44 protein-coding genes and 1 pseudogene (2 of these 45 only partly in view) are annotated in these 57,671 nt (G+C 43.7%); 11 read left to right on the top strand and 34 right to left on the bottom strand.

Annotated elements, in window-relative coordinates; all coding sequences use genetic code 11:
- The 14 genes from SVI_RS02990 to SVI_RS02920 form a co-directional block, all read right to left on the bottom strand.
- Positions 1-927: the start of a capsular polysaccharide biosynthesis protein gene (locus SVI_RS02990; protein ID WP_013049911.1), read on the bottom strand. The gene continues 1,335 nt to the left of window position 1, outside the view; the window shows 927 of its 2,262 coding nt (coding positions 1-927); it begins with the start codon at positions 925-927; its stop codon lies beyond the left edge, outside the window.
- A gap of 292 nt (positions 928-1,219) precedes the next feature.
- A complete protein-coding gene (gene kdsB / locus SVI_RS02980) occupies positions 1,220-2,107 on the bottom strand; it encodes a 3-deoxy-manno-octulosonate cytidylyltransferase (protein WP_083779877.1) in 888 nt (295 codons plus the stop codon).
- Between the two features lie 33 nt (positions 2,108-2,140).
- Positions 2,141-3,250, bottom strand: coding sequence for a glycosyltransferase (locus SVI_RS02975; RefSeq protein WP_083779876.1), 1,110 nt, complete (start codon positions 3,248-3,250; stop codon positions 2,141-2,143).
- 128 nt (positions 3,251-3,378) lie between these two features.
- The gene (gene glmM / locus SVI_RS02970; RefSeq protein WP_013049907.1) at positions 3,379-4,737 is read right to left on the bottom strand and encodes a phosphoglucosamine mutase; all 1,359 of its coding nucleotides are present in this window, start codon (positions 4,735-4,737) and stop codon (positions 3,379-3,381) included.
- Between the two features lie 459 nt (positions 4,738-5,196).
- Positions 5,197-7,179, bottom strand: coding sequence for a DUF6270 domain-containing protein (locus SVI_RS20635; RefSeq protein WP_013049906.1), 1,983 nt, complete (start codon positions 7,177-7,179; stop codon positions 5,197-5,199).
- A gap of 73 nt (positions 7,180-7,252) precedes the next feature.
- Positions 7,253-11,173: a glycosyltransferase family protein gene (locus SVI_RS02960; RefSeq protein ID WP_049791022.1), complete on the bottom strand. Its 3,921-nt coding sequence runs from the start codon at positions 11,171-11,173 to the stop codon at positions 7,253-7,255.
- A gap of 188 nt (positions 11,174-11,361) precedes the next feature.
- The gene (wecC, locus tag SVI_RS02955; RefSeq protein ID WP_013049903.1) at positions 11,362-12,600 is read right to left on the bottom strand and encodes a UDP-N-acetyl-D-mannosamine dehydrogenase; all 1,239 of its coding nucleotides are present in this window, start codon (positions 12,598-12,600) and stop codon (positions 11,362-11,364) included.
- A gap of 81 nt (positions 12,601-12,681) precedes the next feature.
- Positions 12,682-13,839: a non-hydrolyzing UDP-N-acetylglucosamine 2-epimerase gene (wecB, locus tag SVI_RS02950; protein ID WP_013049902.1), complete on the bottom strand. Its 1,158-nt coding sequence runs from the start codon at positions 13,837-13,839 to the stop codon at positions 12,682-12,684.
- Between the two features lie 16 nt (positions 13,840-13,855).
- Positions 13,856-14,806 carry a CgeB family protein gene (locus tag SVI_RS02945; RefSeq protein WP_013049901.1) on the bottom strand — a complete coding sequence of 317 codons (951 nt, stop codon included), beginning with the start codon at positions 14,804-14,806 and terminating at the stop codon, positions 13,856-13,858.
- Positions 14,807-16,468 (bottom strand): polysaccharide biosynthesis/export family protein, encoded by a 1,662-nt coding sequence (locus SVI_RS02940; RefSeq protein WP_013049900.1) that lies wholly within the window; start codon positions 16,466-16,468, stop codon positions 14,807-14,809. It abuts the gene before it with no gap.
- Positions 16,465-17,721 (bottom strand): lipopolysaccharide biosynthesis protein, encoded by a 1,257-nt coding sequence (locus tag SVI_RS02935; protein WP_172634427.1) that lies wholly within the window; start codon positions 17,719-17,721, stop codon positions 16,465-16,467. The genes SVI_RS02940 and SVI_RS02935 overlap by 4 nt, the downstream gene beginning before the upstream one ends.
- 1 nt (position 17,722) lies before the next feature.
- Entirely contained in the window at positions 17,723-18,388 is a 666-nt protein-coding gene (locus SVI_RS02930; protein WP_013049898.1) for an ABC transporter ATP-binding protein, read from the bottom strand.
- Positions 18,385-19,164, bottom strand: coding sequence for an ABC transporter permease (locus tag SVI_RS02925; protein ID WP_013049897.1), 780 nt, complete (start codon positions 19,162-19,164; stop codon positions 18,385-18,387). The genes SVI_RS02930 and SVI_RS02925 overlap by 4 nt, the downstream gene beginning before the upstream one ends.
- Before the next feature lie 867 nt (positions 19,165-20,031).
- A complete protein-coding gene (locus SVI_RS02920) occupies positions 20,032-21,513 on the bottom strand; it encodes a protein adenylyltransferase SelO (RefSeq protein ID WP_013049896.1) in 1,482 nt (493 codons plus the stop codon).
- A gap of 571 nt (positions 21,514-22,084) precedes the next feature.
- Between SVI_RS02920 and SVI_RS02915 the strand changes: the two genes are divergently transcribed.
- The 4 genes from SVI_RS02915 to SVI_RS02900 all read left to right on the top strand — a co-directional run bounded on the left by SVI_RS02915 (position 22,085) and on the right by SVI_RS02900 (position 25,536).
- Complete coding sequence (locus SVI_RS02915) at positions 22,085-23,401, top strand: PKD domain-containing protein (RefSeq protein WP_041419619.1); 1,317 nt, start codon at positions 22,085-22,087, stop codon at positions 23,399-23,401.
- A 50-nt stretch (positions 23,402-23,451) separates the two neighbouring features.
- Entirely contained in the window at positions 23,452-23,664 is a 213-nt protein-coding gene (locus SVI_RS02910; protein WP_013049894.1) for a hypothetical protein, read from the top strand.
- Positions 23,665-23,912: 248 nt separating this feature from the next.
- On the top strand, positions 23,913-24,122 hold the full coding sequence (locus SVI_RS02905) for a ribosome alternative rescue factor ArfA (RefSeq protein WP_013049893.1): 210 nt from the start codon (positions 23,913-23,915) through the stop codon (positions 24,120-24,122).
- Positions 24,123-24,591: 469 nt separating this feature from the next.
- Complete coding sequence (locus SVI_RS02900; RefSeq protein WP_013049892.1) at positions 24,592-25,536, top strand: DMT family transporter; 945 nt, start codon at positions 24,592-24,594, stop codon at positions 25,534-25,536.
- Between the two features lie 11 nt (positions 25,537-25,547).
- Here the strand turns inward: SVI_RS02900 and SVI_RS02895 are convergent, their stop codons facing one another.
- The 11 genes from SVI_RS02895 to SVI_RS02845 all read right to left on the bottom strand — a co-directional run bounded on the left by SVI_RS02895 (position 25,548) and on the right by SVI_RS02845 (position 37,382).
- Complete coding sequence (locus SVI_RS02895) at positions 25,548-25,985, bottom strand: cold-shock protein (protein ID WP_041419618.1); 438 nt, start codon at positions 25,983-25,985, stop codon at positions 25,548-25,550.
- Positions 25,986-26,050: 65 nt separating this feature from the next.
- Positions 26,051-26,539, bottom strand: coding sequence for a hypothetical protein (locus SVI_RS02890; RefSeq protein WP_013049890.1), 489 nt, complete (start codon positions 26,537-26,539; stop codon positions 26,051-26,053).
- Positions 26,540-26,958: 419 nt separating this feature from the next.
- Positions 26,959-27,171 (bottom strand): hypothetical protein, encoded by a 213-nt coding sequence (locus tag SVI_RS02885; protein WP_041419617.1) that lies wholly within the window; start codon positions 27,169-27,171, stop codon positions 26,959-26,961.
- A gap of 333 nt (positions 27,172-27,504) precedes the next feature.
- A complete protein-coding gene (locus SVI_RS02880) occupies positions 27,505-28,416 on the bottom strand; it encodes a hypothetical protein (protein WP_041419616.1) in 912 nt (303 codons plus the stop codon).
- Positions 28,417-28,592: 176 nt separating this feature from the next.
- Positions 28,593-29,750, bottom strand: coding sequence for an AI-2E family transporter (locus tag SVI_RS02875; protein WP_049791019.1), 1,158 nt, complete (start codon positions 29,748-29,750; stop codon positions 28,593-28,595).
- On the bottom strand, positions 29,743-30,408 hold the full coding sequence (locus tag SVI_RS02870; protein ID WP_231847767.1) for a potassium channel family protein: 666 nt from the start codon (positions 30,406-30,408) through the stop codon (positions 29,743-29,745). Before SVI_RS02870 ends, SVI_RS02875 begins: the two co-directional genes overlap by 8 nt.
- Positions 30,398-31,270 (bottom strand): HlyD family secretion protein, encoded by an 873-nt coding sequence (locus SVI_RS02865; protein ID WP_013049885.1) that lies wholly within the window; start codon positions 31,268-31,270, stop codon positions 30,398-30,400. The genes SVI_RS02870 and SVI_RS02865 overlap by 11 nt, the downstream gene beginning before the upstream one ends.
- Positions 31,271-31,295: 25 nt before the next feature.
- On the bottom strand, positions 31,296-31,505 hold the full coding sequence (locus SVI_RS02860) for a DUF1656 domain-containing protein (RefSeq protein ID WP_013049884.1): 210 nt from the start codon (positions 31,503-31,505) through the stop codon (positions 31,296-31,298).
- Entirely contained in the window at positions 31,505-33,277 is a 1,773-nt protein-coding gene (locus SVI_RS02855; protein WP_013049883.1) for a TolC family protein, read from the bottom strand. Before SVI_RS02855 ends, SVI_RS02860 begins: the two co-directional genes overlap by 1 nt.
- Positions 33,278-33,287: 10 nt before the next feature.
- A complete protein-coding gene (locus SVI_RS02850; protein ID WP_013049882.1) occupies positions 33,288-35,558 on the bottom strand; it encodes an FUSC family protein in 2,271 nt (756 codons plus the stop codon).
- 726 nt (positions 35,559-36,284) lie between these two features.
- Positions 36,285-37,382: an endonuclease/exonuclease/phosphatase family protein gene (locus SVI_RS02845; protein ID WP_013049881.1), complete on the bottom strand. Its 1,098-nt coding sequence runs from the start codon at positions 37,380-37,382 to the stop codon at positions 36,285-36,287.
- 250 nt (positions 37,383-37,632) lie between these two features.
- Between SVI_RS02845 and SVI_RS02840 the strand changes: the two genes are divergently transcribed.
- Positions 37,633-38,904: an MATE family efflux transporter gene (locus tag SVI_RS02840; protein WP_013049880.1), complete on the top strand. Its 1,272-nt coding sequence runs from the start codon at positions 37,633-37,635 to the stop codon at positions 38,902-38,904.
- Between the two features lie 16 nt (positions 38,905-38,920).
- Here SVI_RS02840 and SVI_RS02835 read toward each other — a convergent pair whose 3' ends face one another.
- The 5 genes from SVI_RS02835 to SVI_RS02815 form a co-directional block, all read right to left on the bottom strand.
- Complete coding sequence (locus SVI_RS02835) at positions 38,921-40,606, bottom strand: diguanylate cyclase domain-containing protein (protein ID WP_041419615.1); 1,686 nt, start codon at positions 40,604-40,606, stop codon at positions 38,921-38,923.
- Positions 40,607-40,849: 243 nt separating this feature from the next.
- Positions 40,850-42,484: a CHASE domain-containing protein gene (locus SVI_RS02830; RefSeq protein WP_013049878.1), complete on the bottom strand. Its 1,635-nt coding sequence runs from the start codon at positions 42,482-42,484 to the stop codon at positions 40,850-40,852.
- A gap of 804 nt (positions 42,485-43,288) precedes the next feature.
- A complete protein-coding gene (locus tag SVI_RS02825) occupies positions 43,289-44,911 on the bottom strand; it encodes a di-heme oxidoredictase family protein (RefSeq protein WP_013049877.1) in 1,623 nt (540 codons plus the stop codon).
- Positions 44,912-45,056: 145 nt separating this feature from the next.
- On the bottom strand, positions 45,057-46,205 hold the full coding sequence (locus SVI_RS02820) for an imelysin family protein (protein ID WP_041419614.1): 1,149 nt from the start codon (positions 46,203-46,205) through the stop codon (positions 45,057-45,059).
- 139 nt (positions 46,206-46,344) lie between these two features.
- Entirely contained in the window at positions 46,345-47,730 is a 1,386-nt protein-coding gene (locus SVI_RS02815; RefSeq protein ID WP_013049875.1) for a porin family protein, read from the bottom strand.
- Positions 47,731-48,167: 437 nt separating this feature from the next.
- Here SVI_RS02815 and SVI_RS02810 point away from each other — a divergent pair, with 437 nt between their 5' ends.
- Both SVI_RS02810 and SVI_RS02805 read left to right on the top strand, forming a co-directional pair.
- On the top strand, positions 48,168-49,364 hold the full coding sequence (locus tag SVI_RS02810; protein ID WP_013049874.1) for an MFS transporter: 1,197 nt from the start codon (positions 48,168-48,170) through the stop codon (positions 49,362-49,364).
- A gap of 168 nt (positions 49,365-49,532) precedes the next feature.
- Entirely contained in the window at positions 49,533-50,366 is an 834-nt protein-coding gene (locus tag SVI_RS02805) for a TIGR03899 family protein (protein WP_013049873.1), read from the top strand.
- A gap of 105 nt (positions 50,367-50,471) precedes the next feature.
- On the opposite strand, the gene cobA is transcribed toward SVI_RS02805, so the two are convergent.
- Positions 50,472-51,305 carry a uroporphyrinogen-III C-methyltransferase gene (gene cobA / locus SVI_RS02800; RefSeq protein ID WP_041419612.1) on the bottom strand — a complete coding sequence of 278 codons (834 nt, stop codon included), beginning with the start codon at positions 51,303-51,305 and terminating at the stop codon, positions 50,472-50,474.
- 297 nt (positions 51,306-51,602) lie between these two features.
- Here cobA and SVI_RS20985 point away from each other — a divergent pair.
- The 4 genes and pseudogenes from SVI_RS20985 to SVI_RS02780 all read left to right on the top strand — a co-directional run bounded on the left by SVI_RS20985 (position 51,603) and on the right by SVI_RS02780 (position 55,187).
- A pseudogene (locus tag SVI_RS20985) lies at positions 51,603-52,144 on the top strand (phospholipase A).
- A 219-nt stretch (positions 52,145-52,363) separates the two neighbouring features.
- A complete protein-coding gene (locus tag SVI_RS02790; RefSeq protein ID WP_231847765.1) occupies positions 52,364-53,932 on the top strand; it encodes a S41 family peptidase in 1,569 nt (522 codons plus the stop codon).
- 144 nt (positions 53,933-54,076) lie between these two features.
- On the top strand, positions 54,077-54,427 hold the full coding sequence (locus SVI_RS02785) for a hypothetical protein (protein ID WP_041419610.1): 351 nt from the start codon (positions 54,077-54,079) through the stop codon (positions 54,425-54,427).
- Positions 54,428-54,662: 235 nt separating this feature from the next.
- Positions 54,663-55,187, top strand: a complete 525-nt coding sequence (locus tag SVI_RS02780) for a peroxiredoxin family protein (RefSeq protein ID WP_041419609.1) — start codon at positions 54,663-54,665, stop codon at positions 55,185-55,187.
- 47 nt (positions 55,188-55,234) lie between these two features.
- Here SVI_RS02780 and SVI_RS02775 read toward each other — a convergent pair whose 3' ends face one another.
- The 3 genes from SVI_RS02775 to SVI_RS02765 form a co-directional block, all read right to left on the bottom strand.
- The gene (locus tag SVI_RS02775) at positions 55,235-56,089 is read right to left on the bottom strand and encodes a PA4780 family RIO1-like protein kinase (protein ID WP_013049866.1); all 855 of its coding nucleotides are present in this window, start codon (positions 56,087-56,089) and stop codon (positions 55,235-55,237) included.
- Between the two features lie 138 nt (positions 56,090-56,227).
- Entirely contained in the window at positions 56,228-56,641 is a 414-nt protein-coding gene (locus SVI_RS02770) for a DUF3010 family protein (RefSeq protein ID WP_013049865.1), read from the bottom strand.
- Between the two features lie 116 nt (positions 56,642-56,757).
- A protein-coding gene (locus SVI_RS02765) for a hypothetical protein (protein WP_013049864.1) crosses the window boundary here: on the bottom strand, positions 56,758-57,671 show its 3' portion. 832 nt of this gene lie beyond the right edge of the window; the window shows 914 of its 1,746 coding nt (coding positions 833-1,746); the start codon falls outside the window, past its right edge — the gene reads right to left on this strand; its stop codon occupies positions 56,758-56,760.

Below are 57,671 nucleotides of genomic sequence, written 5' to 3'. Positions count from 1 at the left end.
TCCCCAACCCGCATAAAATGGCATGCCATAGCAATGTACAGGTAAACCATAGAGCAGGCCTTCGAAGCCAAGCTGAGACGTCACTGTATAGACACACTCAGACTTGGCCATGAGTTTGTCTATGCTGCAATCGTCACCCAACAGACGAACTCTAGGGTTTGAACAGGCGGTAATATCAAGAAAACCTTGCTTGCTGCCCTTGATCACATCTGGATGTGTCTTCAGTACAATCAATTGATTCGGATGAGCTACAAGCGCATCGGTAAGCATGGCGGCGAAGCGCTCGCGCCCTTCGCGTTCATCTTGCTCTGGCGTGTTAAGTGGCGAGCCCTCGGGTTTACTACCTACACCTTGGTTGACGGAGCAGTCCCCGAAGGTCTGATCCACCACTAAGATCACCGAGTGGGGCGCTTGCTCATCTAGCCAAGCTGGCAACTCACAACGCCTATGGTTGTATTTAGAGATCCCATGCTGAGTCCATAGCAATTGCAGCTTATTGGCTCGGCGCATATGTTCATCGGTAAACCAGTCATCGGCAGTGAGGCACAAGGCCTCTAAATCGCTCTGACTACGGGCATCATAATAGATCCCTGAACTGTCTTTAATCAGTGACAATCGCGGCGACTTGTCCAGCGGATGGCCTAAATATCCAATAAACCCATCTTCGAGACGTAAGTAGCTTAAGCCATATTTACCAGAAAACTGCTTCGCCTTCAGGGTATTGGCCTTATTGCCCCAGCCCAGCACAATATCATCTTGCTCTGGCAGGCTAGTTGGGCTCAGCTTCTTTATCTTGTATGAGCTAGCTGCGCCTGAGTCGCATTTTTCTGAGCCTGAATTTAACTCAGGGTCAAAGAATTTAGCTAAATGAGGATCCCTAGCAATGCCGCGAGAAGCAGTCCAAAGCTGATGTGTAACCTGAATCAATATGGATAATTCCTGTAATTAAACAAAGTCTAAGCATGTACTGCGAGAACGCTGCAAAGCAGCTTCGAGAGGCAACTTCGTTGCTGCGAGAAAACGAGAGCGGAACAGAGTTCGTTCGAGGAAAAGCTTTTGCTCTTTCTCGTTATCTCGTATTCTCGCTTTCTCGTATTCTCGCTTTCTCGTATTCTCGCTTTCTCGTATTCTCGCTTTCTCGCTTTCTCGTATTCTCGCTTTCTCGTATTCTCGCTTTCTCGCTTTCTCGTATTCTCGCTTTCTCGTATTCTCGAAGCATTTAAGCACAAACTGATGCATTAGCTTTCACTATTGCTCTAACCCTTTGCAGATCAGCTGGAGTATCGACACCATGACCGGGGGCATCATCGACACAAGCTACCTGAATATGGATACCATGCCACATAGCCCTAAGCTGCTCCAAGCGTTCATACTTCTCAAGTTCAGTCTCAGGTAAGGCACTTAAAATTTTGAGAGTCTCAACACGATAACTATACATGCCTATATGCCTGAGCCAAGGTCCAAAGTCGCCACCAATGCAAGCTTCCTCATCGGCATTAGCCGTTATCGATGCTGGCATAGGCTGGCGTGAAAATAGCATAGCTTTTCGATTGATATCTGTGACTAGTTTTACATAATTAGGATCCACCAGTTCGGACTGGCTCTTGATAGCACAGGCTAAGGTTGCCATTCCAGCCGCAGAAGAACTCGCCAGCGTTGAGGCTGTCAGCTTAATCAAATCGGCTGTAACCAGGGGCTCATCTCCCTGTAAATTAACCACTATCTCATCGTCATGCCAATCGAGTAAAGATACTACCTCGGCGCATCGCTCGGTACCACTAGAGTGAGAGTCTGACGTCATTAAGACTTGGGCACCAAAACCTCTGGCTACCTCACAAATCTGCTCACTGTCCGTAGCGATAACGATATTATCTTGGCCAATGTTAGTTTCTAATGCCCGCTGATATACATGCCATATCATGGGCTGATCACAGATAAGCGCTAAAGGCTTACCTGGCAAACGTGTCGATTTCATTCGTGCAGGTATTATTATTTTATAATTTGGTGCTTTCAGGGGAGACTCCTTAACCACAAAAACTAAATAGTGATAAATGTAAGGTGTACTAGATTTGAATGAATGTGTATGGGGGAACAGATGATTAAACATCCAACTTAACTCACCGTAAGGTGAAATATATGCCTATGTTTTAAAGACCATATCCTTAAAAAATAGGATTGGTTTAAGATAAAGCTTGCGTAACTTCCGCCGAAATGTTCGCTTTATCACCACATTATCAGCCCACTTAAACAGGCCCGGATAATTCTCAATTGGGTAACCGTTCTGAATCTGGTTCGACTCCATCCATGATGTAAAATTGGCATTAAGATCAGCAACTACCTTACCTGTTACTTTACACGATGCTTGTAGCGAATTTGTACTTTCAAGGGTTACCGTTTGTTGGATAAGCCTAACTTGGCGTAATTTATCACTGAGTAACTTATCGTTAACCACACGACGCTTATGATAATGATGAGTTAGCGGTCTTGAGTGCCACAAATGCACTAAAAAACGTCCTTCAAATAAATGCTGCAACGCATACAAACTAAAATATCTACGACAGCCCAGATATCCTCCAGGATGCTGCCCCTTGATATTATCAGCGTAATCTGCTGGAAATGAACTTATAGGGTAATGCAGACACAACTTATGGATAAGCCCAAAGTCTTCACCACCATGACCAATAAACTCAATATCAAAACCACCTAGCTGTAAAAACCAATTGCGATTGAGCAACAGACAACTGCTTGCAAGGGCAATGCCTTCAGCCATGTCGTTGTGGCCTTGCATAAATGAATCAAGATACGCATTAAAGTCACTTTTAAAATTAACTGTTGCCTGCTGGCTTAAATACAAACAAGGGTACATTTCAAACGCAAAAGGGCCGATAGTTGCAAGCTTGTGTACTCTGGCTTTCAATTGGGAAAATAACTCAGGAGCAACAGCCAAGTCAGCATCGATAAAAAATATATAGTCGCTTTTTGCCACTGTGACAGCATGATTTCTGGCTTGACCAGCAGAGTAAGTGTCGTTATCGCTTTTGACTTGTTGTACAACAACTAATGACGACTCTAATTGACGTATAACTTGACTGTATTTATCGCTTATGACGCCAGTGACATGCAAAATCACCTCACAATTGGCCAGCGAACAAAGTTCAGTTAATAATAAGCTGAGCCGAGCATCGAAGGGCAAATACGAACGTTCGGTAAATGGCACAATGAATGAAACCAAAGGGAGTACACTTTGCATAGGTAATTAACATCCTAGATAAAAAACTGCCAACTGTGCGCGGGGGTTAATTATTAATACCAAGAACAATAGAACTAGAACTAGAACTAGAACTAGAACTAGAACTAGAACTAGAACTAGAACTAAAATTAACTGCCAGCGAGTTGAACCGCCTCCGCTATATACTCAGCTTTAGCTCGAGTCAGTAATGGATCTTTAGCTTCAACCATCACCCGTATAAGTGGCTCGGTACCAGATTTACGCAGTAAAACGCGGCCATTAGTACCTAGGGAACGCTCGGTCTCATTTACTGCATTCTTTACAATATCTGACAGCAATACATCATCCGCTTGCTTATCGCTCACACGGACGTTAATCAATACTTGAGGTAACTTGGTCATTCCAAGTTTGAGCTGAGCAAGCCTTGATCCTGATTCAAGCATAGCCTTAAGTACTTTTAGCGACGCGATAATACCATCACCGGTTGTTGTGTGGTTTAACGCTAGAATATGACCTGAGTTTTCACCACCAAGTTGCCAGCCATGTTTAAGTAACTGCTCAACGACGAACTTATCACCCACATTGGCACGCACAAAAGGAATATTAATGGCTTGCAGTGCCAACTCCAGGCCGAGGTTCGACATAAGTGTACCAACAACGCCAGTCTTTAAAGTGCCGTTAGCTTGCTGCGCCCGCGCCAGGATATACAGGATCTCATCACCATCGACTACTGCACCGCAATGATCGACCAACATGACTCGGTCAGCATCGCCATCAAGGGCAATCCCAATATCGGCCTTATGCTCAAGTACTGCTTGCTGCAAGCTATGCATATGGGTCGCACCGCATTCATGATTAATATTAATGCCATTAGGCTCAACATGAATCGCTATGACCTCTGCGCCCAGCTCACGATACACAGCAGGAGCAACCTGATAGGCTGCACCATTAGCACAATCTATGACAAGTTTAAGACCTTTGAGAGACAGTTTAGTTGGAAAAGAACCTTTGCAAAATTCAATATAGCGACCAGCAGCATCGTCTATGCGGCGCACCTTGCCCAGCTTACTCGACTCAACACACTGCATGGCATTATGATTCAAGGCCTTATCCAGCAGGTCTTCTATTTCCTGCTCTTGAGCACAAGTGAGCTTAGTGCCATTTTTAGAAAAAAATTTAATGCCATTATCATAAAATGGGTTGTGGGATGCACTGATAACAACACCGGCATTAGCCCTAAAGGTTGAGGTCAAATAAGCAATTGCAGGAGTAGGCATTGGGCCAACTAGGGCGACATTGACACCCGCGGCAGACAAACCAGCTTCAATTGCAGATTCAAGCATATAGCCACTTGATCGAGTATCTTTACCTATCAGGACTTCCTGAGTGCCATTGCCGGCAAGCACTTTACCGACAGCCCAGCCAAGCTTAAGAGCAAAGTCTGGGGTGATCGGAAAATTACCAACCTTGCCGCGAATACCGTCAGTACCGAAGTATTTTTGATTCATTATTTACCTATTATAGGTTTATTGTAACTTTGGAGGTTATTGGAATATCTTTGAGGGTAAAACAACAGCATTGACAGAACGTTAATCATACAGGTCTTATGATAGAAATATATCAGAGGATATAGATGATACTAATTCACTAAAAATCTTCAACGAAAAAAATTAAATATGCTAAAAAAATCGCGTTTCACACTCATTCACACTGAGTTTTGACTGATAATTGTATTGAGAAACTTTTCATAATAAGTACTGTAGTCACTGCTGAATAATAAACTATTAAAACAATGATGCTAGTCCAAATAAATAAACGGATATATAAGAAATAATCTTACTTCATCTTATGATCAAACTAAACCAAACCAAACTAAAATAACATTACAAATATCAGACTTAATAGTAACGTTGCGTTAAAACATATAACCATTAAATTTAAGACTCGCACAGTAATAATCAAACGATTTAAATAAGTCTAGATTTATTTACCCACCTATTTCCATGTACATCCATAGCAAAGCCAACGACTTCGATAGACTCATAACTTTCTGGTAACTTAAACACAGCCATATTTAAGTTATCATACCCTCTAATATCATTCTTAACTCCATCAACAATAAAATAAAAGGCAAATTGATACTTCCCATTCACAGACTCATTAAATCTGATACTACACTCGACACAGCCTTTGTCGACAGATGAAACAACACTCCACTCGCTATCATCTAAAACTAACGCCTCAAAAAAAGGAGGAGTGTTATGAAAATAATCACCTAAGCGAAGTTTTCTTTCTATATCTATTGGGGGGGAACCAGAAAACAAATCTAATAACACTTGCTTTATAACCTGTGTATCTGGGGCTGCGAGACCGTCGCCCCAGTCACCAAAATAGGCAACATTACGAGCTTCTCTTGACACAAATGTGCAATCACTCGATCTTAATGGAGTTAACTCTCTCAAAAATGGAACTGCATGAACATTAGTATGCCAATCAGATTGGTTCTGGAAATATATTATTGAAATATTCTCTTTATAGTCTAAACCCTTTAACTTGTAATCTATTTTTAATGTGTCTAGAATTTCATTTATTTTATCGAGGCCACTATCACCTTCCCCAAAAAAACTAGGGAATCCAACTCTCATATACTGTTCAACGAATGTATAAACATATTTTGTAATTGTTGTTTGAGGGTTCCAGACAAAAATAGAAGCTTTACTTCTAATATTTTTAGCTACTGCAAGAGAGGCAAAGCCGCCACCTGAACCACCAAAAATAACCAAGTCCACATTATAGGCTTCAGCAATTGAGTCTACCAACACTGAAATAGACCTTAAGCAATTTGGAAACTTCTCATTTCCTGCATACCATGCAAGAGGTAAATCATCACATAGATTAAGAGTGGGATCAGAAATCGCCACGAGTGGTATACCTAACTCGCTTGATATACTCAGTCCTGAGAAAAATGGTCCTTTCTTACCTGACGTATTTGAAACGGCACCACTAAAGGAAATAGCTAGCCTTCCTTTTTCATTGGTATCCTGACTAGCACCAATCAAATGAGAATTTTTTAAAAATATAGCGACTTCATTCCCATCATTAAAAACAACTTTATTCATTCCCTCAACAGCACGGCCATTCAAAATATCATCAATACTTTTTATAGATACTGGTTCAGAAGAGGTTGATTTATGAACGTTTACATTTTCCGAATCATCACAAAGTCTAGAGTAAATATCATTTAGCTTCCTTCCCATCTCAACGTATGCTTCATCGATATAATGCATTGGACTAAGCCCCCATTTATGTGAGGATGACGCAATATTTAAAGATTCATCAAAACCAATAAACTGCTTAGCTTTAAAGTCTACTGAAACTCTATTGTAGATCCGCTGCAAATATTTATTTACAATATCGATTGAGTTAGAATGAAATAAGTCACCAAAATCATTTCCGTTCTCTATTACATGAGCCCAAAAAAGTTTATTTATAACCACTTTATTTCTAACGTCTAAAGAATCAACGACCTTCAAAAACTTTTCCCAACCAGCCTCCCACAGATCATACATTTCATCTGAAAAAGGTTTAATTACTCGACCAGATAATTTCCTAGTATCGAAACCACTAGAGATAAGTTCAGAAGATATTGTACACCGAGATCCATCATCAAAAATAAATAGTGAATGTCTCTCCATATAAAAATCAAGTAATAAAATATCAAATTCTTCAGCATCAATAAAATCAATTAAACACTTATCCAAATCAGTCCTGACCATTCTACGTTGAAAATTTGACTTTATATTATCACTCCATATATCCTTGACGGGTGTTTGACTAAACGAACTTGCATAGGAGCTCCTAGCATAATACCCAACCAAGTCGTAGTTTTCAGCATCGATGAAATCAAAAATATCACGACTGACACACTCACCATAAATAAATATCTTCAAAATAAAATCTCTTAAAAAAAGGCAGATAAAAAATGGAAAAATACGAGAATAGTTAAACATTACAGATAGAGAATCAACGTAATAAACTTAATTCATGATCAATTATTTTTTTATGTGACAGCTGATACCCAACCCGCTTCGTACAGTTTTGACTCATTCTCGAAAATAAATTTTTATCCTTATATAGGCTTGTTAACCCCTCAGCCATCTTAATATAATCATTATCCTCCGCAAGAATGCCACATTCTTCATCAACAAATTCTGGGATAGCCGCAACAGCATTGGTTATAGGCACCAGCCCCGAAGCCATGGCCTCATCTCTAGAAACCCCCTGTGCATCCATACGTGTTGGCGTTAGAAAGATACCGTAGTCCTTATGCAGCTCAGCAATCTCACTTTGTTTCAAAAATTTCCTTTCGATAATCACATTTTTGAACTCCCTTAAAGGCTTCAATATTTCATCAAACAGAGGCCCATCACCAATAATTCTGAATTCTAATTCATCAAAGAAAGATTCTTTACTCAACTCTAAGATAGCCTTTACACTAAGATCATTTGCATATTTTGCTGAAGCATAAGGCCTAATTGATAATATTTTTAATCTCTGCTGTGGATCTTTTTCTACATAGTTAAAAATATCTGTATCAATAGGATTATGAATAATAGAGTATTTCCCATCAGGTAATCTTAATTCTAAATCTTCCATTACTTCTTCTGCGAAATATTTTGAAACAAAGATCAGATGCAGATTTGATGGTACAATTTTAAGTAGTTCTCTCCAAAATTCAAGTCGTTCCTCACTGTCCTTCTTTGCCTTGCGGATTACATCTGTTGATGCATTGATGTAATTGTATTCCCGACGATGAAATGGCTGAACCTCTGCACCATGGACCCAAACTAATACTTCTATATTGTTAAAATTTTTAAGAATATCCCACATATGGCTATCTAAGAAATGGACTAGTACCTTTTTGTAGCTTCCTTTAGCTAACAAATCCAGTAGTTGTTCTTGGCCCCCTTCAGTAACTCTTATCCCCTCGAATTCATCATATTTGGTTGCGGTTCCCAGATTTAATTTGTAAATGTCACATTGAACATCTAATTCTTTATATGCTCTAACGCGACTATGAACAAATCCATTTCGATATAGATTGTCATAACTTGGATAGTGGTTGGTTAAAATAAGAAATTCATTGGTACCAAGTTGATCAATCAATGTATCGGGCTTTTCCTCAAGATAAAAATTACTTATCTCAGAGTTACCACCAGCGTATACCCGCAGAGCAGGGCGTAGGAAAACCGCATCTTGTGGGATAATAATTTCTGAATTTTTGTTAGCTGAAAAAATGGTATGGCTGAGTCGTTGCTTATTAATATCCAGAAACAGCATCACCATTTGCAGGTTTAGTCCTGGACTGGTTTCAAGATGTAGTACCAGCTTGCCACCTTTAGCATTTAATTCAGCCGCAGAAAAATCCTTACTGGAATACCAGTACTCATGTTTGCCATCAGGTAACTGAGAGGCTATTTGCAACTTACCATTGGCCAGAGCCGATACACACTGACTGTCGCGTCCTGGTTTGAAGCATGCTGATAATTCTGCAGGCTTTATGGTTTTTAATTTACTGATATCCAATGCAGCTGGTGCCATAAGTTCTGCTTTGACCTGTAGTTCAGCCAAATTCATCCCTGTATTAATACCCGCAGGAGATTGAAACTCAGGTAATGCTTCACAATGGCCCATGCCATTCATGCAGTAGCTAAAGCTATCAATACTAAAATGGGGCCCATCCGCCTTCCAAGTGTATAAGGACGGTAACCACTGTCGAAGACTCATAACTGGCAGCATAGAAGCAGCCATCAGACTTTGCCTTAGAGTTAAACCTGACACCTGCTCGTATTCAGCCTTAGGGTAGCTCTTAACAAGATTTTCTTGCCAGCGGTAGTAAGCCTTTTTCCCTATAACTTTATGGTCTGTATAACGAATGGCCAGCACCAAATCGGTGAGGTACTCCTCACCATAAAAGTCTTCAGGAACCATCACTGATACCCAACTATCTTCAGCCCATTTATCCAGAGCAATAGAGTCAGCCTCGATTGGTGTAAGCAGGTGGACATCATTTTGATCCTGCAGCCAATCTGGTACAGATTCAAAACCAGATATGACCACAGTCAGGAATTTATGGTCATAATTTTGGCACTGAAAACTTTGATAAATATATTCTAATGCCTCAGGTGTTTTTGCATAAGACAATACCTGTACTTTTGGATGCACTGCCAGCATTTTAGTGTTAGCCAATTTGCTATGAATGTAGTTTAGTCTGTCTTGATAGGTGTGCTCAGACATCACTTTTCGCAGAGCTAACAATCTAAATTGTTTCAGCTTCAGCTCATCACCAGTTAGCTTTGTTAGACGGCGGACAATTTCTTCGCCTGAGTCGCTGGTAAATACCAGCTCTCCGAACATAAGTCGCATCCCATGGGAAAAATTACTTACAGTGACAGTATTGGAAGCCAAGAGCTCAAACACCCGTCTAGCAAACATGGACTGAGACTGTTTGATAGAATTGAGGTTGATGGCGTAATTATAGCCCTTGTATGCCTTGTCAATTTGATCATAAGACAGAGTGCCCACAATAAATGGTTGGTACTCCTCCGGAAACATATAGTTGGGGTCATTCTTGCCAAAGTTCCTATCATATATCTCAATATCCCGATATTCAGGCAAGGTAAATACGAAATTATTCAGGTCTTTGGTACGTTCTGGATATTTAACATAATAAGCACCAGCAAAACAAAACTTATCTTGGCGTTGATATTTTTCTACCGGATTATGCAGTTTAGGCTGAGCCGCAAACGGTAAAAAATATACTTGATTATGCCCTAATGCCTTCTTGTAACGGCTGATACAGTCAATATCTGTGGTAAAAATATGATCAAACAACTTGGCAGTATTTAGGAAATTCTCAAAATGGATGGGATCTTCCTTGTTCCAGAACATGGTAGTTACTCGGTTCTCCTTACACCATTGAACTATATTAACCAGCTCCTGACTGGTGTGGCCAACCTTGTTGCCCCACAATTCATCCTTGCCGCGCCAAGCAGATTCTATAAACAACATATCCGGCGTAAATGCCTCTAACTCAGCCTGCCAGTTGTCGGGGGTTAGTTGTAGTAATACCGCTTCGGGTGCATAGCATTCATAGGTAAAGGTATCCATCACACACGCAATTTTTAGACCTTTTAGTTTAGAAGCATCACTGAGAACCGGCAGGTATTGCAACTCCCTTTTTAGATTTAGTAAGTCTTTCTCTTGCTCTGGAGGTGACACGAGAAGGATCTTATTTTGCAGTGTTTTCTCTTCAAGTATGCCACGTTTACGTTTGGCTTCCGCACGGATTCTGAGCAAGTCACGAGGCAAGGAGAACAGGTTACGCCAACTCTTAGTGGAGTTAATAAGGCTGTGACCTAATTTATAAGAAAGATGATTTTTCACTTTGACTATTTGATATTTCCCATCCAATAACTGCTGATCCAACTTAGTTTGTTCCAGCTGCTTTTCTCCTAAGGAAATACGATTTTTCAGGTTGTTGCGTTTAAGCTCTGTCATGCTAATTTGATCGGCCATCTGCTTAGATTTAGCGATATCTAGTTGCTGCTGCAGGTATTTTAATTGCTGCTGAACTTCTTCAGGTTGCAGCTTGAGCTCTTCTGTCTTTGGGTTCAATTGTTCCCTTTCACCCAGCTGTTGCTTAAAACTTGCATGAGATTCGATGACATGCCGGTATTTTAGCCTTACTTCATTGAGTTGTTTTTTTAGCTCGAAAACTTCCTCTTCCTGTTGTAGTTCATTGTTTATATTCTGTTGAATATATTTTAAATTTAACTCAGATTTCTCTTTGGTATTTGATAACGAAGAGTCTATGGAATTTAATACGTTCTTTCTATTTCTCTTAGCGATTTTTTTAGCTATGCGAGGATTAGTTTTTTTCATGGATTTACTTTATTATATTTGGCAAGGTAATAACGTATATGATAATTTCAAAAAATTAATAGATTCACCACCGTTACCTACTAGTGTCACGTTGGGATAAACTATAACTCATCATATAATCATTTATCACTCAAAAATATGGCCGCGTTTTCAGCCGGTTAATTTTGGACAATTATTATTTAGTGATGTTATTTAGCATTAACAAAGTCCAGTTTATTTAGGCTCGTCACCATACCAACAAACTCTTTATGCTTAACTAATACAGCAACAAGATCTGCTTGCTCTACAGCATCTTTAAAAGGTGTAAGCTTAATATTTTCAAGGCTACTAAACTTAGCCGGTAATTCGTCAATATTTGGCTCAACAGCTAAGATGTTATAGCCTTTTATTGCTAATGCTTTGGTTATTTCTAAGGCAGGGCTTTCACGTAAGTCATCAATATCAGGCTTAAAGGCTAAGCCTAAGCAGGCAATTTTCGGGTTATCTATACTTTTAACAGCATCTTCAATTTTATTTATCACCCACTCAGGCTTAAAATCATTAGTTTTACGAGCTTGATGTATAAGCTTAGCCTCATCTGGGTTTTGGTTGACTATAAACCAAGGGTCGACCGCTATGCAGTGACCACCTACTCCGGCACCTGGCTGTAAGATATTGACTCTAGGATGAAGATTAGCAAGTTCGATAAGCTCCCACACATCTATACCTTGTTTGTCACAGATCATCGACAACTCATTGGCAAAAGCAATCTGTACATCACGGCTGGCATTTTCCGTTAGCTTTGCCATCTCAGCAGTACGGGCATTGGTCGCAATGCAGTTACCTTTATGAACAAACATCTTATATACGGCCGTTGCCGCATCGGTACTCGCTTGGTCCATGCCACCGATGACACGATCATTTTCAACAAGTTCACGTATAACTTGTCCAGGCAGTACACGCTCAGGGCAGTGAGCTACCAGAATATCAGCAATTTCACCTTCACCTACTGTTTGCGGGAAGCTTAAGTCTGGCCTGACTTCATGTAACCAGGCCGCCATTTTTTCAGTTGCACCTATCGGAGAAGTAGACTCTAAGACAACTAGGTTGCCTTTAACAAGCTTTGTGGCTAAAGCTTTAGCCGCAGCCTCAATGTATTTAAGATCTGGCTCATAGTCGTCACCTTTAAATGGCGTAGGTACGGCAATTAAAAATGCATCCGCTGGCTGTGACTCTGTATGAGCTGTTAGAAAACCAGCTTCAACTGATGTTTTGACTAGCAGTTCAAGACCGGGCTCAACAATGTGAATTTTGCCTTGATTGATGCAGTTAACTACATATTCACTCACATCGACACCTTTGACGCGTATACCGTTACCAGCAATGACTGCAGCTGTAGGAAGACCTATATAGCCTAAGCCAACAATAGAAATGGTATTGAATTTCATGGTATTTCTCTTTCAGATTTGTGGCACTTAGTCATATCGTTAAGAGCCAATATTTACTAAATGCTTTAAGGTGGCAGTTAATTAGGCAACGATTTTACTGTCTATATGGGTTACAAGTGCACCATCGGTTCCGAGTATTGCATCAACAATATGCTGACTTGTTTTACCGTCACCATAGGGGTTGTTTGCATGACTCATTACCTGATAAGCCAGCTCATCATCTAATAAGCGGGTTGTCACCGCGATAATGGTCTTGTGACAAGTACCTACCAATTTGACGGTCCCAGCTTTAACTGCAGCCGGCCGCTCGGTAGTATTACGCATACAAAGAACTGGTTTTCCGAGTGTTGGGGCTTCTTCTTGTATCCCACCTGAGTCGGTAAGAATGAGGTAACACTTCTTCATCAGATAAACGAAGGGCAAATAATCTTGTGGTTCAATTAAGAATATATTATCTACGCCTTTTAAATTACGATTTACAGGCTCTTGTACATTGGGATTTAAGTGAACGGGGTAGACAATTTGAACATCATCTCGAGTCGCTAGTTCACCTAGTGCTTTACAGATATTCTCAAATCCATCACCGTGATTTTCACGGCGGTGCCCCGTAACAAGAATGAGTTTTTTATTCGGATCGATAAATGAAAACTTCTCAATCAGCTCTTTATTCATCTCCATGCAGCTATCAAGTTTTTCTGAAACCATTAACAGTGCATCGATAACTGAATTACCAGTAACAAAAATACTCTCTGGATCTACATTCTCTAAAATTAGGTTTTTGAGTGACCCCGTTGTCGGAGTGTAATGTTGATCGGCTAAACTACCGGTTAATCTACGCATACCTTCTTCAGGCCAAGGAGAATATAAATCTCCCGTACGTAAACCGGCCTCGACATGACCCACAGGGATCTGCTGATAGTAAGAAGCTAATGTTGCAGCAAAAGAGGTCGCGGTATCTCCATGAACAAGAACACGATCAGGCTTTTCAGCAGCGAGTATTGGTTTTAACTTCTGTAAAATTGCGGTAGTTATATCTGTAAGGTCTTGCCCTGGTTTCATGATATTTAAATCATAATCCGGTTTTATTTCAAATAACTCCAATACTTGGTCTAGCATTTCACGGTGTTGACCCGTTACACACACTATTGGGGTGATCTTTGGGTTGGCAATCATTGCCTCAATGACTGGACACATCTTGATGGCTTCAGGTCTAGTGCCAAAAACGAGCATAACTTTCATTTAATAGTCCTTTATTTTAAGTTAATTTATTCAAGAACCTGATAAAACAACTCACAGAGTAATGTTCAACTAGCTCCTGATATTCAATTATGGTTGTTTGATCATCAGATAATTTCAAATAAGCACTCTCTAGTTCGTCTGCTGAACTCACTTGATGCACATATTGGCTTAGAAAATGTTTTCCTTTAAAATTGGTCAACTCAATGACATTTGTACCGCAGGCGAGTAATTCTATGAGCCTTCGACTTATCATGGTTTCGGAACCATCACAGGTATTAACATTTAAATGGGCTAAACCTGACTGGTAATATGATTTAGAATCTATATATTTAAACCCTGTTTTCCTGGCTATATTTTTACTTAACTCCCAACTGTTATCACTATGTTCAAAACGATCAAATACCACCAATTTACTGCCTAGTGTTGTGGCAGCCATCTCAAGCTGTTGAGCCCTTAGTGGAAATTCGTTTTTGTAAAGGCCGCCACAAAATATAATTTTTCGACTTAATACTTCTAATCTTTTTCCTATCTCGGGATTGTGAATCCTTGGTTGGAAAAAGAATGCTTGATTGGCTACCATCTTTAGATGTGGAAATGTCTGTTTATAATGTTTTACTAATTCTTTTTCTGTAGTCAAGCAAACATCAAAGTATTCTATATTGTGTTTGAATCGGTCATAGTGAATTGGATCTTCCTTATTCCAAAATACTGTCGGTATTTTTTTTTGCCTACAATAGCTAGTCAGCTGTTTTATCGTTTTACACTTGGAATGGTTAGAATAGCTAGCAATCATATTCCGCCACTGGCCATCATTACCTTGCCAACATGATTCTATTAATAAGATATCCACCGGTTTAAATATCAGTTGTATTCGCCACAACTGTGGCGATAAAGCAACAATATCGATATTAGGTTCGAGTGCCAGTGCTACATGAGTAAACTGGTCGGCAATTAGTCCTATTCTCATTTACAGTGCCAACACCACGGCGGTAGACATGGCCAGTTGGTAAATCAGCTGAGTGATGTCTTTGGTGAGTTGAAACCCCTTGAAGTCAGGCTTGGCGAGCACGAAAATTTCATCTCCGGGTTCGATTTCACTTTCCTCATCGAGCAGATCATTCATATCGACAAAGCTGCCATTAGGTTTCATCACTAATACGTTCATGTCGTCGATATCTTTAGTCGCACCACCGGACTTATCAATAAAGTCCATGATGCTCATGCTGTCGTTATAGGCGATGGCGGTGGGAAACAGGACTTCACCATGAATCATCACCAGGTTACGTTTAGCCGGGATCACTATGGTATCGCCCTGGTTGAGAATGATCTTGCTGGCATCATAGCCCTCAGATAACAGCACTTGCCCCTTGGGCTCGGCTTTTCTCGCCTTGGCGACCCACTGCAATATCACCTCGGCCTCGGCCTTGCGCAACAAAGCAGCCTCCTTGGTCTCGGAACGGGCCGTCAGGACGCTCTGCTCCAGCGCAGTTAATGAGGCCTGCAACATATCCTTTTGCCTCTGAGCCACCGATTTACGATAGAGCTGTATCGCCTGCTTGTTAGATAAGCGGCTATATTCAATTTTACCCTGTAGATCAGCCAAGTTGGCCCCCCAGGGCAAGACTATCTCTTTGGCCGAGTTGTGCTCGCCGATGAGTTCGATGCTGATGCTAGTTGCTCTAAGCTGGGAGGTTACCTTGATAAGTGCTCCCGCCTGCAGCCTGATGTTAGCAATCTGGTTGATCGGGTATTGTCTGGCCTCAACTTTACGTATGCCGTTACTACTATTGCTGCTGCGTTCTGGGGCGATAATGGTTATATGGGTAGCATCTTCGTCCATTACCACAGCATCGAGTACGCTCTGCAGGCTTTCATGCTCAGTCAGTTCATACTTGCCGCTAAAACCGACTTCGCCTTCAAGGGTAACTTCGGCCTGCTTGGGCCCGACAAAAATAACATCGGCATCTTGCAGCTGCATAGCCGGCATTTCACCTTTTTGTAAGAAGGCATATAGGTCTAGCTGGTATTTTTGCTTATTATTTCGCTTCACTTGGATCTGACGGTAGCTCCCCATATCTTGGCGTATGCCACCAGCCTGATCGATAAAGCGCAGCACGCTATCGGCGCTTTGTCCTTCATATAGGCCAGGCTTTACCACCATACCCGATAGGAATATCTTTACCTTTTGGCTTGAAACCAGCGAAACATATACTTCTACATTTGATTTATAGACACGCTTAACACTCTTTAGTATCACATGGTTCAAATCGGCATTCTTTACGCCTAATACCTTTATTGGACCCACTTTGGGAATAAAAATATTACCTTGTGCATCGACGGGGATTTCAGCTTGATGATCTATGCCGCCCCACAACTGAACTAAGAGGTTATCGCCTTGACTGATGCGATATTCGGGGTTTATTGCGGAAAATGCCTCACCTTTAAAACCACCTTTGAATAACCAATTACCATATCTCTGGTTTTCTGTGGATTGGGTGATGCTCTGCTGCTGTTGGTCAGCTACATCGGCCTGCATTGCCGTAGATGCTGTTGCTGTATGGCTAAATACACTTAGGCTAAGACTAAAGCTGCATAACAGCCCTATTATTGTTTTCAATTTATTGTTCATTCTTTATGCTCCTTAATCACAGACGCGATTAAGCGGCCCACTAGATAGATGAGTATGATTGCGACAAACCAAGTAAAGATGCTGTAGAGGCGTTGAGGGTACTTTTCCTGCTCGGCCAATTTTGGCCGCTCGACAACGAGCAGATACTTAAGGTTCTTAAAGGATTCTGCTCGAATTGCCTGTAAGCTAGCCAGGGCTGACTTATATAGGTCGGTAGCAAGCAGGGCATTGAGCTCCAACTCCTTAAAGTCCACATTGACCTTATTGAGTGCTAGCTGATCTTGGTTTGTGAGCTTAAGCTTCTCTTCGTTAAGTTGCTGCTCTAAGGCTGCAACCTGAAACTCTTTACTTTTTATCTCGGCGGTGTCGGAACGCATATAAGCTTGCAATGATTTCAGCTCAGTTTTCTGCTTTATGATGGCTGACTCTAGCCCGTTTACGGCTTCGACCAGAGCTGCACTTTTAATCTCTGGGTTGTATAGATTATTTTCATCCTGAAATTTCAGTAAGCTGACCTGTTGTCGCTTTAACTCATCGTAGGCCCTATGTACTTCACTCTGTGCATACTGCCTCTGTTGAACAGCCATCCCCTCACCAAGCTGATTAATAAAGGTTTCACTGGTTGATAGTACTGCTTTAGCAAGCTTAAGGGAGAAGTCTGCATCGAAACTTTGCACCTCTATCAGTAAGATCTCAGACATCTCGTTATATACAGCTTTAATATGCTTTTGATAAAACTCGATATACTCCTCTTGAGTGCTATCGGCTTTTAGTCGACTTAAGATATCCCACTGGTTTTGCTGGAAGTGGGCTTTAAGATTTAACAGATCATCCAATGCCAGAGCCATCTCGGAGGAAAGAATATACTCCTGCAAAATTAACGCATCTCTAGTCGAGGGGGATGATGTGCCGATAGCGGCTAAGCCTATTACTGGTATGTCACTGCTACTGACCTGTTTAACGACAAACTGCACTTGACTCACATACCTAGGTGACGCGATGACACTGTAATAGATGATCACTAGCAGTGATGCCAACACCACGAAAGCAAAAGATCCCATCTTAGCTCGGGTGAGATAGACAGTCTTTTGCGCCCCAACATAAGCTTTAGAGTCGGCTAAAAATAGTTTGGGATCACGTTTTAGTTTTCTTATTTTACGCTGAAGTGGAGTTAGTGACTCACTTTTTACTTTTTGCTGGGCCTTTGACTTAGCAATGGCTGCGTCATCATTTTGTAATTGATTAATTGACATATTATTTGACGTAAACCTCTTGGTATTCCTGTATAGCATCATCCACATTTTCAAAAAAATATAAACCTTGGTTTTTAATGACCACCCCAGAATCACAAAACTTTTTCAGCCCGACAATGGAGTGATTCACCATGATCAACTTGGTCTTGTCATACTTATCCAGCAGCATTTGTTCACTCTTCTTGCGAAAGTTGGCATCACCCACAGCCCCCAGCTCATCAATAAGCAGCACATCGAAGTCAAAATCGAAGCCCATGGTGAGACCAAAAGTGATACGCGAGCGCATGCCACTGGAATAAGTCTTTACCGGTTCATCGAAAAACTTGCCAATTTCGGCAAAATCTTGCACCTGTTGCTCTATAGGCTTAGTGTTTTTGTAGCCATGTATTCGCGCCACGAAACGTACATTCTCTCGGGCTGTCATAGAGCCTTGTAGCCCCCCTTGTAGCCCTAGTGGCCAGGAGATATTTTTCTCCGAATGTATGCGGCCAGAATTTGGCATATCCGCGCCGCCCATCATGCGAATTAAGGTCGATTTACCCACGCCGTTCGGACCTAATATAGCTACATTTCGGTCTGTAGGCAGACTGATGTTTAGATCTTTAAACACATAGTGACGCCCCTGTTTAGTCGGGTAATACTTATTTACCCCTTCGAAATGGATCATGTGATTAGAAACCTCATTCGACTTAGATGAAACATTGCGAGCCCTAGGCTAAAACTCACTAATGCCAATAGGCTGAGATACAGCCAGCTGCCGATAGGAGTGGTATAAGCGCTAAAAGATGCATCACGACCCAGCTCTATGGCATGAAATACTGGATTCCAGTCAAACAGATACAAATACTGGGGCGGGATACTGGTGGCGCAAAAGAAGATACCGGAGACAAAAAACATCGGCATGGTGATCATGCCGACCAGCTTGCTAGTGTCTTTCCAATAGCTCGCGGCAGTACAAAAGATTAACCCTATCCCTACGGAGAAAATAATCAGCAAGCCACTTGCGGCCAGTACTCCCAGCAAGTCGTCGGGCAGTACCTCGAAACCAAGCCAGGCCATAAATGCAAAAATAATCAGATACACCACCAAATAGGTTGCCACTTCTATCAGCACTCGAGTGATAACCGGGTCGATAGCCGACACTTGTCGGTAGCTAAGCAAGCCCTTGTTCGATTCGACCGCGGCCGTGATTTGGGTCAAGAGTTTAGTAAACAAGCTAAAGGGCAGCTTGCCGGTAAACAGAAACAGGGCGATGGGAATATTGGCCACGCTACTGCGCCCCATCAAACTAAAAATCAGCCCCAAAATGGCGACTTGACCTATGGGCTCCGCCAGCGCCCAGAAATACCCTAGGCGATTCGAGCCGAAGCGGGTTTTAATTTCTCGCATCATCAAGGCGTGCACGGTATCGACCATGATCTGTATCGAGCTTCGCTTTCTCATTTTTGACTCATCTAGTTATTCACTCTAGCGGCGGCACAAAAGCGGCGGCACAAAAGCGGCGGCTAACGGATATAGGCACTTGATTGGTTTACTGACTAAGCAATAAGGCTTAGGCATAGCTACCGCACGCCCCGAGATCTTGACTGGGGATAATGGCAATACTGGATAACCATGTAAGCATCAGTATTAATTGTGGAATTTAAGATTAAAAAAATAAAAGCTAAAATTAAATTCGTTGAGAACAGCAGTCATACTTCAGCGCCGAGCCCAAAAAGAGCGCAGCAAGCTGATAGGCAATACTCGTGAAGAGAACAACCAGATTAATAAAATGAGAAAACTAACCAACTACCAACAAAAAAAGCCAACATGTTTCTTACTAGACGCATCATCCCGATGCAGGTGTTCTCAATTAGCTGTGAAAGCTTTTGAGTTCATCCATGTTTCGACACAATCTAACACCTACAATTCACATTTTCTACACCGAATTACAAGTTGTTACGTATGTGAGCTAATGTGTAACAGTTTATTTGTGGGGGAAAAATCAAAAAACGAGGAGATATAGAGATAAACAATTGCAAAGGCGGAAATATAAGTGATAAACACTGATTGACATCAGGATTTAAGGTCAATCGACTAATTTAACGATGAATTAAAAAAACAAGCTGTCCGATTATATCTTGAACGCTCAATACCGTATAAACACCAATGAGCATACTAATGTCAAATTCAAGCTGACATTAGTATTAAATAGGGGAAGTGTTATTAACAATCTAACAAGCTGACATTTCTAGTGAAAATCTAACATTCACCAGGAATGTTAGATTTATACCGACTAACTCTTAGGGAATTTCAACATAGTATCTAGCATTAAGTACCGCAATAACTGGTGAAACGACCAAAACTCGCGGGAGCGGGTTTGGCATATTCCTCGGCTCCATCTTGTGGTGTATATGGATTGGCGAGTATCCCAATCAATTGCTCAAATGGCTGGTAGTCTGCGCGCTGCTCTGCCGCTTCGATGGCATACTCAAGCTGATGGTTTCTAGGAATATACATTGGATTTACCCCATCCATCATGGCAACGCATTCAGACATTGGCAGGCTTGCTCGTGATAAGCGCGCCATCCATGACTCCCGCCACTGGATAAACCTATCGGCATCATTAAATAACTGATCACTCCCATGGCTTTGGCCCTCAAGATCTCTGGCGAGTTGACGGAACATCTGAGTAAAGTCCACCTCTTGCCCCACCATAGACTCGAGCAGTTGCTCGCAAAGGGCTAAATCGCCTTCCTCCTCGTTAGATATTCCCAGTTTTGCTCGCATACCCGTTAGCCAATAACCTTGATACACATCCATAAACTCCGTGACTGCTTGGGTAGCTTTCGCCACTGCCACTGCTTCATCATCGCTTATTAAGGGCAGCAAGGTTTCGGCTAATCTAGCCAGGTTCCACTGTGCTAAAACAGGCTGATTATTGTAAGCGTAACGTCCGTCTCTATCTATTGAGCTAAATACGGCTTGGGGATCATAGTCATCCATAAAGGCACAGGGGCCATAATCTATGGTCTCGCCGCAAATCGTCATATTGTCGGTATTCATCACACCATGAACAAAGCCAACCAGTAACCAGCGAGCGACTAACTCGGCTTGCTTGTCACAAACCGCACAAAGAAAGTCCAGATAAGGTTGTTGGCTGATTTTTAGCTGCGGGTAGTGACGCTCAATGGCGTAGTCGGCCAGTTGTTTAACCTTGTCTTGCTCACCGCGGGATGAGAAATATTGAAAGGTGCCAACACGTATATGGCTAGCGGCGACGCGAGTCAAAACAGCTCCTGGCAACTCCTGTGTACGCATGATCTGCTCGCCGGTAGTGACGACAGCTAACGCCCTGGTGGTGGGAATCTTGAGGGCAAACATAGCTTCACTGACCACATACTCGCGCAGCACTGCACCTAGCGCAGCCTTGCCATCACCCCCTCGTGAGAATGGCGTCCGCCCAGACCCCTTAAGTTGAACATCTACACGATTACCGTCTTTATCTAACACTTCTCCCAACAATAACGCCCTACCATCACCCAACTGAGGGCTAAAGCCGCCAAACTGATGTCCGGCATAAACTTGTGCTAGCGGACTGGCACCGATTGGCGATTGGCTCCCCGAAAGAACCTCGGCTAATTGCCCAGGATTAGTATTGCTAAGACCTATGCTATGGGCCAATGAAGTATTTAACTTCACCAGTTCAGGCTGTGGCGCTTTGGCCCCCTGGCAGTCAGCATAAAAACCCTCTAGTTTTTTTGCGTAACTGTTGTCGAAACTTAAGCCCAGATCTATTTTCACACTGCTCATCGTTATTCCCATGCCCAAGAGGCAAAAGTATTCTTTAAACCATAAGCTCTACTTTACCCCAATCAGCATAAAAAGGTGATCTAGGTCGGAGTTTTCCTATGTTTGAGCCTTTTACATCTGCTTGCTAGCAAAGGGAGCGAGAAGGCGAGATAGCGAGACAACGAGAAAGAGAGAAAAAGAAAAATATTTTCCTCGAAGCAACGAAGTTGCGTTCTCGCAGTGAGCTTGCGAACGTCCTCGCAACTCGAAGCCGCTTGCGGCGCTCTCATGACACGAAGCAAAGCGAGATAGCAATTAAAAACAAACTTAAACCTTGTACCAGATGAGTATTAATACAAGCCCACCAGCCTTTACCCTTTGAAACAAAAAACAATAAACCAACAACAAGAAATCAATAAAACTCATAATTATTTACAAAAATCATACAAAAGTAGTGCATTTGTAGTTAGAATGATTTTCGAACTAAGGTCACAGCTAGCTAGTACTAATGGATGAGCAGATGGAAATCCTCCCCCTTGGTCTGAAATGTTAACTGTGTCTTTCCCCATCATTGATTAAAGGATCTGTAATCATGTTGAAAAGAAGCATACTTTCTCTACTCGTGACGAGCGCCTTCCTTAGCGGATGTGGCTCAGATGATGACACCCCCATAGAAATTGAAACCCAAAACAAGGCACCAGCAGTTAGTGCTAATTTCTCACCCATAGTTGAAAAATCCTCTTCGACCCTAGCAGTTATCGCTACCGACAGTGATGGCAGCATAGCTAAATACGCCTGGGTGCAAACAGCGGGTCCAGCTCTCGCTATAACTGGTGGTGACACGGCTGAAATATCTTTCACGACTCCCAGCATCGCAGTCGATAGCCCCATCAGTTTCACCGTTAACGTCACAGATAATGAAGGTGCCGTTACCGAATTCATTGCCGAGACAAACATAGATCGAATAGAAACTCACTACCTGCTTGCAGGACAAGTTGTGGGGGTTCAGTATGCCAGCGCCCTAATTTCTGCGACTGTAGGCAGTGAGTCAGCTTCTATTGCAGCAGATGAAAATGGTAACTTCTCTTTAAATCTAGCAATAGATGATGATGTCGATCTTAGTTCTAGTGTGAAGCTCATCGCCAGCAATGAATCTTCACTACAACTCGCCTCTCTTTTGCCCTCTCTTGAGCAGCTCAGTGGCTTTATTACTCAGGCACAATCCAGTTCTAAAATACTGAAGGCTTCGACACAAGCCGTGGGAGATACACCAAAAATCTCAGTCTCAGCCGTATCGACTGCCCTTTATACCTTACTCGTTGCCGAAAATGGTGGCACAGAGCCAACCAATATCGATGCCATCAAGCTAATAGAGAGTCAGATTGATCCTAATGCCTTAATCGAAATAGCGGCAGTGGTTCAGATCTTGATCAACAGTGAAGTCAGTCTGTTACCCCAAGGCACTACAGATTTACTGTCTGTGCTTGCCGATCCAGAACAATATAACGCTTTACTAGAAAGCATAGAGCAGGCAACTCCTGGTGTTATCGAAGAGACAATTATTGCCATAGTGGAAGATCCAGCATTGACACCTCCCCTTGAGGCTGCAGATGTTCCGTCACTCTACTATCAGACCACTCCTGTGGCAGCCTCTTTCATCGCACGCTTTGGTAGCCGTTATGAGTTTGCAGAAAATGGTACAGGTCAAAGAGCATCAAATTTCGATATTCTAGAGTTTGAATGGTCGATTAATAGTGGCGATATTTTACTGACTTACTCTCAAGATCAAGGCTATACCTCCTATCCAATGGTAAGTGGAGTAGAAGGACTGAGTCAGGTTCAAAAAGACGCCTTATTTGCAGCGAATATCGATCAAGTCGATGTCGTTATCGAGAATGGACATTATTAAAAGTCGTCGATGGCCGTTTAGGTCAGCGCATCTATGTTCAAGAGCATGAAATGCGTAAGTCCAACTCTACTGATGAGTTTAGCTACTTGATAGCTCCGCGTTGGAACATGTATGAGCTTATCGATATCGAATACTTCAATACTGTCGGCTCGGCACCTGCTACTAGTTCACCGATTAAAGCTCAGGGCGCTAGCGTGAAAGCTAAGGTAAGCATAGCGAGAAAAATTCTAGAGCCTAATAAGTTGCCTATGCAACTGCATTAAGTCTCTGCATCAATCCTCTCTATTAAGTAACGAGTTAACACATGACCTATGCCTCCTCTTGTTAAAGCAAGAAGGGGCTTTTTTTCTCACTTGGGCCAACCTCTTCCTGCGCACTCTCCTATGTATCGAGTAAAAGCTATTTACTTAGGCTTCAAAGCTGGATTATAGTTCGCTCAGTGAGCTAAGGCTTATGGCTCGCTTTATAGCTGACATTAACAAGATAAAATTCAATTAAATAGGAATATTCGATGACTAAACATCGCAATACCTGTGCTGTTATGGAACATGATAGCGGCCGCGGCATAATCAAAGACAACGCCTTAAAGGCATTAGTCACCAGCGAACTTTTTAGAATGAGGACCGAAAAGCCTAAGAAAGGGAAAGGTTCATATAACCGCAAACAACAGAAGGGGCATGTGCTGAAGGGCAATGCCCCTTTCGACTTTTTAGCGTCCTGATAAATTTAACATCTCCTGCTAAATTCTGTTTAAAAAAATTATTACCTTCCAAAAAAACTCGTCCAAAGCTTCATCTTTTATTAGCAATAAATAAATTAGACTTTCAATTGACAGCACTCCTGAAGAGATACACTATCAATGTTCACTTAACGTCCAAGTTTAGGAACACGGTTTAGCCCATGCTTTTAACTCAATCTCAAACAAGTCATCTCAATAAACAGGTATTAGTTCAGTTGCGACTAGTCGCAACGAATGCCAATACTCGTGTGATTACTTGTGTGTGGCTTAATCAGCCCGCGGATGAGATGGAATAGAAAGCTAGCCTAAACCATTACCCAGCCGCAAAAGAAAGCTTGCGGCAGATAACTCCCCTTCTTCGCTCCGCTCTCTTCTCGGCTTACCACTAATTTGATGCTCAAGACTGATGTTTTGCTTCAAATTGTTTATATCAAAGTAAGCGAGGTACAAGATGACAATGCAAGTCCCGGCAACATTACCCAGACAGGTTCCCGCAGCCTTTTTATCTGTGGTTTTGATCTGGTCAACCACGCCACTAGGCATAGTCTGGAGCAGCGAGTCAGTTCATCCGACCATGGCTGTGTTGTTAAGAATGACGATAGCCTTGCTACTGGGAAGCTTGCTCTTGCTAATAACCCGCATTCGACTGCCATGGACCAAGACGGCGATAAAACTCTATAGCGTCTCATCCATAGGTATAGTCGGCGGTATGTTACTCAGCTATTTCTCGGCTCAATATCTGGCGTCGGGAACCATGTCACTGATTTTCGGCCTGTCACCGCTCATTTCTGGGTTGCTGGCTCAGAGACTGCTCGGTGAGGCCAAATTTGGCCCCATGAAGCTATTAGCCCTAGCAATGGCATTTATCGGATTAGGGATTGTCTGTTCATCTAAGCTGTCATTAGGCTCAGATAGCTGGATAGGCTTGATGCTAATCTTGACTGCTGTGTTTCTCTTTAGTCTCAGCGGCGTATTAATTAAGACCATCAAGATCAATATTCACCCCATTGCCAGTACTGTAGGGGCATTAGCGTTTTCGACACCTATGTTTGCCTTGGCCTGGTTGATATTCGACGGCACTCTGCCAATAGACACATGGCAGGAGAGATCGCTCTGGTCGATTCTGTATCTAGGGGTGTTTGGATCCTTGATAGGCTTTGTCGCTTACTTCTACATTCTGCAGAATCTGCAGGCGAGTACCGTCGCTCTGGTGACCTTAATCACACCTGTGTTCGCCATGATGTTAGGTGCACAGCTTAATGGCGAGACTATTACCGGTGCCTTAATCTTAGGTGCCATGTTTGTGATTTCCGGCTTAGGTCTATATCAGTTCGGTGAAACGGCCATGAACGTTATCAAAGCTAAGGGGCTGGGGCTGAAGAAAAAGAGCCCGTGAGCTTAAATAGATTACTGAGTTTGGCTTATGAGCCTAGTGGTATCAGTAAAGGTCTGGTAAGTCAGGCTAGCACCTATAAGCACCACGGCTATGATGAATAGCCGTGTAATGACCCCAGTTGCTGAGATAGGTATCTTACTATTGCCATTACCTAGGTAGGGCTTAGTGTTTTCTCCATTAGCAGTATTGGCTTCAACACCCTCAATATAAGCTTGGATGGCATTGAGTTTACTGTCGAGCTTAGTCTCAATCAGAAAGAAGATGGTGTCTCCTAATTCGGGCCGTCTACACATATGTTTTAAGGCGGAAATATGGATAAATATTTCCTGCTCGCTGGCAGGACCATGTAAGGTAGCCATATCCACATGAGATGCATCCGGCCTGATAAACCCGCATCCCTTGTCATCGTTCCAACGAATCAATATGCCCTTTAACATCTGAGTTTTCATAGCTATATCTACTAGTATCCTAAAGTGGTGTTTTGCCAATAGTAGGCTTGCCTGATCTCACGGGTCTAGAGTCTAGAGCCATTGTTAATATCGCTCATAGCTTGCAGCTTTTGCTGAAAATGAGTATCGAGTTTAAACCAGAGCTCACTCCTTGGCGCCACACTTTTCATTATGGTGTAGTCACCTATTTTCCCCAGGTAATAGCGGAAAAACTTATCCGCCATAAATGAAGTTTGCACGAACATGTCTCCATCCCCCACAGCATCACAGCTTATCTTAATCGGGGCAGTCTTAGATATGGAAAAATCGACTATGTTTATCACCTTGCCCTTAACCTTCATCGACTGTTTAGACAAAATCTCTACCAGCTCATCATAATGGGTCTTACCATCGCAAATTCCGGGGATCTTCACCCAAGAGCCGATAACAAGAGGCACTAAGCTTTTACTGGGATCATGTTTATCAGTATTCACATACAGACCAAACCCAACTCCGATTGCTGCCAGTAAGAGGAATAAACTGAACAAGAATACCTTGGTATTTTCTGAGGACATTCGAACCCTTTATTTATACGGGTAATTAGATGAGTCAAGTTATCCCAATAGGCATAAAATATCTATAGCATATTGTTATTATGCCTGCTCTCGGGGGCTGTGGTTGTTAGCGAGATATAACTCTTAGTCATGCAAGCCAAGCATTGGCCTTAAGGAATAGAAATCTTAGAGAAGGCTCATTTGAATGGAGTAACAAGTGTATTTATCTTTTTCGATAGGGCTAATAACTAGACATATAACAAGGCATCTAACAAGACAGAACCTAGCTCATATTCGACAATCATATTCACTAGCATAAATACACGACCCGCTAGTAACTATTTATTCAGCACTGAGTATTAGCGAGTAACTTCTACTTGTGACTCGCTAATACCAATCAATCTAGGCTTGTTGATATCACAGGTCTAAATACACTTTAGCTAGTTATAACCTCTAATAAAATCCTTTTCCAAATTAATCACATCTTCCTTAGCACAATGAGCTCCGTTAGCCTGCTCTAGCTCTTCAGCGGCGAGCAACTTGATAACGTAATCCACTCTGCAACGGTATGAGTTAGAAGTTTCGTAGAGATGATGATTAACTTTAAAATGCAACTCGGGCTCGGCAAATTTTTCTTGAATGGTAACTGACATAATAGACACCTCAGATGACCCATCTACACCCTTTATATCGGATATAAACAGCTAGACTTTAATGCAGCATATGCTGTGCCAATATAGGCCAGTTGCATAATTAGCACTATTGCCTCACCCAAGTTTATGAGTAAATAAAAAAAGATAACGATTTGAGATTATTACTCACCCAAATGCCTTTAATTTCAAATAGCCAATGGCTAAAAAGACCAATCTAATAAGATTATTATTCGCAAAATGCCAAAAAACCTTAAACACGTCTCACTTTGCGTTGCACTTGGATTGAGTAATAAAATACTCGGGATGTTCTGCCTGCCAAGGCTAGCTTAATACTTAGTCATCGTCTAACTTGGAGATCGCAATCCGACTAATATCTTTGCCCCATAGCTGAATGATCTTTCGGGTTTTATCTTTATTGAAAAAACACTTACCAAAAATGATGATCCCCGCCCCTTCGAGATCTCGGCGTTCATGGATATCGAACCTGTTACACAAGGCCTGTTGAAAATCTTCGATGGGGATCCCCACATCCCTGCAATCGGCGGGATTGAGCCAGTGCATATGTTTATCGCTGTGAGAGAGGGTTCCCCAGTACATACGCGGCGCACCGTTATCCGTAGGCTCTGCATCGGCAAAGTTAACAAACAGATTCTTGGCCCGCCAACGATACTTCTCATCGGTATAGACCCAAAGTTCTGATTCGGCCAAGTCACTGCCTCTAAGCAGACTATGAAGCAGAGTTTCCAATCCCTCAGAGGAGACTCGGCTCATGGCAGAATGCTCATCTTGGAGCTGTGCTTTATCTGAGCCAGTACCTGTTAAGCCAGCATTGACCTTGCCAGCCCCTTTGGGAATGTCATTAATGATAATCGGCTTAGCCTTACCTCTTGTGTCACTAGCGTCTGCTTTTGAGCTAGCGTGTTTCCCTGCGGCACCCTTAGAGAAATTGATTACCAGAGCTTCGCTATCAACCAGTAATTGATTCACTTCGATGACGGCAAGATCTTCACGCACTTTTGCCTTTGACGGGGTAAGTTCACTGCAATCTGGCAGATGATAACGAGAACCGAAGCAGGCCGCCTTGCCATCTTTCGAGGCTTTGCGGAAGTATGCCTTGCCACTACAGGCTGGGCAGATAAGAGACTGGCGATACATCTCAATTTCCGCATCGCTAAGCGTCTGAAACTTAAACACGGTATAAGTAACCGTCTTAGTCTCATCTAAGGTACAGGTGGCATCTAACATAGTGCTATATGAGTCTCTTGCGGTGCATAAGTTAACGCTAACCTAAAGCGGCTCCAAGTACAAAGACTATCGATATTCAGCTTTTCGTGCCCATAAAAAAGGAAAGCCTAAGCTCTCCTTTTTCCTTTGATAACCAGCCAAGCCCTAAGCTAAGTTCACTGATATCGAATACTTATCTATTTAGCCTGATTAACCACGGCTTCTAGCTTAGGCTCGCCTTCAATAGCCAGAGATTGCTCTGCCTCTGGTGCTTTATCGGCCTTTAACCAAGCCATAAATAGTTCATACCAGATGGCAAGAATGACAGCGCCAAGGAACAAGCCGATGATCCCTGCTGCCAACATGCCACCTATGGCACCGATTAAGATAACTGGCATAGGTACATCTACGCCGCGTCCCATCAGCATAGGCTTAAGGAAGCTATCTGACACGCCTGCCAGCAACACCCAAACTGTGAAGATGATTGCCGATGTGGTGTCTTGGGTAGAAAATACATAAAATATCGCAGGTAATACCACGATAAGGGCCGGCAGCTGAGCTATTCCTAAGATCAGCACACCTAAAGTGATTAGACCTGCCGCAGGTACGTTAAATACGAACATTGCAGAGCCAATTAACATGGACTGAATAAATGCCACGCCGACAACCCCAAGCAAAACACTGCGTATCGTCGCGGCGGTGAGTGTCGTCCACTGCTCACCATTCTTACCTACAACACGTACAGCTACTGTGCTAATGGCCCCAGAGATCTTCTCTGCATTAGACATGAAACCTGCCGCGATAGCCAAAGAGATGATGAACATCATCAGAGTCGCTAGGCTGCTGCCGATAACCGAAGCTATAGTGCCAACAGCCGTCTTAATTTCTGGCAGAAAATGCTGCACAGCTTTCTCTAGGTTAGTGGAGAACAAGGCCCAAATTTCATAAAGCTTGTCACCGATCACAGGAATATCGGCCACCTTCTGGGTTGGACCTGGGATGTTAACCTCACCGCTTTGCAACACCTCAATCGCGTGGCTGACGCCATCGAATATTGAACCTGAAACCAGCACAAATGGAATGACCAGCAGGGCGATACCAATAATCGCCATTGCGGTAGCAGCCAGTCCGCGTCTTCCCTTGAAAGCCTTCTCTAACTTCTGGGTCAATGGCATCAAGGCTACTGCTATGATGGCACCCCACAACACGGGAATGACGAAGGGTCTTATGATGTCAAACGTCCATAGGACGAGCATAAACAGCAAGCCGATGCGGATTGCCGACTCCATCATATTGTTGACAAAAATTTTACTCTGCTGATTTCCCACTCGATTATTTCCTTCTTGATTAGCCATGTTTTTTTCCCTGGTTTGAACTCACTAGACTCGCTACCACTATTGCCATGTAGAATACGCCTGCAATAGCTTCCATATAAACGACGACTTGTGAAAATGAACTGATGGGGCTGATATCCCCATAACCTAATGTAGTTAAAGTAACGAAGCTGAAATAAGCCATCTGAGAGAAGTTTTCTCCCCATGGCAACGGACCCATGCCGGTAAATGAATTTGGCGCGAACTCCATGATTAGCAGATAGGCTATGGTCCACATCAGACCTATAAGGAGGAACAGAGCCACAGACCCCACCACCTTATTGCCATCCACACTGCCGGTGAATAATATCTGCCTAGAGATTGATTTGAATGTTCCCCAGAAGAAGGCAAACATGATCAGCAATACCAGTAGATCTATCTCCTGTATCCCCAGCACCAGCCTCAGCACAGATGCGATAACCCAGCACAGGGCCAGCACCTGCATAAAGCGCTTCCAGCGATGATCGAAGCGCAGACTCAAGATGCAGATTAAAAAGGTCACTCCTATCACACCTTCGAGCGCATATTCTAAGATGCCGCTCGGCATCACTTCCACCAGAGATGAGCTCACTAGCAAGCCAATAAGCGCACAAGTCATGTAGTAGAAGTTATTTTCCTGATTGATTTTCTTAGTCATCATCGAGCACCATGATCGAAGCCGACAAACCAAATCTCAGCTCAACACCCTCGGGCAGCTCATCTAAAGCTATACGCACAGGAATACGCTGTGCCAGACGGATCCACTGAAAAACAGGGTTCACACTAGGCAGCAAGTTATAACCCACAGTGCCATTTTTAGGTGCTATGCCCCAACCTATCGACTCCACCTTGGCCTCGATAGGCTTATCTGGATGGGCCATCAGAGTGACCATGGCCGTGCTGCCGATATGGATCTGCTCTAGTTCGCTCTCACGAAAGTAGGCGAAGGCCCAGAAGCTATTACTGTCGACTAGGGCGATAAGGGGCTGATTCATCACAGCTTGAGTACCAAGCTGAATGTCTATATTGGAGACATAACCATCCACCGAAGCATAAACCTTAGTGAAAGCCAGATTCATCTTGGCTGCCTTCAGCTGCTGCTCGGCGGCCTTGATCTTAAGCTTAGCCTCCTCATAGGCTATCTCACGGCGGATCAAATCTTTATGGGAAACAGCTCCCCTGTCTTTCGCCCTGATATCTTTAAGGCGAACGAATTCTATCTTCCTGCCTTGTGCGCTCAACTTGGCTCGTTGCAAACCAACTTCTGCTTGGGCAAGCGAGACTTCATAGGTGCTAGGATCGATCTGAAACAGTGGATCACCCTTATGCACAAACTGGTTGTCCTTGATATAAACCTGCACCAGAGGGCCTGATACTCGAGGAGCCACCTTGATCACATTGGCCCTTATTTGACCATCGCGAGTCCAAGGGTTGCTGAAGTACTCCTGGTATTTCTGATACCCCAGAAACAGTGCGCCACCTATAATGATGATATTGAGGGCTATAATTAATAATTTTTTCATCTTATTCACTTGTTCAAAGGTCCGTTTAGAAGCGCAAAAATAAACTATCTATGGCGATAACGTAGAACAAGGTTATCGCCATAAAGGTAATCGAAGGAAACGCGATAAAACGCGACAATCTTGTCTTATTCAACAAGGCAACGGTTATCCAGCTGGCCATTGTCGCCATCACTAGAACCAGTAGCAGGGGCGAGAAATAGATATCTCCCGCCGCGAGTTCATGGGGTAAGTCCATTACTCTTGCTCTCCTTGGTTAGCAACCTGAGAACTCACAGCTTCAACTTTAGTAACTGTCGAACTATCTTGGTTAGCAACCTGAGAACTCACAGCTTCAACTTTAGAGGCTGCTGGACTATCTTGATTAGCAACCTGAGAACTTATAGCTTCAGCCTTAGAGGCTGTAGAATTATTGCCCGAAGCCGGCAGGAATTGAGGCTCATCTAAGACATCTCCCCAATCGGTTCTCTGCCTCATCACTTCTCTGGTTTCATCGCTGATGAGAGCCTTGCCGTTATTTATCTGCCAGCCCCCACCCAATGACTTGTATAACGCCACGACTTGATTGGCCACATAACCTTTTATTTGGGCATAACTGTCTTCACTACGGGTCATCTTTTCTACCGAGTTTAACAGTCGCTCAAAACCTATCTGGCCATTCTCATACTGGGTCATGGAGATGTTGAATGCGCGAACCGATGCATTAACCGAACTCATTCTCAGGGCTTTCTGCTCCCGATACAGGGAGTAAGATTCCAGGGCGCCACTCACCTCTTGTACCGCCAGCAACACTTTCTTGTTGTAGCCTATGAGCGCCTCTTGTAAGCGAGCATCTTCGAGACGGACATTATTTTTAATCCGCCCATATTGAAAAATATTCCAAGAAAAAGAGGGACCGGCAGTAAGAGTCAGTGAATCACTGAGGCTAAAACTGTGGCCACTGGGACGCATGCTGTTGACGCCGATAGAACCAAACAGGGTAAAGCTAGGATAGAGGGCCGCCTCTGCCAAGCCTATCTTGGCACTCTGGCCATGGGCGAGTAACTCGGCAACCTGCAGATCCGGACGTCGCATCACTAAAGAGGCATCGATGCGGGCATCTAGCATGGGCGGCGTTGGCACGATAGACACACTGCTCTCATCTGTCATGGAACGCTTAGTTTCGCTCTTGCCATACTCGATACTATAGGCATCGACTTTAGCTTTAAGCTGCTCCGACTCGAGCATGGGCACTATCTCATTGGGCATCACTCCGAGTAACACGGCGAGGGCATTTCTAGCCTGCATCATGCCAATTTTAAGTGAAGGCAGTGCGGCCTGAGTGCTATAGAGCTGACTCTTGGCCTGCTGCACATCCAGTTCAGTGACATTGCCAGAGTCGTACTGCACCTGAGTAATATGTACCACACGCTCCTGGATATGGATATTTCGCCTAGAGAGCAACACTCGCTCCTGAAAAGTCCTGAAGTTAATGTAGTTTCTTGCCACTTCCGATGTGATGGTCACGGCAATATCATTGTAGGAGGCTATGCTGGCATAAAGCGCCGCTTCCGAGGCCTCGACACCTCGGGCATATTTACCCCAGATATCCATCTCCCAACCGGCGTCGAATGACAGGGCCAGATTATTAAACGAGTTATCATTACGATACACTTTCGCCAAGCTACCCGATGCCACCTGCACCTGAGGATAATTGAGTGAATCACTGATCCCCAAGATCATTCTTGCCTGCAAGATACGCAGACCCGCGGCCTCGATATCCAGATTCTGTTTATTGGCTCGCTCAACCAGAATATTTAGAGTCGGATCATTAAACTGTTTCCACCACATGGCGGAATCTTGGGCTGTCTGCTCAATCTCAGCCTCATGGTCTACTAAAGCCGAATCACTCCAAGCCTTGGGCAAACTCTTTGGCGCCAGAGTCTGAAAATCTGGTCCCAGGTTAGTACATGCCGAGAGCCCAAGTAATGGCATCATAACCAGACAGGTTTTGACGTACTTATTTAACATTGCCACCTTCCTAAAATCGCTTCTGTCGCAAATTGTTCCAACTGATATCTTCATAGGCCTGCTTACACTGACCTATTGCATCAAATACATTTTTCTTGAGGTTGAGGAAGATATAGAATCCTGAGATATCCGCTGACGAATACACAGACAGATCTTGACCATTGAGAAAGTCCTCCAACTGCTGCTCTGTATCCTCATAATCCAACTCATAACCGTGAAATACCTGGTCTAAGGTCTCTTTCTTATATCCACCAGCAAGAGACTTGGTCATAGGAAACAAAGCCTCGCTATTGAAAGACTGCCGTCCCTGTGACACCAGCTGATTGCTAGCAAACTTATCTTGGGCCGAGACAAAGATATTGATATGGTTATTAAGCAATTCACAAGCAGCAGAGAAGGCCGCTAGCGCCTCAGGTGTCGTTTGCTGAAACAGCTTATTATTAATTTTTGCGGACCAGAGGGTTAACTTTTTCACAGTGACGTTCATGGTCATCAGGTGCCAATCTGCCCTGAGTTTCTGCCGGCCGTTAGGCTGCGCAATTTGATTACTGCTAAGTACCCCGGCGGCATGCCTAAAGAAGCGCTCCCTCATCACTAGAAACAGGTGTTCTGGCCGCGATGAGAAGGGAAAATAATAGGACAAGATGATCATCAAGACCACCAGATAAAACATCATCATGACACTGAGAAGCACGGCAAAGTTATACTGCATAGTGTTATCTATACCGAGTAAAAACAGGCCCAAGAGGAAAAATATGGTCACCTGTTCCTTAAATATATAGAAGGCGATGAAGGTATAAATGAAGATAAATATTCCGAGCTCGGCACTTAAGGCCAGTCCGGGCAGAACGAATAGATATGAGGGCACCGCAAACAGGAAGCCGAACGTGAATAGCACCAGCAACATCACTGGATGCACAGGTAGGAAAGAAAATAAGGACATGAAGATCACTGAGAAGATCACAAAAGAGTAGCCCCCCGGTGGATTGAAGTAGATCCAGATGAGTCCCGCGATCCAATAGGTGACGAACACTTTTACTGCCGTCTTGGCATTCTCTGCATCCCACCAGATAAACTGAGATAGAGATTTAGGAAATCTCTCGCTGAAATCTACCTTGCCTGTCACTGAATCTATACAGCTGATGGTTGCCGTCAGCCGCGACAACTTTTCGTGGAGCTGATTAAGCAAGTAAGCTATGGTCAGCACCTTACCTCTGCTGAGATGAGTACAGGTTTTTAACGCTTCTTCATCTAAAGTCACTCTCTGCTCTATGACCTCGAATCTGTGCTCTTTATCATCCCAAGCCTGATCCGACTCGGTAAAAAGAGCCGCTAACTTTTGGACAGCTTGCTCATAATCTGTGATAAAGCGCTCTAGGCTTAACCTCTCACTTTCTTTCGTGTCATGGGAGCCTGACTCGGCGACAAAAATCAGTAACTCGGTGATCTGTTTGTAATACAGCAGAGCCAGATCCCACTCCTTCTTATAGGCCGAGACATCGCTGCACTCGGCGCTGATCGAAATATACCTTTGCTCCAAGGCAGCCAGAGCCCCAAAAAGCTGCTTCACTAGGGATGACACATCTGTTGGCTCTACCGACTCATGGACACCATCCAGATCAATAGGCTCAAGAGCATAGCCTCGAACTTGTGTCTCCTTAGGAGAGGTCAGAAGATGAAAAAGTTGCCCCTGTATTCGATTCAGTTCACGGGCCAATACCCTAAGGTTCTGCTCAGTCTTGACCGGAAACAGGAAAACACTGACCAGAGTGAACACCACTACACCAAAAGTAGTCATAAAGGCGCGGTCGACACCATAGATGAAGGCACCGTTGGCATCGCCACCGTTAGACATCATCAACACCATCACCCCGGTAAGCATAAACACGCTTGGGTCTTTCTTATAGGCATTGCGGAAATAGAAGATGACCGCGACCACCACAGACACCACTAACATGTAGAGAAAGCGCTCTTGAGCCAAGAGGCCCACTAATAGCAAGCCGACAACGGCGCCAATCAAGGTGCCAATCACTCTGTAGGTCCCCAAAGCGAGAGACTCACGGCGACTGCCTGTTGAGGCGATCAACATAACAGTGGTGGCGGCCGTCGATGCCTGAGGCCAACCCATAGCCATAGGAATGAGAAAAGCCAAAACCATACTCAAGGAGACTCTAGAGGCAAACTTGAACTTTTCGCTCAGGCAGAAGGGCCATAGCCAAGCACTCAGGTTCAGCCATGACCACTTAGATTGCTCTATTTGACTCGAGTCCTTACCTTGCATTAAATATCCTTATAGGGTCTTGGGGGACGAAAAATAAATTCCTGAATCGGCTCATGCTTTTTAGAACTCACTCCAGTGGTCTATAGACGTTAGTAATAGATAAAACTAATACCAGCGATATAAATAGATAAAGACCAAGGTTCTAACTCAGGGAATGAGAAAATAGCAGGGCGACTCATCGCGCTAATCTAAATATTGGAATGTTAATGCTGTGCTGCATTATTAGATGAAATCATTTCCCTGATACATGTGATAGCGTCCATCATGAACAAGCTCCGGTTCAGTACGACTATTTTATCACCAAGTCGGCATTTTACCGATAGCCTTTCCCCATCAGCCAATAAAAATGTGATCCATTTATATGTTAAAAACCACAATATGGATAAAAATCACACATTGTATGGGTGTTCGCAGTGATTACCCGTTAAATTATCATCTAGATGCCACTTAAGCACAGATACTCAAACCAACTCTTTTTGTCTTGGCCTCACTAGTTCACTACTTTTCATCGAAATAGAAGCAACAAAGGCATAACTCAAGGCTTAGTCTGCCGCTTAAAATGTTAAACATTGGTGTAATTATACTCCCAAGTCCATTCCGCTACACACTTTCGGTGTCATTCAGGCTAGCATTCCATAGCATGCTAGTTAAGGTTGCAGCCGACACCTATAGTCATAGCTAGGCTAGATAATTAGCTTAAGTAAGTGAAATTAATATAATAAGAACTCAGCCTCTGATAGCTAAGCTAATCATCACAGGAGCATGATCTGTACTCTGACTGTCATGCTCGAAGCTGGGATTGATTAAGTGGCGGTCATAGGTTTCGTAGCGTCCGACCTCAGCCAGACTCAAATCATTTTTGGCATCAAATTCACTAGAGAGCAAGATATAGTCCAGCACAGAGCCTTTAGCAAAAAAGTAATGAGTCGCAGGTCTCGCCTGTTCTGACAGGCTATATTGACTCGCTTGGTATAGATCATAGGCATCTTGTAAACGATAAAAACCTAACTGATGAGCCACATCTCCCATGGCTCCCTGGCCTATAACCGTTTGAGGTTTAATGCGGGTATCTACTGAAGTTAGGGCTGCAAGCACACCGTCACTCAAAATATCATTAAAATCCCCCATCAATATCATAGGGTTTTGTGTCTGACTTCGACGCTCAACCATAGCGTAGCGTAACAGAGCAGCTTCGCTGCCTCGCTGAATACTCGAGCCCCATTGTCCCAGAGCCTCCACTGCCAGTAATTGGCCGATATTCAGTTCAGCTGCTGAGCTAGTCTCTTTAACAGAGCCTGTATAGGAACCTGCCTTGCTCTGCTGTACATCGAACAGGGTACGCTTAGACTTAAAATGCACCACATAGCAGTCACATAAACCAAGTTTGGGCAGTTCCACCGTTGCCCGCAGAGGTTTACGGCTAAATTCAAATTCACTCTCTAGCCCCATCTTTGCCGCCCATCCTGGATCGGCATTAACCGAAACAGCTTGCTTGATGGGATAACGAGAAGCCAATGCAACGACAGGCTTACTATAGATAAAATCATCCATGACCTGAGGAGAGTCCAGTACGCAAAAGTAATCCAGGCCGCAGGATTTAGTGAGGCTCTGCAGTTCATCTGGACTAAACACCTCCTGAAAACCGATCACATCAGGCTGATGTTCATTAAGATACTTAGTAATCCAATCTAGCTTCTTCTGCCACTGCTCCTGAGTGTAAATATTGTCAAATTCATAGAAGGCATCGGGAGGTGCAATAAAATTAAATAGATTAAAGCTGGCTATCTTTAATTGATAATGGCTATCGGAGTGAGTTGATAACAAGGCTGAACCTGAAAATAACGAATTCTAGTTAGAAGGTTATACCGAAAATAACGGCAAGGATAGTGCGCACAAAATCTTATAGTAAAATTATATAAACATTAGAAAATCCCCATCATAAGAATTTCAAGAATGTTTAAGTCACACCTTTACTTTACTTCACTATGGCGGCGCATATTATCGAGGTAGAATCATCTGCCGATTGAATACTTGAGCTTACCTCTCCCTTCCCTCGCCGTCGGCCAGGAGTGTGATGAAAACCACAGCAATCGAACGAGTAAAGTCAGCTTTTATAGCCGGGATCTGGGCAAGTTTGGCCAGTATAAGTATCGGTTTCGGCTTTAAGATTTGGCTAGCCCAGTGGGTTGCCAAAGAGGAGCTGGCCCTCTATCACACCAGTATAGATATCATCTCACTGTCTCTGATCCTAATGACAGGCTTTCGCTCCTCCATGGTGGTGAGCTACTCGCAAACACAAAATGATAAAGATATAACCAATATTTTTCGCTATAGCCTAATCACTATGGTCTTAATCACTTGGGGACTTGTTTTACCTTATATCAAGCACCAGCTACATATCCAGGTGGAATACTTCCACTTGGTCGGTATCATCTTAGGCATGGGATTTAAGGTCTACTTTACCAATCAGATAGCCATGTACCGAATGTACCAGATCTCCAACAAGGTGACTTGGATGGAGCCCTTAGTGCAGGTGCTAATCTTCTTTATCTGCTTCTATCTGTTAGGGCAAGCCGCCATAGCCTCACTATTTTTTTCCATGATGTTTTCCTCTCTAGCTATGGCTGGCTTTATGTTTATCAGCCGACGAAAACAGATAGCTACGCCCCCTTTAGACTCGGTCAATATGAATTCTAGCCTGGTCAATTTCGTCAAGAAGAGCTTTACCGCTTCTTTGGAGGCAGGAGCTAGCATCTTGATGATCTACATTACTGTGCTACTCACGGTCGCTCACTTTAGCATCCAAGAACTCGGAGACTTTCAGGTGGTTGTCAGGCCTGTGATTACCTACCTGACACTTTTATTCGTTTTCCCCATCTATCGATTCGTCTTGCCTGAACTTGCGGTATGTGTACGAAACTCTGACTTCAAGCAAATTAAACAGATAAAACGATGGATTTATAAATTGGCCATTATCATAGGTTCAGTTTTCTTCATTACTATGCTTTTATTCAACCATGACATAGTAGCCTGGGTATTTCCGCCGGAATACGCCCATGCAGCTCCTGTGCTAATGCACTTTTCCATGTTCTTCGTCTTTATGATACTGAACGCCTATCAGCTAGCTTTCATTAAGGCTCACGGATTATTCACCCACAGCTTGATGATCAGGATAAGCGGTATTATTGGCCTAATAGTGAGCTATTACCTTTATAGCGAGGCAACCGACAATGTTGTGGCGGTGATCTTAGCCCTAGGTACTGGCTACCTCTTGATGTTTATCATCTCAAGCCTAGTAGAGAGGCAGATCAACAGCAGAGAACGCAGCAGTATCTCTAGGGCATAGAGGATAAATAGCGAGACTAGCTTGCTAATGCACTACTGGAAAAGGCGAGGTCTAGAGTCTCTATGATGCCCTCTTTATCTTTCTCTTCATAGACACAGACTCTGTTCCGACCTTCATTCTTAGCTTGGTAAAGTGCAGTGTCGGCCCGAGCGATAAACTCCAACAGATCTGAGTCTTTATCTGGAAAAATACTGTAAACCCCAACACTCACGGTGACAAAACTACTGGTCATGGAAGTTTCATGGGGTAATTCCAGCCGCTCTATATTGTACTGGCAACGCTTAGCCGGAGAGACACAATCCCGGGTGTGGGGTAAAATCACCACAAACTCCTCGCCACCATATCTCGCCACCAGATCTTTACCTCTGTTAAGGGTCTGATTCAATGTTTGCGCCACATCTTTTATACATTGATCTCCTGCAGGATGGCCATAGGTATCGTTATAGAGCTTAAAATGATCGATATCTATCATAATCAAGCCCAGTCGAGACTTATTACGGATCGCTTTTTGCCACTCCTCCTGTAAGCTTTCATCGAAACAGCGGCGATTAGGGATCTTAGTTAAACTGTCGGTTTGAGATATCTCCTCTAACTGACGCTTAGCTTCGTTGAGGTCTGCAGTTCTCTGTTTAACTTCTTTCTCAATCAATTCTGCTCGTCTCAATATGGCATAAACATATAGCGCACTTAACAAGACAAATAACCCACCAAATACCGCAATCGTATAGGGAAGTTGACCTCTGCGTTCGGCAACATAACCTAGACTTGGGGTGGCGACTATCGACCATTTCCGCCCACTAAAAGGCCTTAAGGTTTTGATATAGGAAAATGCCTGCTGAGTCTGAGTAATGCTCAGATTTAAAGGGAAATTAGAGTAAAGCACACTAGCCCCTTCTACTCCTTCGGCTAAGCTAGCTTTAATAGCTTGGTCATAAGCCGGCTCATAGGAGTTATCTTCTAACGAGTAGTAGATCCCTTCAGCCGAGGTACGTTTGATCGCACTATCGAACATATCATCAATTCTATATACGCCCAGTATATAGCCACGTAACCTTTCCCGTCGTTTCACTAAGGTGGTGGGCTCACCCATATAAGTTGGTACAAAGATAAGGAAACCTTGCTGATCTGAGCTGTAATGCTGCAGGCTGATGCTTGACGTGGCTACAGGCTTATCAAGATCCCGTGCGCGATCCATGATAGCAAGCCTCTGGTGACTAGACCCAAAATCATAGCCTAAAACCATTTCATTACCGGCAATTGGCTCAATAAAAGTAACGGGGAAATAAATATCTCTCTGACCGGCGGTTAGCATACCCTTGTCACTGAACTCTGTGACCTCAAAATCTGGATGTTGAGTCCCCATAGCCGACTCATAACCAAGTCGGTCGCGAGCCTCAACCTTAGGAACCCATTCCAATGCTTGAATATCCTGATGCCTGACTAAAAAACTCTGAGCAATACGATGAAACTCCACAGCTGTCACTTCATCCGAGCTGTCATAGAGGCCCTTAATTGCGTGTAACACTTCGATGTTGAGTAAGATCTCTCTCTCTAACGCTGCCGCTTTATCATCTACATCATTTTGAAAGCCTAGCTTTATCGCCTTGGTCTCTTCGTCATAGAAGCTCTTACCTATATATCCAGATAGAGCCAGCCCGATCAAGATAGTGATAAAGGTGATGTATTTTGAAAAAATATTCATAGTTGGAATTAACAACCCTGGGGAATATCGATAAAAGTTATGACTTAAGTATGTGAATCAGCTTGCTGAACTAGAGTGCCCCTATCAGCCAAATCCATACACCAATAAAACTGTTATACAAAAGTTAACCATAATCCGATCAAAAAGTCAGTAACTTGTTACAAAGATTGACAATTAGCCTAGTGGGGAAACTAGATTAAGAAGCACAGGAGAAAGTAGAAGGTAGAAGGTAGAGAAGTAAAATTACTTATTTGGTGATTTAAAATCTATCACATCGCCATTGGGGATGATTATGGGCTCATCAACGCAGACTCTGTTCTTACCTAAGTCTTTGGCTAGATATAATAATTTATCCACTTTGGCACTGAGCGCTAAAGGGTCACTATTGTATGTGGGGCTAGTGCTGATAACCCCGATACTTATGGTCACATACTCAGAGACACTGGATGGTTCATGGGGTATGCGTAACTTTTCAACATTGATTAAACATTTATCCGCAAGCAGCGCAGGTTCATTAGTATTTGGCAGTAAGATAACGAACTCTTCACCACCATAACGAGCGACTAAGTCAGTGTTGCGACTCATGGTACTCTGCAATGACTTAGCCACATCCCTCAGACATTGATCTCCTGCCAAGTGTCCATAATGATCATTAAACTGTTTAAAATTATCGATATCTATCATGATAAGAGAAAGTGAAGTCTTACTGCGCACGGCTCTCTGCCACTCTTTCTCAAACTTATCATCGAATTTTCGACGATTGGCAATCTTGGTCAAACTGTCTGTATGAGATAATTGCTCTAGCTCCAACTTGGCTTCGTTCAAGTCTTGGGTTCGCGCTTCTACCTCAACCTTTATCAGCGAGCTACGTCGAATAATGGCAGATATATACGCACCAGCAAGTAGTACAAATAACACGCCAAAAGCACAACTAATAAACGGCAATAAGCTTCTGCGCTCTGCAATATAGCCAAGTGACGGGGTGGCTACTAAGGTCCATTGTCGCCCTCCGAATCGGCTCAAAGGTTTATTGTAGATGAGTTTTAGTTGTGTCTTATCTTGGTGTTGCTCGGTAGCATAACTTGAATAAAGTTGCTCAGCCGAGATACTGGTATTATCTATCAATTTTAAATTAATGCCTTGAGCCCCTGTATACCTAATCGCAGTTTCGAACATATCGCCGATTCTATATACTCCAAGCACGAAGCCTGTCAGTTGCTCTCGACGTTTAATTAAGGTATTTGGATCACCTAGATAGATAGGCATGAACATCAGAAATCCCTTCTGATTGGAGACTTCCTGTACTAAGGTGATACTGGCTGTCGCCAGTGCGAGGTCCAGATCCCGTGACTTCTTGAGTATTTTGTCTCTTTTAGGATTTGACGCCAAGTCAAAACCGAATGCCACCTCATTGCCTTCCATGGGCTCGACATAGTAGACAGGGAAATACTCCTTTCGATCGGTCGCTCGGATCATACTCCCCTGAAATTCACGTTCGGTAAATTCAAAATCGGGATAGAATTTCCTTCTCTGCTGCTCATATTTATCACGCTGTTCCAGGCTAACTCTGGGGATCCACTCTAATGCCTGTATATTCTGATGCCTAACCAAAAAGCTACTTGCCAATTGTTTAAATTCAGCTTCGTTCACATCATCTGAACTATTAAATAAGCCCTTAACCGCATAGAGCACCTCTAAATTAATCAAGAGCTCTCGTTCTAAAGCTGCGGCCTTATCGTCGACATCTCGCCTAAAGTCGGACTCTATGGCCTGAGTTTCATTTTGATAAAAGCTATAGCCGAGCCCACCCGAAAGTATAATGCCAACCAAGATAGAGAATAGGACTAGGTAGTTAGAGAAGATGCTGAAAGCGCGCATGATTAGCTCTCTCTAGACGAGTGGAGTGGAGCGGCGAAGAGTCTAGTAGCTGCTAGTTGTGACAATATTTTACTCTACTTTAAAAAAAAGAAAAAAGGCCATCAGCTTGCCCCTTAAGTCAGCTTAAAATCCAAGGACTCCACATGAGTCATAAACAGACACTTGCCATACACGTCCAATAAGACCAACTTGGGATCCTGAGAGTATAAATAAGTTATATCAGTTAGCCATTTTATGCAATTGTCACCTGTATCCAAACTTTACCTGGATAAAGTCCAGCCTAGAACTAGGCTAAGAAAATAAAATAGCCATCAGGGTAAAATGATAGAACCCCCCTTTTATTAGATTAGTTCGAACAGTCAGAAAATCAATGGTTTCATTCAATTTTCCGACTAAAAACAAGCCGATTAAATATTACCAAGCCAAGTTACCAAGTTCCTGGCAGCCGCAAAAGACGAATATTACATATGCTATTACTCAAAGTTTAACTTAAAACTTCAGTAATAATAGAAGAGCCTAGATGCAGGCCTCGGCAACTGGATGACAATCGATAAAAATCCCTATTCAAGACCAACTTGCTGTTAATGAGCCCCCTCAGGAGAGACGAAGGTCTTTTCGGAAGCCGACAGCAAGTGACTAGTGACAAACTAGACTTGTGCTATGTGTTGCAAAACACATTATATATCCAGTGTGCCCTTAGCCCTTCGAGGTTAAATAAACAAAAAGAGTACTAATAAAAACGGAGCAATACCTTGCTCCGTTTTAGATTCTAGCTATAGGGGCTAGCTGGTTACTGGTTAAGCTTTACAACGACATAAGGAAGGCGACAACTTGGTCTCGCTCCGCCTTAGTCAACGCCATAAAGTCATTGCGACTCTGCTCACCTTCTCCGCCATGCCACAATATAGCCTCTTCCAGAGTTGCGGCTCGACCATCGTGAAGGAAACCAGCTTGTGGATTCACGGTCTGAGTCAAGCCTATGCCCCATAATGAACGGGTACGCCACTCATTACCGTCGGCAAGAAAATCAGGACGTCCATCGGCGAGCTCTACACCCATGTCATGTAGCAACATATCGGTGAATGGGTAGATGGTCTGCCCCTTGAGTGCATCTATCATAGGTGCGCCGCCAATATCACCAGTCGATTTAGTCACGAAGCTGGCCTTATGGCAGCCAGTACAATTAACTTGCTCAAACAGACGCGCGCCTTCACGTACATTCGGGTCATCGACATTACGTCTGGCCGGCACAGCTAAAGTCTCTGCATAGAAGACCACAGAATCACTGAACTCGGCACTAGCCTCTGGCTCGCCATTGACTCCTTCACCGGTATCAACGAAGCCAGTTCTGGTCATGTAGCTATCATGCAAGGCGGTATTAAAGACACTCTCATCGGGAAACAATGGGTTAGTTACGCCAATATCGCCACGAAGTGCGCCCAGAGATTGTACTCTTACGCTCGGGGTGTTGGCCTTCCAACCGAAACGTCCTAAAGAAACTGGGTTAGTGTCACCGGTTTGCGCCTTAACAGCATCGAAGACCAAGTTAGCTCGACCAGAAATCTTGTCGCCATCGGCATCATTCTCATCGACCAGAGCCAAAATATCCGCCTCAGGGATCGCTTCAAGCAGACCTAAGCCGAATACAGGCATACCGTTACGCCAGCCCATCAAGACATCGTCCTGGAGCAGATCCGATGTCACGTTAGCACTAGCTAAGGTTTCACCCGGTGCATCATAAGGATTTTCTACTGCAAACACAGGCTTCTTCAATGTAATGCTTGAGCCATCAGGATATGTCACAGCCTTGGTTTCATAGGAGAGATACACATCCGCTTGACCGCCAAACATGTTATCTCGCCAATCGGGGCGCGCCTTCAGCACGCCACGGTGGAACAGCTGACCACCAAAGTTAGGCACTGGGATAGGGGCACAGTAATCATTTGCCAGCGTACCTTGGGTACATGGTTCGGCAGGCGCCATGCTGATACGCAAGAAAAGCCCGGCTTCAGAACCTAGCTTAATTCGTTCTTGGCCCGCTGGAACCAGAGGCGTCGAATTACGGCCATCTCGTTGATGACATGAATTACAGTCGGTATTGTTGAACACAGGTCCAAGACCATCTAAATCTGGATGTTCGACGTTTGGTGCCGTTGTAAAGGCAGTTTCGAAGCCAAGATCACCTTCAAGGTGATGCCCTAGGCTAGCTTCAGATAAATTAGGTGCTGGTGTTGAGAAACCATGGCCCGATTCAGAGGCATCAAAGGTGGTCGTCTCTCCGCCACTGGCCTTTATATCGGTAAAACTTGGGTATACTTTTTCTTCGGGTTTAGGTTCAGGGGCATCTTCACCTGAGCCACCGCAGCCAGTTAAGCCAAAGCAGATAGCGAGAGCTAAGCTGGTATATTGATATCGATTAAAATTCATCATCTTCATCCCACACACATTTTTAACTTAAGCAGCGAATTATCTATCTTATTCTTATTGCTACTTAATATTTTTAAATCAAAAAGGAGGCCATTCCTGTGCCTCCCTTGTTTCATCTAGTCAAACTAACTAATTAGATAGGAAGTTATACTTTCCACTTATTAAGTAGAGGAACAACATCTGACTCCAGACTGGCTTGTAGCTTAGAAAGCGCATCCACAGCAGTTTGGATTCTTACGCGACCTTCAGCATCGGCAATTGCCTGGCGGAATGGCATATTGTTAGAGCCCTTGATAGCCTGGATCTTAATGATGGCATCATCAATTTCACTGCTTACGCGCAGTGCAAGCGCCTCATCGCCGGCCTTAACGAAATCGATAATGCCTTGCTTGTCACTGGCACCCGTTAGCTCACCTTGGTAGACATTACGCACACCTATGATGTTATCGCTGAAATCTGTCAGTGAGTTCCATGAGTACTGTGACTCAACTTTAGAGGTATCAGCAGTTGCTGCCGAAGTGCCAAATGGATCGGCAATCTTACCGTTACCCACTTCATCGACAATACCTATCATGCCGTTTACCAGCTCCTGGATCACACCGACCTGAGAAGCGTAAAAGGTGTTATCCGCTGTTCCCGGATTCTTAACTAATTCACCATAGGCTTTACCTGTTTGACCGTCATGACTTATCAACCATGAATCATCAAGAGTCTTGGTGTAGTCACGGAACACTTCCGATAGACCCATCAAGTATTCCGCTTCTGACATAGTTAAGTCGGCAACATCTTTCTGGTTATCGGCAACACCGTCACCAAATAACAGATATTCCATGGTGTGGAAGCCCTGAACATCATCGTTCCAACCCTTGATGGTATCGGCAGAGAAACCTGAGTTATCAGTTAACACAGTTTTAAGGTCTGTAGTGTTTAATGGCCAGCTATCTAAATGTGGATCGATACCTAATGAATCTACTGGGCCAAAGATATGTGACTCACCTTGTTCCCAAGGCTGACGAGCCGCCTTCCAGGCTTCTTGTGCTGCAAGCAGGTTAGCCTGAGTCTTGTTAGCCACTAGAGTTTGAGACGCAAGAAACATCTCCTCGCCTTTTATCGCCAGCGTCGAGTAGCCACTGATAATGACATCATCGGTCAAGTTAGTGATCATCTCAGTCGCGGCAAATTCAAACTTGTTATCAGTAGGTGGTGGTGTCGTGTCATCACTTCCTGAACCGCCACATGCGGCGAGTGTAGAGATGAGTGCGATAGCCACTGCAGAATACTTAAGTTGTTTCATGTAAAACTCCATATTTACTTCATAATTAGGTGCGTCTAGCCCTGCACATTATGCAAAGCCTCCCCGAGTCTTAGAGGTGTGCTCATCCCTTATGTATGAACACACGCGACATCGAGTTAAATGACAATAAGTTGACTTGTTATAGTGAGAATTGGTAACCCACGCCCAGAGCGAAGAAGTTAGTATCTGGAATTGAAGACATGGCGACTTGCTGACGTCCAGCTTCAGCCTTGATAACAATCTCAGGAATTGGGAAATAGTTAATTCCGATACTGGTCCAGGTATTTTCGTAGCGCTTAGACCCGGTACCTGTATCGACATCGGCTAGGGGATTCGAGTAATCGATATTGGCAAAAACAGTAATAGGGACTGGAGTAAAATGACTCAAATCTACGCCAGCCTCGACAAAGAAGGCTTCAGACTCGGAGCCAAGCTGAGCAAAGTTTCCTGGTTTTAGACCCGGTGTTGTCTTATTTGCCTGTGTGATTGCATCGGCATCACTCAAGGTGCCGTTAAGATATTGACCGCGCAAGATCCAAGGACCCTGAACGAAAGCACCAGATATGGCTAAGATACTGACCGTACCATCACCGCTAACCTTGTTGCTCTTATGGCGATTGTCTGAGGTATTACCATAGTAATAAGCGACACCGACAGCACTGCCCTGCTTGAAGTTGCCGTAATCCAGACGCACTGCATAGGCTAGCTCGTCGGCATTAACATGCTCGAAGCGCTTTTGATGGCCGGATGCAATCCAATCATAGGTACGGAAATACTCGGAGTTAAGGCCACTGACAACCTGGGCTTGATAATGGAAGTTAGCCATCTCACCAAATATGCCGACACCCATCTCATTCCAAACAGCGGGTAACATTGCAGCCTCGCTACGATGACGCTGTACTGTCAAATATTGATTTGGCTTGTGTAAAATACTGGTCAGGCCAATTGGCAGATGGATATTACCGAACTTAACACCGAAAGCATCGTTGGGACGATATCTCAACTCAGCCTTCTCAATCATCACCTCACCACCGGCTTCAACTTCAGTTTCAAACTCACCAAATTCATCGAAACCATCATATTCAAGGGCCGTGCCCGTACCACCATGTTCGTACTCTATTTCGACTTCCATGTCCCATTCATCGTTGAACTGGTAGCCGAACTCGGTGACGATACGCTCAAGATCGAAACGACCACGACGTTCGGGGCTGGTATCCTGTACGTTCTGGTAATACTCATCACTGGTGTAAACCATGCTGCCGTATGACTTAAAAGAGAACTTGCTCCATTTACTCTCAGTGAGTACTTTATTAGTCGTTGCAACAACCTCGGCTTGCTTCTCTTGCTCTGCTTGCTGCATTTTCTGCTGAGCGGCTAACTCGGCCAGATCATGTTTAAGCTTATTGAGTTCCGCTTCCTGTTTAGCAATCGCCTGCTCCAACTGAGCCGGATTCGATGCCGCTAAGGCACTGGTACAACTAAAGCCAGCAATACATAAAGCCAACAAACTTAACTTAGTTTTCATCTATCTCTCCGAACAAATTAACAGCGCAACATAAATTCCACAACAAAATACAGTAAATGAAAATGATTTGCATTAGATTTTACACTTTCTTTTGCAACAGCATTTACAAAATAATTACATTTGTAATGCTGGCATGAGTGTTTTGTACTGCTATAAGGCGAGAATGTGAGGCGTTTATACTAGTGGGAGTGGCTAGTATCAGTAATTTTCACGGCAATCATTACTAGAAGATGAAACTAAAATGAACAAATAATCGCTAACCAATCGATAAAAAACTCATGTAAACTAGTTGTTAACTCGCTAGGCTATGCATAATAAATCGGGGGGGGGCACCCGAATGACCCATGCTATCTCTATTCTTTATCTAAAGTTCAGCTAACCAATGCTCGTTGTAAATGACACCAGTAACCCGCATTAATTGCCATATGGAAGGCCTAATGAAGCATAGAAACCCGCAAAAATTACTGCTTTGGATGACCTTCATCATGTCCCTAGTCTTCGCAGTTTGGCAGGTACTGCTCAATAATTTCGTCATCGAGAAAGCCCAATTTACCGGCGTAGAGATAGGTATTCTTCAGAGTCTGCGTGAGGTTCCAGGCTTCTTAGCCTTCACCGCTATATTCGTATTATTACTCCTGCGGGAACAAACCTTCGCCTTAGTCTCTCTGGCAGTTCTATCCATTGGTGTCGCGGTTACCGGCTTTTTCCCTCAGGTACTCGGCCTCTATATCACCACAGTGCTCATGTCGGTAGGTTTCCATTACTTCGAGACCATAAACCAATCTTTGACGCTACAGTGGGTAGACAAAAAGGACACTGCAGGTTTTCTCGGAAAAGCTCTGGCCTGGCGCTCTGCAGCTGCACTCTCAGGTTATGCCAGCATCTGGTTAGTGATGAGCTGGCTACAACTCGATTATGTGTATATGTATGGGCTAATAGGCTGCTTGGGGTTAATCATGGTGCTGGTTGTCACCTTATACTTCCCTAAGTTTGAAGTGGGTGAAGCACAGCATAAGAAGATCATTCTCAGGAAGAGGTACTGGCTCTACTACCTGCTCACCTTCTTCTCTGGTGCCAGACGGCAGATTTTCATGGTCTTCGCCGGCTTTATGATGGTAGAGAAGTTTGGTTATAGCGTCAGTGAAATCACTAGCCTGTTTCTGATAAATTACGTCGTTAATCTGCTGTTTGCGCCTGCCATTGGTCGTTTCATCGGCCGTATAGGTGAACGCCGAGCACTCACCATAGAATACTTAGGCCTGATCATCATCTTTGTCAGCTATGCCTGGGTGCAGCAACCCGAAGTTGCCGCGGCCCTCTATGTTATCGACCACTTGTTATTTGCCATGGCAATCGCCATCAAGACCTATTTTCAGAAGATTGCCGACGGCAAAGATATTGCTTCCACCATGTCGGTGAGCTTCACCATTAATCATATTGCTGCCGTGGTGATCCCAGTTTTACTGGGTCTACTCTGGTTATATTCACCTCAAGCTGTATTTTATATAGGAGCCGGATTTGCAGTATGCTCACTAATACTGGCCAGAAATATTCCTAGTGATCCGTCGCCAGGTAATGAGGTCAAGTGGAGTTGGTCCAGAAAAAATGTCCAGCTCACCGAGCCTAGACAATAAAAGTGAAGTGAATTCTAGCCCGACAAAAATGCCCAGCTCACCGAGCCTAGACAATAAAAGTGAATTGAATTCTAGCCCGACAAAAATGCCCAGCTCACCGAGCCTAGTAATAAAGGTGAATTGACCCAATCAGTGCAAGGCGTATTTTGATATTAAATCGAGAATGATATGGCCGATATAGCGAAAATCAGCGAAATAAAATCAGCGCAATCAGATGTATCTGCGCGCAAGAAAGCACTTCAGCTAGGCCTTCGTATTGGGTTGAGCAGTGAAGAGGGCTATAGTGCTACTACTGCCTCGGTCGCGGAGCGCGCCGAACACAGGCAGCGTAAACTCATGAGTCAGTATCAAGCCAACCTGGAAACCATCTATAAGATAGCGTTAAGTATCACGCCATCAGATGTAACCGGCACAGATCTCGATCCCGATTGGTCACATCAATTTTTTAAAATCGCAGAACAGATACATAACCGTAAGATGCAGGAGTTATGGGGAAGAATTCTCGCCAATGAGATCACAAGTCCAGGCAACTTTAGCCTAAGGACCCTGACAACACTGAAACAGTTAACCCATAAAGAAGCCCAGATATTAGAGAAAGCCTTAGGCATGGCGGTTAAAATTAACAATGAAACTCGCTTGAAGCTCATCATAGGTTATCGATATGCGGGAGGAATTGGCCAGATATTTAGAAAGTCATCACCCATCAATATCGGCTTATCAAATTTCGGTCTACCCTATTCCAGTATTCTCACCTTGATAGATGCAGGGATACTGCACCGCAGTGAGTTTGAATCCGGCCTATTAAACAGCAAGACACCCATACATTTCACCATGCTAGATACTAAGATGAAACTGACCCCAAAAAGCGGCCATCTGTTATTTAACTACTACCGTTTAACGCCGATTGGTGATGAAATTACTCAACTTGTTCACCCTAAAGCCGACAATGAATATACCAAGGCCATGAGGTCTCTGTTCGCTAAGGACTTCAAGATTGAATAGCCTTGAAATAAGGCATTAGCGTGCTAGATCGGCCTTTAATTTTTGATTCAAGCCTAGAACTTATTCGCTGTGCATTGATTTAGTTTGAGCCTATTTATTTTGAGCCTATTTATTTTGAGCTAAGTCAGTTTGAATCCACTCGTTTCGAACTCTGTCTTTTTGATTTGAGTCGGGCTTAAACCAGTTTAAGCTGTCGGCGAGTTCGACCACTTCACCTATGATCATCAAGGCGGGCATCTTAAGCCCAGGATTTGCAGCCAATCGCTCTAACTCTCCCAAGGTTCCGATGAAACATTTTTGATCTTGTGTGGTGGCCTTAGAGACTATTGCCACTGGGGTATCGATATTTCGTCCAGCCCCTAACAAGCCAGATTTTATCAAACCTGCATTTAAAATCCCCATATAGATGACTAAGGTGTTATTGGGGTTTGCATAAGCTTTCCAGTCCATTGGACGGCTCTCTAGCTGACAGTGCCCGGTGATAAACGTCACCCCTTGGGCATAGTCCCTATGGGTCAGAGGAATACCCGCATAGGCCGATGTGCCACTGGCGGCAGTGATACCCGGTACCACTTCAAATTCTAACCCAGCCTCGACTAAGGTTTGTAACTCTTCACCACCGCGTCCAAAAATAAATGGGTCCCCCCCTTTCAAACGCACTACATTCTGCCTGGTAAAGGCCTTAGTGACTAAAAGTTGATTAATCTCATCTTGGCCGGCGCTATGTTTACCCGCACGTTTACCCACTGCAATTTTCTCGGCATCTTGGGGGACCAGAGCCATGATCTCTTCACTGACTAAGGCATCGTAGAGGACAACATCGGCAGTCTGTAAGATTCGGTATGCTTTGAGCGTTAATAGCTCTACATCTCCTGGTCCTGCACCCACTAACCAAACTTTTCCACCGGCTCTCTGGCCAGGTAAAGCGACTATTTCCATCTCTATGTCCCACACACGATTTTCATAGTGTAAATATAACCGCCTACTTATAACTTAATAAATAGTTATTTCTTTACTGTTATACGTTTTAGTTATTAACAACCAGGAATTTGTATTCATCACCCAGACAAACTGCAAACAAACATATGCCAGTCTTTTAACCTTTTGCTTTGAAGGGTGTTATCTGCTCAACAAGGCGTAAATTAGACTTATTAATCCATAGATGAACAATGAAAATCTGTATTCCCCTGGTATCAAAAGAAACTAACTTCTGCTCTGCTATCGAGCTTACTCAGCATTACCTCTACTCAGGTGAGTGAGTCCATAGAAGACATAAACAGGGCCGAGCCTGAATCCTTAGTCGATGAGATAATACAAAATGAGCTGGCGACCTCTGAGCAGCCCTTCGTTATACCCCCAATTATGTGAACTATATACTGCCCGTTACCTATAGCCCCAGCTTCAATATGAAGCCCTTCGAAGAGGATGCCGCCGAGCATCCTTTTGAGCTCAATGAGGTGGAAGCTAAGTTTCAAATCAGCTTAAAATTCTCCCTCATGTATAAGGTGTTCGATGATAATCCAGATATTTTAGATTATATGGCCAATTTTGAGCTCACAGATGTCTATGGCGTTGATGAACATAGGTTTACCCTAATGCTGCGCAATAATCTTTCAAGCGACAAGTATGGCGCTGCTGAGGCCACATGGAGCTAGCCACTCGTAGGCCAGCTTAGAATTTAGACTCAATATTTTAACGGTTACGCAGAGAGCCTTATCGACTATAATGCCCATACTCAACGCATAGGTGTCGGCATCTCCATCATGGATCTTTTATAGATAAGGTGCGCTGGCGCTGGGGGGTGAGATAGCATACAGTTAGCGGCTTGTGTTCCAAATCTGTCTTGATTAACACTGGCTCATAAAGATAAAAGTCAGCTATAATTTAGCTGACTGTATTTAAACCATTTTTAATCGCTTAGGCTAGGCTAGCTAATAAATAGAGCCTATGACTCTTGCTACTTCCAAGCGGTAACGACCAGTATATCAGGAGAGAGATTGAGATTCGGATTTCCACAGATAGTCAATGTATTTGGACTCTGCCTGTTGATCAGCACCCTGCAGTTAGCTCGCTTAACCCTATATTCTGTCGAATATAAAACTCGTCTAACTCAGAGTGAAATGCATCAAGATCTTGATGCCTTGATAAACGAAATTAAATTGCATTCAGCTTTTGCAGCATTAGACCAGCAACGCCTCGCTGAGATAGAAGCTGATATTGGGCCGCTTATCTACCGTGCCACTAACACTCTCGAGTCCCAATATTTTTATGCCGAGGTGGTAAAGCTGCTCACCACTCTGGGAGATCCCGGCGTAATAGTCACATCCCCCAATGAGCCACTGCCTGTTTTACCTGTGATCCTCAAACCATTGGCAGATTCCTGGCTTGCACTGGATGAAGACGCCAATCCAATAGACCCAGATCACCCTTTCATTACACATATAGATGGACTTCCCCTCTCCCGTTGGGAGCAAGCTAGCAAGAAATTTATCTCTCCCCATCTGCAGGAAAGCGTCAGTGAGCGCATACACTGGCTTTCGCAACTTGATATTCTTAGACACAGCATGGGATTACCTCTCAACCCCCAAGTCACCCTGTCTCTTAGCGATGATGAGGATTCCAATATTCAGTTGACCTTGCCAGTTGCCAAACACCAGTTTCAGCCTCCAAGAGACCTAATCGCCGGCAAGGTGGACAGCTCGAGTGATTCAGGCATAACCAGTCAGCCTGAATACATCTCAATCGATTCACTATCTCACTATGATAGTGACTCTGAGTTAGTAGCAAGACTAGAAAAAGGCACACGCCAGGCATTAACCATCATAGATTTAAGAAAGGCTGTTGGAGACAGCGATAAGCTATTACATTTTATCGCCCGACATTATGCGAATCCCAAAACTGGCTATAATCAGCTGCTAACGCCCCAGCATCTCATTGCCCTAGGGCAATATCGCCGCTCCCTCGATTTCAAATCAAACTTTCTCAGACCCCTAGGTTTTATTCCTTTCGATGAGTTTAATGTCTTCGAGCAACTTGAATTTAGTCATGCCAACCAAACGATTGATTTGACTAACCCTGAACGATTCGGCCTCTGGTATGGCAGAAAATCCCCTCTAGCCACAGAACTGCCGATAGATAAGGCTGACAGGTCTAGCTCCAATCGCCTTGGCTTAATCATAGGCCCTGAGTGTCGACGGGAATGTGAGTGGATAGCCTACTTTGCCAAATCATTGTCACGTGTGACCCTGATTGGTGAGAAGACTTCTGGTGACTTAGGCAGACAATACGGCTTCACCTTACCAAACAGCGGTATTAAAATTAAGCTTACGGCAAGCCTCACCTATGACATGCAGGGGAAGTTGCTATCCAGTGTAGGTACTCGAGCGGATATTCCACTGCCCATCACTGAGGTTATAAACTGGCAAGGCCTGTTATCACTGATAGAAAGTGAGCAGCAAGATAGAGAAACCGTCTACACTCTCAAGAGTCCAGATATAGAAGCTAAACGGACCTTTGGAGTCGATGAAACTCCGACTTCAGAGTCTCAGGTGGCGCTACAACAATAAAATAGTACTGCCTCTGAGTTAGGTTATTAGAGGCGGTCTGTTTAAGTTGAAGTCACTAACATAGATAAGTTTTTTGAGTTAGCTAGCTCAAATTGTAAAAATACCAGTGGGTCACAGGAAGTGAACAGCCAAAAGGAGAGGGATATGCCGAATCAGCAAGAGTTAGTGTTAACCGCCGATACCTTTAGTCGCGGGGCTTTGCGCATGACTGTCACCCTACTACGTGGCATAAATCCAAGACTGGCACTCACAGTTCAAAATCAGATGTGCAGCCCCATCAATCCACAACGAGACAATAACCCAAGCCCTAAAGACAACTTCAAGATAGCCCTGGCCCCATTGGAGGTTAGATGGGTCGTTGAATCCCTGCAAATAAAAGGTCAACACCCTCAGGTAGATCCTGGGACTCAGATGTTAGTCAAGGCACTCATCATCGACTGGATCAATTATGCCAACCTACTCATAGATTCAGAAAACAGCAAGAATGCATACTAGTGTCACCTTCAAACTCCCCATAGCACTCGATGGAATCCCCTTAATCGATGCAAATAAAAGGGGAATTTCTCGAGGAAGATGAGCGATAAAAAATCTGCACATCATGCTCTATCACTCTACAAAGATCTCTTTAGCTTAATCTCTATAAGCTTACACGCATCTATCAATGTGGTAACTTGAAAGGACTAGTAATACCAAGCGGTATTACAATCAATATTCATACTAGGTGCTAAAAATGCTTAAAATGTCGCTCAAGCTTATCTTGTTATCCATACTCAGCTTCTCCGCCATGGCCACCGACCTAAAGGTTGGAGATACAGCGCCAAATTTCAGATTGCAATCCACCGACGGTAACTTCTATCAGCTAAGTGATTATTTAGGTAAGCAGACCTTAGTCCTAGCTTGGTATCCCATGGCCAACACTCGTGGCTGTACTCTGGAGTGTCGCTCTCTCGTTCAGAAGGGGCATTTAATCAGGGAGTATAACGCGGTTTATATGATGGCCAGTGTCGATGACTTAGAAGACAATCAAGATTTCGCCAAGAAACAGAAAGCCGACTTTCCCATGTTGAGTGATCCAACCAAGGAGATAGCGAAGGCCTATGATGTGCTAAATTTTGTCCGTGTCGCCAGTCGCGTTACCTTTTATATCGGTAAAGATGGCAAGATAATTAAGATAGACGAAGATATTAATGCCCCAACTGCTGCTGAAGATATAGCAGCGAATTTGGAGCAACTAGGTATTGAAAAAAGTGATTAAAGACTAAAAATATTAGGTTCTAGTTACCGGGAACTAGAACCTTTTGTTTAACCTTCCTCTGCTTCGCGGATACGCTCTTTGCGTTCCTGCTCTTCATCGAACGCCGCTTCTATTTCAGCCAGTACCGACTCTACATCAGCAGCCTTAGTACTCTCTTTAAACTCGCCGGTGAGCTCAGACTCAGGATTTAGCTTACCCGACTCAAACAGGGCCCACATCTCTTTAGCGTACTTGCTAGTAAGAAGCTCGGGAGCAAACTGACCGTAATATCTGGTCATATTGTTCACATCACGCTCAAGCATGCGCTTAGCATTATTGTTTGCTGCCGCATCGACTGCCTGGGGAAGATCTATGATCACAGGCCCCTTGCTATCCAGCAACACATTAAACTCAGACAAATCGCCGTGAATAATGCCGACACACAACATACGCTGCACATCCTTCATCACTGACTGGTGCTGTTCTAATGCCTGCTCACGGGTCAAGATGATGTCGTTGAGTCTTGGCGCTACATATCCTTGATCGTCGGTTATCAGCTCCATCAAGAGCACACCATCGAAACAGCCGTAGGGCTGCGGGACTCGCACGCCAGCATAAGCTAAGCGAAACAAGGCATCGACTTCGGCATTTTGCCAGGAATTCTCCTGCTCATTACGGCCAAATTTCGAGCCCTTCTCCATGGCTCGAGCTCGACGGCTGTTACGGCTCTTTCTGCCTTCTCGGTATTGCACTGCCTGTTTGAAGCTACGCTTCTCGGCTTCTTTATAAATTTTGGCACAACGTACATCGTCGCCACAGCGAACAACATAAACATCGGCCTCTTTGCCACTCATCAAGGGGCGAAGGACTTCATCAACTAAGCCTTCATCGACGAGAGGCTGAATGCGTTTCGGTATTTTCATAGCGCCGTTATACCTTACTTAGGCCTTAGATGGAATATTAAACCAGATTTTCATGGGTACCAGCTGATTAAAAAAAGCTAAACCCACCAGCGCAATTGATACAATTACACTTTATTTCAAAAGCTTAGATTAATTTATTTAATTTAACAACTCAAATGCCAAATCATAGGCCTTACCTAAATCAACCGTTTTAGGCTTTAGATCTTTTAGCGTGTTAGTTCGCTTATCGGTCGCTCTGACAGTGGCCGGATGAACGAGATCAATACTCACAGACGCAGTGGCTAATATAACCCCTTCCATCAGAAAGGTCCCAGCTCCGCCGGCGCCTTGGCCTTTACTGGCACGTCTATTCATGACGATTTTATCAAGCTGATGCTCGTCGCAATAGGCCTTTACCTCTGCCGCAAACTGGCTGACCTCTTCCTGAGTAGGATTCTTATTCAGGGTTAGCTTATTTATCTTAGGTGCCACAAGCTCATGGGATTCACGCGTACCACTCAGGCTTACCATTCTCACTTCATTTGCTTTTAAAAACAGTCCAGCAATGACCACTTATTACCTCCACCTTATAAATCTATTTATTACAGTTTAATACCGTCAGTTATATCGATTGATATGGCATAAAAAGAGCCAGCAAGGCTGGCTCTTGATTTGCTTTAAACTAAGGGTTACTCACCACCGGGTGCCGCTTTGTTATTCATGTAGGAGTCGAATACTATGCCCTGGTCATTGATGTCCAGACCCATCTGCACTTGCATATTATAATCCTTCATCATGGAAAATTCTTCCGGCAATGGCTCGCCAGTCATCTCTGCCAGACTAAAAATCGGCGCAAACACCTTACTGTAATCCAGATAGACACTATATAAACCGTTATTATCTACTTTTTCATCAGCCAGCTTATTAGCCACAATCTCGGCCTTGTCCCCGGTATACAGGACTAGATGTTTACCTTTCAACGCCAGCTTAGGAGATATGCCATATTCGGGCGGAAGGGGTAACAAGTGGGATAAATCGATTGGGCTACCATCTTGTGGCAATTTAATGTTGGCCAGTTCAGGTGCAAAAGGTTTAACCATGTTAAACAAGATACTCGGGTTATCTGCAGACAGGCTGACAATAGCATCGACACTCTCTAAACTTGGTTCCCCCTGTGCGCCTGGGGCTTGCTCGGTAAACTTATAATCAATAAGTGCAGCACTTATGCCATGAACCCCATTTGCCATTCCGGTAAACATGCCTAACATGGCTGGACTTTGCCCCGACATCTCTTGCTGAAACTCTTGCAAAACCTGACACTGGTATTGAGGTTGTAGCATCTCATCCCATACGGCAGTTAATGCTGGGACTAATTGATTTAACTCTATGCCCAGGCCCATGGAAAATACGGTATCACGACTGTTCTTCACATATTCAGGAATGAAGCCACGCATGCTTTTAAGTGCATTGAGAAATGTCTGGTTTTTACTCTCGATCACAGTAGAGAAATCCAGGCTGCTCTCATTATCTTCTATGGAAACACTATTCAAACCAAATACGGTTCGCGGCCAATTGGCGGCAATAGCCGTAAACTCACTATGAC

The sequence above is a fragment of the Shewanella violacea DSS12 genome (assembly GCF_000091325.1).
Classification (GTDB): domain Bacteria; phylum Pseudomonadota; class Gammaproteobacteria; order Enterobacterales; family Shewanellaceae; genus Shewanella; species Shewanella violacea.
This window is presented reverse-complemented; position numbering and strand designations above follow the sequence as displayed.

Coding starts and splice junctions, on each gene's coding strand:
- kdsB (WP_083779877.1), bottom strand. CDS start 2,107: ATGTTTAATCATCTGTTCCCCCATACACATTCATTCAAATCTAGTACA.
- SVI_RS02975 (WP_083779876.1), bottom strand. CDS start 3,250: ATGCAAAGTGTACTCCCTTTGGTTTCATTCATTGTGCCATTTACCGAA.
- glmM (WP_013049907.1), bottom strand. CDS start 4,737: ATGAATCAAAAATACTTCGGTACTGACGGTATTCGCGGCAAGGTTGGT.
- SVI_RS02960 (WP_049791022.1), bottom strand. CDS start 11,173: ATGAAAAAAACTAATCCTCGCATAGCTAAAAAAATCGCTAAGAGAAAT.
- wecC (WP_013049903.1), bottom strand. CDS start 12,600: ATGAAATTCAATACCATTTCTATTGTTGGCTTAGGCTATATAGGTCTT.
- wecB (WP_013049902.1), bottom strand. CDS start 13,839: ATGAAAGTTATGCTCGTTTTTGGCACTAGACCTGAAGCCATCAAGATG.
- SVI_RS02945 (WP_013049901.1), bottom strand. CDS start 14,806: ATGAGAATAGGACTAATTGCCGACCAGTTTACTCATGTAGCACTGGCA.
- SVI_RS02940 (WP_013049900.1), bottom strand. CDS start 16,468: ATGAACAATAAATTGAAAACAATAATAGGGCTGTTATGCAGCTTTAGT.
- SVI_RS02935 (WP_172634427.1), bottom strand. CDS start 17,721: ATGTCAATTAATCAATTACAAAATGATGACGCAGCCATTGCTAAGTCA.
- SVI_RS02930 (WP_013049898.1), bottom strand. CDS start 18,388: ATGATCCATTTCGAAGGGGTAAATAAGTATTACCCGACTAAACAGGGG.
- SVI_RS02925 (WP_013049897.1), bottom strand. CDS start 19,164: ATGAGAAAGCGAAGCTCGATACAGATCATGGTCGATACCGTGCACGCC.
- SVI_RS02920 (WP_013049896.1), bottom strand. CDS start 21,513: ATGAGCAGTGTGAAAATAGATCTGGGCTTAAGTTTCGACAACAGTTAC.
- SVI_RS02915 (WP_041419619.1), top strand. CDS start 22,085: ATGTTGAAAAGAAGCATACTTTCTCTACTCGTGACGAGCGCCTTCCTT.
- SVI_RS02910 (WP_013049894.1), top strand. CDS start 23,452: ATGCGTAAGTCCAACTCTACTGATGAGTTTAGCTACTTGATAGCTCCG.
- SVI_RS02905 (WP_013049893.1), top strand. CDS start 23,913: ATGACTAAACATCGCAATACCTGTGCTGTTATGGAACATGATAGCGGC.
- SVI_RS02900 (WP_013049892.1), top strand. CDS start 24,592: ATGACAATGCAAGTCCCGGCAACATTACCCAGACAGGTTCCCGCAGCC.
- SVI_RS02895 (WP_041419618.1), bottom strand. CDS start 25,985: ATGAAAACTCAGATGTTAAAGGGCATATTGATTCGTTGGAACGATGAC.
- SVI_RS02890 (WP_013049890.1), bottom strand. CDS start 26,539: ATGTCCTCAGAAAATACCAAGGTATTCTTGTTCAGTTTATTCCTCTTA.
- SVI_RS02885 (WP_041419617.1), bottom strand. CDS start 27,171: ATGTCAGTTACCATTCAAGAAAAATTTGCCGAGCCCGAGTTGCATTTT.
- SVI_RS02880 (WP_041419616.1), bottom strand. CDS start 28,416: ATGTTAGATGCCACCTGTACCTTAGATGAGACTAAGACGGTTACTTAT.
- SVI_RS02875 (WP_049791019.1), bottom strand. CDS start 29,750: ATGGCTAATCAAGAAGGAAATAATCGAGTGGGAAATCAGCAGAGTAAA.
- SVI_RS02870 (WP_231847767.1), bottom strand. CDS start 30,408: ATGATGACTAAGAAAATCAATCAGGAAAATAACTTCTACTACATGACT.
- SVI_RS02865 (WP_013049885.1), bottom strand. CDS start 31,270: ATGAAAAAATTATTAATTATAGCCCTCAATATCATCATTATAGGTGGC.
- SVI_RS02860 (WP_013049884.1), bottom strand. CDS start 31,505: ATGGACTTACCCCATGAACTCGCGGCGGGAGATATCTATTTCTCGCCC.
- SVI_RS02855 (WP_013049883.1), bottom strand. CDS start 33,277: ATGTTAAATAAGTACGTCAAAACCTGTCTGGTTATGATGCCATTACTT.
- SVI_RS02850 (WP_013049882.1), bottom strand. CDS start 35,558: ATGCAAGGTAAGGACTCGAGTCAAATAGAGCAATCTAAGTGGTCATGG.
- SVI_RS02840 (WP_013049880.1), top strand. CDS start 37,633: ATGAAAACCACAGCAATCGAACGAGTAAAGTCAGCTTTTATAGCCGGG.
- SVI_RS02835 (WP_041419615.1), bottom strand. CDS start 40,606: ATGAATATTTTTTCAAAATACATCACCTTTATCACTATCTTGATCGGG.
- SVI_RS02830 (WP_013049878.1), bottom strand. CDS start 42,484: ATGCGCGCTTTCAGCATCTTCTCTAACTACCTAGTCCTATTCTCTATC.
- SVI_RS02825 (WP_013049877.1), bottom strand. CDS start 44,911: ATGAATTTTAATCGATATCAATATACCAGCTTAGCTCTCGCTATCTGC.
- SVI_RS02820 (WP_041419614.1), bottom strand. CDS start 46,205: ATGAAACAACTTAAGTATTCTGCAGTGGCTATCGCACTCATCTCTACA.
- SVI_RS02815 (WP_013049875.1), bottom strand. CDS start 47,730: ATGAAAACTAAGTTAAGTTTGTTGGCTTTATGTATTGCTGGCTTTAGT.
- SVI_RS02810 (WP_013049874.1), top strand. CDS start 48,168: ATGAAGCATAGAAACCCGCAAAAATTACTGCTTTGGATGACCTTCATC.
- SVI_RS02805 (WP_013049873.1), top strand. CDS start 49,533: ATGGCCGATATAGCGAAAATCAGCGAAATAAAATCAGCGCAATCAGAT.
- cobA (WP_041419612.1), bottom strand. CDS start 51,305: ATGGAAATAGTCGCTTTACCTGGCCAGAGAGCCGGTGGAAAAGTTTGG.
- SVI_RS02785 (WP_041419610.1), top strand. CDS start 54,077: ATGCCGAATCAGCAAGAGTTAGTGTTAACCGCCGATACCTTTAGTCGC.
- SVI_RS02780 (WP_041419609.1), top strand. CDS start 54,663: ATGCTTAAAATGTCGCTCAAGCTTATCTTGTTATCCATACTCAGCTTC.
- SVI_RS02775 (WP_013049866.1), bottom strand. CDS start 56,089: ATGAAAATACCGAAACGCATTCAGCCTCTCGTCGATGAAGGCTTAGTT.